Origin of the sequence: Streptomyces sp. NPDC058674 (genome assembly GCF_042716505.1) — a bacterium.
Lineage (GTDB): Bacteria > Actinomycetota > Actinomycetes > Streptomycetales > Streptomycetaceae > Streptomyces.
In genome coordinates, this window is the sequence record NZ_JBHXSC010000001.1 from 113774 (window position 1) to 169610 (window position 55837).

A 55837-nucleotide genomic window follows, 5' to 3' on the forward strand; every position below is an offset into this window, starting at 1 on the left:
GCCAAGCGCACCAACGCCCGCGGCACCTCCTGGGGCAACGGCGCGCCGCAGGGCAGCTCGATCCCGCTGAGCCAGTTCTACGTGGTGAAGCCGGGCGCGAGCGCGGCGACGATCAACGCGGCGCTGGCGCAGGGGCTCCACCTGCTCTTCACCCCCGGCGTCTACCACGTGAACCAGACCATCCAGGTCAACCGCCCGGACACGGTCGTGCTGGGCCTGGGCCTCGCCACGATCATCCCGGACAACGGCATCACCGCCATGAAGGTCGCCGACGTGGACGGCGTGAAGCTCGCCGGCTTCCTCATCGACGCGGGCACCGTCAACTCGCCGAGCCTGCTGGAGGTCGGCCCGGCCACCGCCTCCGCCGACCACGCCGCCAACCCGACCACCGTCCAGGACGTCTTCATCCGGGTCGGCGGCGCGGGCGCGGGCAAGGCCACCCTCGGCATGGTGATCAACAACGACGACACGATCGTCGACCACACCTGGATCTGGCGGGCCGACCACGGCGACGGAGTGGGCTGGGAGACCAACCGCTCCGACTACGGGTTCCGGGTGAACGGCGACGACGTGCTCGCCACCGGTCTGTTCGTCGAGCACTTCAACAAGTACGACGTGGAGTGGAACGGCGAGCGCGGCCGCACGATCTTCTTCCAGAACGAGAAGGCGTACGACGCCCCGAACCAGGCCGCGATCCAGAACGGCTCGATCAAGGGCTACGCGGCCTACAAGGTCGCCGACTCGGTGAACACCCACGAGGGCTGGGGCCTGGGCAGCTACTGCTACTACAACGTGGACCCGACGATCCGTCAGGAGCACGGCTTCCAGGCACCGGTGAAGCCGGGCGTGAGGTTCCACGACCTGCTCGTGGTCTCGCTCGGCGGCAACGGCCAGTACGAGCACGTCATCAACGGCATCGGCGCTCCCACCTCGGGCACCTCGACCGTCCCCTCCACCATCGTCTCGTTCCCCTGATCCACCCCTGACCCCCGGCAGGACGCGGGGCGGCCCGGCGGCCGCCCCGCGTTTTCCGGGCCACGTGAGAGAGCGCTCTCCCGCCTCGCCGTCCCATCCGCCCGCTCCCCCGCCCCGCCCCATCGAAGGAGCCGCAGAAATGAAACTCCGACCGCGGACCCTGTCCGCCGCGCTGGTCTCGATGGCCATCGCCGCGACCGCCGCCGCAGGCCTCGGCGGCCTCGCCCTGACCGCCCAGGCCTCCCCCGACACCGGCACGGCCGTGCACGCCGCCATGAACCACGCCGCCGCCCCCCTCGCCGGGGGCGACGACCCGGACGGCGACGGGTACATCCCGGCCGTGCCGCCGGTCACGGGGGTCACCCCGTCCTGGGCGAACCCCCCGGACCGGTACTTCCACGAGTTCCAGGCCAACTGCGCCGTCACCAAGACCGCGTCCGACGACCCGATCGTCTACGCGGGCCGGCCCGGCGCCTCCCACAACCACACCTTCATGGGCAACACCACGACCGACGCCTTCAGCACCACCGCCTCGCTCGGCGCGGGCAGGACGGCCTGCAACGCCCCCGGCGACCTCTCCGGGTACTGGATGCCCACGCTCTACAACGGCAACCGGCCCGTCCTGCCGACCGGGCCGCAGGTGATCTACTACAAGACCGGCGTCACCGACTACAAGAGCGTGCGCCCGTTCCCCAAGGGGCTGCGCTTCCTCGTCGGCAGCCCGACGCAGACGGCGGCCGAGTTCCGCGGCCACCCCGGCTGGGTCGAGGGCTGGGAGTGCGGCGACAGCTTCAAGAACACCGAGTTCCCCGCGAACTGCCCCGCCGGCACCCAGCTGAACATCCGCATGCAGTCGCCGAGCTGCTGGGACGGCAGGTTCCTGGACACACCCGACCACAAGGCGCACATGGCCTACCCGGTGGTGAAGCCCGGCAGCAACGACAACGTGTGCCCGGCGAGCCACCCGGTGGCCGTCCCGATGGTCGAGTTCAAGATGGCCTTCCCCGTCAGCGGTGACATGTCACAGGTCCGGCTCTCGAGCGGGAGCGGCCACTCCTTCCACTACGACTTCTTCAACGCCTGGGACGACCGGACGCTGAAGGCCATGGTGGACCGCTGCATCAACGGCGGCTTCCAGTGCGACGCCCGCGGCTACGACCAGAACCACCCCGGCGCGGGCAGCGTCCTGGGCCCGGACTACCGACTCCCGTGACCCCCTCCACCACACCCCCAGGAGGTACCCGCGTGCACTCCCGCATGCGTTCCCTCGTCACGGCCGCCCTCCTCGCGGGCACCGTGACCGTACTCCCCACCGCTCCGGCACAGGCCGCCGGCAGCGTGGTCAAGGTGACCGGCTCCCAGGGCAACTGGCAGCTGACGGTCAACGGTTCGCCGTACCTCGTCAAGGGCGTCACCTGGGGTCCGTCCCCCGCCGACGCCGCACGGCTGCTGCCGGACGTCACGTCCCTCGGGGCCAACACCATCCGCACCTGGGGCACCGACGGCACGAGCCGACAGCTCCTCGACGCGGCCGCGGCCAACGGCATCAAGGTCGTGGCCGGCTTCTGGCTCCAGCCGGGCGGCGGACCGGGCAGCGGCGGCTGCACCGACTACGTCACCGACACCGCGTACAAGAACACCATGACGGCCGAGTTCACCTCATGGGTGCAGGCCTACCGCGACCACCCGGCCGTCCTGATGTGGAACGTCGGCAACGAGTCCGTCCTCGGCCTCCAGAACTGCTACGGCGGCGCCGAGCTGGATAACCAGCGCAACGCCTACACCACCTTCGTCAACGACGTCGCGAAGGCCGTCCACCGCATCGACGCGAACCACCCGGTCACCTCCACGGACGCCTGGGTCGGCGCGTGGACGTACTACAAGCGCAACTCGCCGGACCTGGACCTGTACGCCGTCAACGCCTACAAGGAGGCCTGCGGCATCAAGCAGGCCTGGCAGCAAGGGGGGTACACCAAGCCCTACATCGTCACCGAGACCGGCCCGGCCGGCGAATGGGAGGTGCCGAACGACGCCAACGGCGTACCGCTGGAGCCCGGCGACCAGGCGAAGGCGGACGGCTACACCAACGCCTGGAACTGCGTGAAGGGCCACCAGGGGGTCGCTCTCGGCGCGACCGTCTTCCACTACGGCACCGAGTACGACTTCGGCGGCCACTGGTTCAACCTGACCCCGGCCGGCGAGCGCCGCAAGATGTACCACGCGGTCAAGCGGGCGTACGGGGGCAACCCGGCCGGCGACAACCTGCCGCCCACCGTCCCGGTCCCCGCGGTCCCCGACGCGGGGGCGGTCCCGGCCGGCAAGGAGATCGTCGTCTCGGCTCCGGCGACGGACCCCGAGAACGACCAGCTCGCCTACGAGCTGCTCTGGGGCGGCAAGTACGTCGACGGCGGGGGCGGGCTCGTCTCCGCCCCGCTGGTCAACCTGGGCAACGGCAACCTCAGGGTCACGGCTCCGGCCAGGACCGGGGTGTGGAAGCTGTACGTCAAGGCCAAGGACGGCCGCGGGAACGTGGGCGTGGAGCAGCGTTCGGTACGGGTCGTCCCGCCGCCGGTCTCCGGCACGGACGTGGCCCGTGGCCGCCCGACGACCGCCTCCACCTTCCAGAACGACGGGTACGGCGGCTGCCCCTGCGCACCGGGGCTGGCCACGGACGGCAACACCGCCACCCGCTGGGCCAGCACCTGGGCCGATCCCCAGTGGCTCCAGGTCGACCTGGGGTCGGTGAAGCAGCTCCGGCACGTACAGCTCGTCTGGGAGGGCGCCTACGGCAGGGCCTACACCGTCAAGGTGTCGGACGACGGCCGGAACTGGCGCACCGCGTACGCCACGTCGACGGGTGACGGCGGCATCGACGACCACGACATCAACGCGTCGGGTCGCTACGTCCGCCTGGAGATGACCCAGCGGGGCACCGGCTACGGCTACTCGCTGTTCCACTTCGGGGTCTATGCCTGAACCGGCCGCCCGACCGGACTCCGCGCGTCGCCCTCCCACCCTGCCGGGCGGCGCGCGGTTCGGCGCGTTCCCGAGGGGCTCGGCGGCGGCGGTGCGCACCACCGGAGCCGCCGGCCGCGCGGCGCCGGCCTCCGCGCCTACCGCCTACCGCCTACCGCCTACCAGGCCGACGACCGGCGCGGCGGCGTATCCGCGCTCTTTCGTCCGTTGGTGAGTTCCCCGGCGGCTCCCGGCGCCGTCGGCCAGGCTGGAGGACGGGGCACGCCGACGGACGGCGCCGAGCCGTTCGGCGAGGCAGGAAAGGGAGGACCGCGATGACGCACGGACCGGCCACGGAGGGCAAGGGGGCGGAGCACGACGCGGTGTTGCTGCTCGCCGGTGTCGCCGACGTCGCGTTGAGCGGGCTCGCCTCCCTGGTGGGCGGAGCCCGGGGACTGCTGCGCCGGGGTGACGTGGCCGAGCTGGCCCAGGACGGCGGGCAGGAGCTCAAGGCCCGCGGGCGCCTCGTGCTCGACCGGTACGCCGCGGCCCCGCCGCCGCACCTCGAAGTGCTCGCACGGCGAGTCGCCGCGCGGCGCGCCGGGACCGGTGGTGTCTGACCGCTACGAGCCGGCCGCGTTCAAGTCGCGCGTCGACGGCGTACTGGAATGGTTCGTCGGCCGCGAGGCGGAGCGGCTCGTCGCCATCGACGCCGACCTGGCACCGGTGGCCCGGCGGCTGGACGCGGCGGTGGCGCACGGCAAGCGATTGCGTGCGGCCTTCTGCTACTGGGGCTGGCGGGCCACCGGACAGCCGGACAGCGACGCGCTGCTGCGCGCCGCGGCGTCGATGGAGCTGGTGCACGCGGCGGCCGTCGTGCACGACGACATCATCGACGACAGCCCGATCCGCCACGGCCGGCCCACCGCGCACGTCGCCCTGCGCGCCGGCACGCCGCCGGGGCCCCGGGCCGACGCGGCCGGCCGCTCGCTGGCGATGCTCGTCGGGGACCTGCTGATCTCGCTCGCCGGCGAGCTCTTCACCACGAGCGGACTGCCCTGCGCCTATCTCGCGCGGGGGCGCCCGCTGTGGGCGACCCTGGCACGGGAGCTGGTCGCCGGGGAATGCCTGGAGATCCTGCGCACCGGCTCCGTCCCGGATACTGCCGACTCCCTGAAGGTGATCCGGTACAAGACCGCCAAGTACACGGTGGAGCACCCGCTCCAGATCGGCGGCGCCCTGGGCGGTGCCGACCGCCGGCTGCGCGAGGCGTTCTCCGGGTACGGACTTCCGCTCGGCGAGGCCTTCCAGTTGCGGGACGACCTGCTCGGCCTCTTCGGCGACCCGGCACGCACCGGAAAGGACAACCTGGACGACATCCGCGCCCACCGGCCCACCGCCCTGCTGGCCGAGACCTGGCGGGCCGCCGACGCCACCGACCGGCGGGAACTGCGCCGCGTACTGGGCCGCGACCGGCTGGGCAGCGAGGAACTGGAGCGGGTGCGCGCCATCATGCGCCGGTCGGGCGCCCCGGCGCGCGTCGAGGAGATGATCGCCGCACGCGTCCGGGAGGCCGGGGAGGCGCTCGATGGTGCCCGCATGCCCTCGGACGCCGTGCGGGCCCTGACGGAACTGGCGCACGGGGCGGCCGTCCGCCACCACTGAAGATGCGGGCACCGCACCGCCGGGGCGTTCCCCGCGGCCGGTGGCCGGAGCCCGCCGCAGCACACGGCGCCGTTCGTCCCGTGCGGCGCCGTGTCCGGCCTCTCGAAGGAGTTGTGATGACCTACACCGACACCGCCATGAACGCCCTGCGGGACAAGGGCGACGAGCTCGCGGACGCGACCGTCGCGGCCCTGTTCGAGCGGGGCGAGGTGGGGAAGTTCAACACGCTGATGCGCTACGTCTCCACCGCGGGAGCACCCCTGCCCGACGGCCTCCCCGACGTGGCGCGGGAGTACCTGCACGCGACGGGCGCCCCGCCCTCCTGGGTGGACTGGGGCGAGATGGAGAAGGCCCGGCTGTTCTTCCTCGACAACAACGTGCACATCTCGACCGCCCTGTCGTTCGCGTCCATGCCCGCCTGCTACGTGATCCCGCACGTCGCCGGGCTCCTGAGCGCCACCCATGCGCTGAAGTACCCCTCGAAGCGGATGGCGGAGACGGGTCAGTTCACCGTCTACCTCATGCAGCCGGACGCCTTCGAGGCCGGCAGCCGCTTCATCCCGGCGGCGCAGAAGGTCCGGCTGCTGCACGCGTCCGTCCGGCACCACCTGAAGCGGGAGGGCCGCTGGGACGTGGAGCGCCTGGGGACGCCGATCTGCCAGGAGGACATGATCGGCGGGCAGATGCTCTTCTCGCTGCTCGTCCTGGACTCCCTGCACCGGCTGAACATCCACATGAGCGTCGACGGCGCGGAGGCCTACTTCTACGCCTGGCGGGTGGTCGGCGCGATGCTCGGGGTCGACCAGGAGCACGCGCCCGAGGACCTGGAGCAGGCGCGCCGTTTCCTCGACCTGTACATGACCCGGCACATGGGGCCGAGCGAGGAGGGCGTCCTGCTGACCCGCCAGCTGGTGGACCTGTACGAGGAGGTGGTGCCCGGCACGTTCTTCGACCCCGTCGTCGGCGCACTCATCCGCTACCTCATCGGGGACACGAGCGCCGACTGGCTGCGGGTCCCCCGAACGGCGTGGGACACCGTCGTCAGGACGCTGCCGAGCCTGCTCGGCGTCCTGGAGTCCATCGAGGACCGCTCGCCCCTGGGCGCGTGGGCACTGGACCGGATCGGCCACCTCACCGCCGTCTTCGAGCTCAGCTCCCTCACCCGCGGCCGCGTGATGCACTATGCCGTTCCGGAGCAGCTGAAGAAGGAGTTCGGAGTGTCCTCCGGCGTCCCGCGCACCCGCCGCTGGACCCCGCCCGCCCCCACCGTCACCTCCTGACGCCGGTGCCCGGGCCGCGGGGGCGGCGGTTCAGCCGGGGGGCGGCCGCCTGCCGCGGTGCGGGGAGAGCTGTCGGCGGGCGGTGCGCCAGCGCGAGTGCACCTCCTCGACGACGGCGTCCCATTCGCGCCTCACCTCGTCGTCCGGCGGACGCTGTCCGGCCCGGATCCGCCCGAGCTCGTCGTACACCTCCCGGCCGAGCGCGGCGGCTCCGACGACGACGAGCATTGCGCCGAAGAGCGCCGAGATCAGGGCGAAGACCGCCCCGAGGGCGCCGTAGTCGGTGGCGTAGGTGTTGAAGAGGTGCGGGAGGTAGATGCTCGCGCCGACCGAGTAGCAGGCGGTGAGAGCGGCGGCCAGCAGTCCGAAGGGCAGCAGCTCCCGCCAGGAGAGCCGTTTCGAGGAGAGCAGCCGGCCGGTCAGGACGAGGAAGCCCGTCGCCAGGACGGCCTGGCAGGCGGCGGAGGCGAGGCCCACCCGTCCGCGGTCGAGGACCGCGGACGCCCAGCCGCTCAGGGCGAGGTAGACGGCGGAGCACAGGATCCACAGCAGGCCGTTCGGCGTGTTGCGCACGCTCAGGGGCTTCAGGTCCCATGCCTGTTCGAAGACGCGCTGCGCGGCGCGCGAGAAGCCCAGGACCGAGATGATGACGAAGAGCGTGCCGACGATGCCGACTCCCGTACTCGTGGCGGGGTCGGCGGTGGAGGCGAACAGGTCGGTGACGGCGTCGGCGCCGCCGCCGGTCAGCCCGTAGCGGTCGATGATGTCGGCCGCGACGTCGTGGTCGCCCACGAGGTCGAGCACGGCTCCGCTGAGGATCGCGAGCGGGACGAACGCGGTCAGCGCACTGGACGCCAGTGCCATCGACCGGTCGAATCCGGCGACCTTCTGGAAGCGGTTGAGGACACGGAGCGTGAAGGCCGGACGCAGCCAGAACGTGAGGAGCCTGGTGAGGCGTTCGCGGTTGACGGCGGCCGTGTCGCCCTCCCGTGGTCTGACGTCCGCCGCGCCGTCGCGCCGGACCGGTGCCGAGCGTAACGCGCGGTCGTCGGCGGCGGTCGCTGCGACGCGGGGTCCCGTCGGTGGGGGCGGTGCCGGCGTACGGGACGGCGCGGAGCGGCGGTCCGGCGAGGCCCGCGGCGACGGGGACGCCGCACGCGATCCGCGCGTGCGGCTCCGGCCGCCCGGGAGCGCCGCCGGCCCGGCCGGCCCCCGCCCGCGGACGTTCGGTCGCGGTCCCGCACGCCCGGGCGGACCCCGTGGGGGAGGGATCAGACCTCGATGACGATCTTGCCGGCGGTGTGGCCGTCCTGGCTGAGGGCGAAGGCGGCCGCGGCCTCGGCGAGCGGGAAGCTCTCGGCGACGGTGACCGTGAGCTTGCCGGCGTCGGCGAGGCGGCCCAGCTCCGCCAGGTCGGCGCCGTCCGGGCGGACCCACATCCACTCGCCACCCGAGCCCGTCACCGTGGGGTCGGCGATGGAGGCGTGCCGGCCGTCGTCGTGGAGCACCTCCCGGGTGACGTCCAGCACCCCGCCGACGAAGTCGGCGACGACGGTGGGTCCTTCGGGGGCCAGGGCGCGCACCCGATCGGCGAGGCCGTCCCCGTAGGCGACGGGTTCGGCGCCCAGCGCCCTGACCCGGTCGTGGTTGCGCGGGGAGGCGGTGCCGATGACCCTGGCGCCCAGGGCGCGGGCGATCTGGACGCCGAGGGAGCCCACGCCCCCCGCCGCGCCGTGGATGAGGACGGTGTCGCCCGCGCCGGTGCCGAGGCGGGTGAGCACCTGGTAGGCGGTGAGTCCGGCGAGGGGGAGTCCGGCGGCCTCGGCCCAGCCCAGCGAGGCCGGCTTGTGCGCGAGGGCCCGTACGGGAACGGTGACGAACTCCGCGAAGGTACCGCCGTGCACGTAGTCCTTGCGGGCGTACGCCATGACCTCGTCGCCCTCGGCGTACTCGGGGGTGTCGATGCCGACGCGCTCCACGGTGCCGGCCACGTCCCAGCCGGGGACCACGGGGTACACGACGTCCATGAGGGGGTCGAGGCCGCCCGCCATGATCTTCCAGTCGACCGGGTTGACGGCCGCGTACTTCACCCGGACCAGGACCTCGCCCGGGCCGACCTTGGGGACCGGGAGCCTCGTCTCGGCGAGCACCTCCGTCCCGCCGTACGTCTCGTAGGCAATCGCCCGCATGGTGGCCTCGGCCATGTTCCCGACCTCTCCGTCTGGTGGTGGACCCCGCCCCGGGCCCATCCCACCACGCACGCCGCGCCCGCCCCGAGAGGCGGGGCGGGCGCGGCGGGCGTGGCGTGCGCGGTGTCAGGCGGAGCGGTGGGCGGAGATGATTCCGGCGTAGTGGAGGCCGCTGGACTTCACCGTGCGGCGCTGCGTGGCGTAGTCGACGTGGACCAGGCCGAAGCGCTTGTCGTAGCCGTAGGCCCACTCGAAGTTGTCGAGCAGCGACCAGGCGTAGTAGCCGGCGACGGGTGCCCCGCGGCGGGCGGCGCGGGCGCAGGCGGCCAGGTGGGCCGTCAGGTACGCGGTGCGCTCGGGGTCGTCGACGCTGCCGTCGGGGGCGACGGTGTCGGGGTACGAGGAGCCGTTCTCGGTGATCCGGATCTCCTGGGAGCCGTACTCCTCGTGGAGGCGCATGATCAGGGTCTCCAGGCCGTCGGCGTCGACCTCCCAGTCCATGCCGGTGCGGGGGGCGCCGGGCCGCTGGATCTGGCGGGCGTAGGGGGCGGGGCCGTGCGGGTCCGCGGTGACCACCTGCGGGAAGTAGTAGTTCAGGCCGATCCAGTCGAGCGGGGCGGCGATGGTGTCGAGGTCGCCGGGGCGCTCGGGGAGCTCCACGCCGTACACCTCGCGCATGTCGGCGGGGAAGCCGCGGCCGTGGACGGGGTCGAGCCACCAGCGGTTGACGTGTCCGTCCATCCGGCGGGCGGCGGCGCGGTCGGCCTCGCTGCCGGTGGCGGCTTCGACGGTGGAGAGGTTGTTGACGATGCCGATGCGGGCGCCGGGTGCGGCGGCGCGGACGGCCTGCGCGGCGAGGCCGTGGCCGAGCAGCAGGTGGTAGGAGGCGCGGACGGCGGCGGTGAGGTCGGCGGTGCCGGGCGCCATCCTGCCCTCCAGGTGGCCGATCCACGCGGAGCACAGGGGCTCGTTGAGGGTGGCCCACTGGGTGACGCGGTCGCCGAGGCGCTCGGCGACGAGGGCGGCGTACGCGGCGAAGTGCTCGGCGGTGGCGCGCTCGGGCCAGCCCCCGCGGTCCTGGAGGGCCTGGGGCAGGTCCCAGTGGTAGAGGGTGGCGGAGGGTTCGATGCCGGCGGCGAGCAGGCCGTCGATCAGCCGGTCGTAGAAGTCGAGGCCCTTGGCGTTGACGGGGCCGTCGCCGCCGGGCAGGACGCGCGGCCAGGCGACCGAGAGGCGGTAGGCGTTGGTGCCGAGCTGCCGCATGAGGGCGATGTCGTCCTGCCAGCGATGGTAGTGGTCGCAGGCGGTGTCGCCGGTGTGGCCGCCGTCGACGGCGCCGGGGACGCGGGAGAAGGTGTCCCAGATGGAGGGTCCGCGGCCGTCCTCGTCGACGGCGCCCTCGATCTGGTAGGCGGAGGTCGCGGTGCCCCAGGCGAAGTCGCGGGGCAGGGCGGCGAGGTCGACGGCGTGGGCGCCGGTCATGGGGAGGCTTTCGGAAAGGGTCATTTGACGGCTCCTGCCGTGAGTCCGGCCACCAGGTACTTCTGCAGCAGCAGGAATCCGGCGACGACGGGAATGCTGACGACGAGCGAGGCGGCCATGATCTGGTTCCAGTACACGTCGTTCTGCGTGGAGTAGCCCTGCAGGCCGACGGCGAGGGTGCGGGTCGCGTCGTTCGTCATGACGGAGGCGAAGAGGACCTCGCCCCAGGCGGTCATGAAGGCGTACACGGCGACGGCCACGATGCCGGGGACCGCTGCGGGGATCACGACCCGGAAGAGCGCGCCGAGGGGGCCGCAGCCGTCGACCGTGGCCGCCTCGTCGAGGTCGCGGGGGACGGAGTCGAAGTACCCGATGAGCATCCAGATGGAGAAGGGGAGGGAGAAGGTGAGGTAGGTGAGGATCAGTCCGCCGCGGGATCCGTAGAGCGCCACCCCGGTGCTGTTGCCGATGTTCACGAAGATCAGGAACAGCGGGAGGAGGAAGAGGATGCCCGGGAACATCTGGGTGGACAGCACCGTGACGGTGAACAGTCGCTTGCCGCGGAAGCGGTAGCGGCTGACCGCGTAGGCGGCGAAGACGGCGATGACCACCGAGCAGACGGTGGCGGCGCCGGCCACGATCAGGGAGTTGGCGAAGTACTTGGCGAGCGGCACGGTGTGCCAGATGTCGATGTACGGGCGGACGGTGAGCCCGCTGGGAATCCACCGGAACTCGCCGGCGACGTCCTTGAGCGGCTTGAGCGAGCTGGTGACCATCACGTAGACGGGGAGCAGCACGAAGCCGGAGAGCAGGGTCAGGAAGACGGCCCGGACCGCCCGGAAGGACAGGGGCGGGTCGAGCGGGCTGCGCGCTCTAGCGGGCATGGTCGTCCTTCCTGCCGCGGCTGGTGAAGAGGAGGTAGCCGGCGGTCACCAGCAGGAGGAAGAGCAGCAGCAGGACGGACATGGCCGATCCGGTGCCGAAGTTCCAGGTGACGAAGCTCGACTGGTAGATGTGGATGGAGACGAGGTCGGCGGCCTCGGGCGCGGATTTGCCGAAGAGCACGAACGGCGTGTTGAAGTCGTTGAAGGTCCACAGGAACAGCACCAGGATCAGCACCTGGTTGACCGCGCCGACGGAGGGCAGGGTGATCCGGCGGATCTGCTGCCAGATGCCGGCCCCGTCGAGCGCGGCGGCCTCGTAGAGGTCCTTGGGGACGTTCTGGAGGGCGGCCATCACGATGAGGAAGGCGAACGGCCAGCCCTTCCAGACGGAGACGGTCAGCAGGGCCCAGAAGCTGTTGTCCCCGAGCAGCCAGAAGGTGTGCTCGGCGCCGCCGAGACCCAGTTGGTCGTGGATCAGGTGGTTCACCATGCCGTTGTCCCGCTGGAACATGAAGGCCCAGGTGATGACGGCCGCGTAGACGGGCAGGGCGTACGGGACGAGGAACAGGGCGCGCAGGATGCCGCGGCCGCGGAAGGTCTCCTGCATGAACACGGCCGCGGCGGTGCCCAGCAGCCAGCACAGGCTGACGGAGAGCAGGGTGAACAGGCAGGTGGTGAGGAAGGACCCGAGGAGGGCCTCGCCGACGGGCCGGTTGACGTCGACGGCGAGTCGGTAGTTGTCGAAGCCCGTCCAGGGGGCGCCGGTCCAGTCGCGGATGAAGAACTGGGTGAGCTCACGGAAGCTCATCGTGATGCCCATGACCATCGGGACGAGGTGGATGAGCAGTTCGAGGAGGAGGGCGGGCAGCAGCAGGAGGTAGGGCAGTGCGGTGCGGCGCAGCCGGCCGGGGCGGCGGACCCGGCCGGGGCGCTCGCCGGCGGGGGCTCGGCCGGGGCGGCCCCCCGCCTTCGCGTCGGGCGGGAGCGTGGTGGGTGCGGTCATGGGAGGGGGCTCAGCTCGACATCTGCTGCTGGGCCTTGGTGAGCTTCGCCTTCACCGACTCGGTCGTCACCGGGCGGCCCGCCGCGGCCTCGGCGAAGAGCTCCTTGACCGCGGTGCCGACGGCGGTCTCGAACTGGGACTCCTCGGGGACCTGAGGGAGCGGGGCGGCGCTGGTGGCGAGGGTGTCGCGCAGCACCGTGAGGTCCGGTCCGGCGAAGGCGGCGTCGTTCTGGGCGGTCTTGACCGGGGGGACGGAGCCGTAGGCCTTGTTGAGGATCTTCTGTTCCTCGTCGCTGGTCATGAACTTGACAAACTTCAGGGAGCCGTCGATGTTGTCGGTGTTCTTGAAGACGGCCATGTTGATGCCCGCGACCATGGAGTTGGTGTTCTTCCCGGTGCCGGGGGCGCCGCCGGCCGGGACGGGGACGGGGGCCACGCCCCAGTCGCCCTCCTTCATGCCGTGCGCCTTGAAGGTGGTGGCGGCGTTCTGCCACAGGACCATGGCCGTCTTGCCGTTGGCGAAGTCCTGGAGGGACTGGTTCTTGTCGTACTCGGCGTTGCCGGGCGCGATGATCTTGTCCTTGGCCATCAGGTCGACGTACTGCTTGACCGCGTCGACGTTGGCCGGGCTGTCGAAGGTGGGCTTGCCCGAGGCGTCGAAGAACTCCGCGCCGTGCTGCTTGGCGAGGACGAAGGCCTGGTGGATGTTGTTGGAGAGGTTCGCGCCCTCCGCGCCGAGGGCCCACTTGCCGTCCTTGGACAGCCTCTGGCCGGTGGTGACCATCTCGTCCCAGGTGGCCGGGGGCTTCTCGATGCCGGCTTCCCGGAACATCTTCTTGTTGTAGTAGAGCGCGTACGACATCGAGTACAGCGGGACCGCCGCCGGGTCCTTGCCGGGGGCGCCGGCCGAGCCGACGGCGGACTCCACGAAGCGGTCGCGGCCGCCGATGGCGTCGAAGTTCTTGGCGTCCCAGGGCAGCAGGGCCCCGGTCGCCTGGAGGGAGGAGGACCATGTGTTGCCGATGTTGAGGACGTCGGGGCCCTGGCCCGAGGCGGTGGCGGCGAGGATCCGGTTGAGCAGGTCCGCCCAGGGGACCACCTCGAGCTTGACCTTGATGCCCGTCTGCTGCTCGAACTTCTTCAGCTCCGGGCCGAGCGTCGCCTGGTCGGCCGCGATGTCGGCCCCCTGGTTGGAGGCCCAGTAGGTGAGCTCCTCGGGGGCCGTGTTGGAAGCTCCCCCGGTGCCCGTCGAACCTCCGCCGCAGGCGGTGGCGGCGGACAGGAGGGAGACTACGACGGCGGCGGCAGCGGCTCTGGTTCTGCGCATGGCGGCTCGGTCCCTTTCGGCGGGGTCGGGGGAAAGGCCCGCGGAGGTGGCGGGGAGGCCCCGGGCGTCGTCCACCCGGCATCTCCGCTGCACCCGTTTTCGTCCAGGCCTTAATTTAGGACGTGAGTTAAGCCTCGCCAGAGGGTCGCGTCAAGGGGTCGCGCAAGGGTATGTTGCGAGCGAAGTGACGCCGACGTCACTGCGGAAGGGGCCAGATGACCACGGGGCGTAGCGGACGAACGGTGCGGGACCTGCGGCGCGGCAATCGGAGCGCCGTACTGCAGCGGCTCTACTTCGGCGGGCCGATGAGCCGGCAGGAACTGGGCCCGGCCACCGGCCTGAGCTCGGGGTCCGTCAGCAACGTCGTGGGCGAACTCGTCGCGGACGGACTGCTGGAGGAGGCGGGCGTCGTCGACTCCGACGGGGGCAGGCCCCGCACCCTGTTGCGCGTGGCGCCGGGCAGCGCCCACATGATCGGCGTGGATGTTGGCGAAACCCGCGTGCGCGTCGAGCTGTTCGACCTCACGCTCACCGAACTGGCGCGCACCGAAATGCCGTTGCTGCCCCGGGGGTGTTACGACGTCGGCCCGATCGTCGACCACATCAGGACGGGAATCGCCGCCGTGCTCGCCGAGGCCGGGGTGGGCACGGACCGGTTGCTGGGGGTGGGCGTCGGCGTCCCGGGGATCGTGGACCGCGACGCCGCCGACGGGGCGGTGGTGCACGGCCAGACCATCGGCTGGGACGCCGTGCCGCTGGAGGCGCTGCTGCGGGCCACCGGGGCACTGCCCGCGGAGGTCCCGTACATCATCGACAACGGCGCCCGGACGCTCGGCCAGGCGGAGATGTGGTTCGGCGCGGGGCGCGGGGCCCGGGAGGCCGTCGTCGTGCTCTTCGGCTCCGGCGTCGGCGCGAGTCTGATCACGGACGGTTCGCCGGACGGCGGGACCACGGAGGGGACCCCCCTGGAGTGGGGACACCTGACGGTCTCGGTCCGGGGCCGGCGCTGCCGGTGCGGGGCCCTGGGCTGCCTGGAGGCCTACACCGGGGCGGAGTCGCTGCTGGCCCGGTGGGCCGAGCAGGGCGGTGGCCCGGCGGGCCGGGCGGGTCCCGACGGACCGGAGGACCGCGCGGACGCCCCGGAGGGACCGCGGTCCCGGGGCGGCCCGGACCCCTACGGCGCCGCCGAGGAGGAGGCCCTCGGCGCGCTGCTCGCGGCGGCGGACGCGGCGGACCCGGTGGCGCTCGCGGTCCTGGAGGAGACGGCCGAGTACCTGGGCGCGGGACTGTCGGACCTGATCAACCTGTTCCAGCCGGAACGCATCCTGATCGGCGGCTGGGCGGGCCTGATGCTGGGCCCGCACATCCTGCCCGCGGTACGGGAGCACGCGACGCGGTACTCCCTGCGGCACCCGGCCGGGCGGGTCGCCATCAGCCTCGGCTCGCTGGGCCCGGACGCGGTCACGGTCGGCGCGGCCACCCTCCCGCTGTCGGCGTTCTTCACGACGGGCGGCCGCCGGGCGGCCCCGGAACCGCAGACCGAACCCCCGGGCTGGCGCACGGCGCTGGAGGTCCGCGGCGAGGCGGCGGCCCGCCGCGCCTGACCCCCGCCCGGCACGCGAGCCCCGCCGCCCGACCGGGGCGGCGGACGAAGGGGCGGGGCTCGGTCAGGCCGAGTCGCGGATCACCAGGGCCGGGGAGAACAGCACGGACGCCGGGTCCGCGGTCCCCGTCCCCGCGATCCGGTCCAGCAGCAGCCGCACCATCTCGGCGGCCATGTCCTCTACCGGCTGGCGGACGGTCGTCAGCCTCGGCCGGGACGCCGTCGCCGCGCTGGAGTCGTCGAAGCCGATCACGGCCACGTCTTCGGGAACCCGGCGGCCGTGCTCGCGCAACACCAGACACGCCCCCTGCGCCATCAGGTCGTTGGCCGCGAACACCCCGTCCAGGTCCGGTTGCTCGGCCAGCAGGCGATGCATCGCCCGCTCTCCGCCGTCGAGGGTGAAGTCCCCCTCGGCCACCCGCACCCGGCCGGACGCCGCCTCGGCGAAGCCCGCCAGCCGCTCCCGGCTCGCCCGCACGCCCGCCGGGCCGCCGATCGCGGCGAGCCGCCCGCACCCGCGCGCCAGCAGGTGCCGGGCGGCCAGCGCCCCGCCCTCCCGGTGCCGCAGGTCCACGTGGTCGATCGGCACCCCGGCCGCCGGGCGCGCGAACAGCACCGCTGGCAGTCCCGCCCCGGCCAGCATCCCCGGCAGCGGGTCCTGAGGATGGGTGGTGGCCAGCAGGGCCCCGTCGGCGCCGCCCTGCGCCAGGTGGGCGACCACCCCGGCACGGCCCTCGGCCCCGTCGGCGAACATCAGCACCGGGTGCACCCCGCGCGGCCGCAGGGCCCGGAGCACGCCGCTCACCACCCGTCCGTAGAAGGGGTCCTGGAAGATCCCGGCCGCGTGCTCGTCACAGCCGGCGTCCGATCCGGAGCCCGCACCGCAGACCACCAGCGCGACCGCTCCCGACCGGCGGGTCACCAGCGAGCGGGCCGCCCGGTTCGGCACGTACCCGGTCGTGGCGACGGCCCGCCGGACCGCCTCCTGGATGGCCGGGTCCACGTTGCGCACCCCGTTGACCACGCGGGACACCGTGGCGCGCGACACCCCGGCGGCGCGGGCCACGTCCTCCAGGGTCGGCGCCCCGCCCGCCGCTCCCCCGGCCCTGGCAGCCCCCGCCACCGCGCCCGTTCCCGTTCCGGTACGCCCCCCAGTGTCCATGGCGGCACTGTAGCGCCCCGCCTCGGACCTTCCTCCTCAGACCTCCAGGGCCGCCCGCAGCGGAAGGTCACCGGCGCTGCGGCCCGCGAGGACGGTGAACCGGCCCGGCTCCCGCACCCACGCGCGGGACTCGGCCGACCAGTGCCGCAGGGCGCGCCCGCAGACCCGTACGCACGCCGTCACCCGCTCCCCCGGCCCCGTTTCCACCGAGGCCCACCCGGCGAGCCAGCGCACCGGCCGCTCCACCGCCGAGTCCGGCCGGGACAGGTGCAGTTGGACCACCTCCCGGCCCCGGCGCGCGCCCGTATTCCGCAGCACGACGGGGAACTCGTAGCCCTCGGAGGTCGATTGGGGCGGCCCGAGGTGCTCGTACTCCCAGGTGGTGTAGCCGAGTCCGTGGCCGAACCAGTAAGCGGGGGCACTCCCCTCGCGCAGCCAGGCACGGTGGCCGACGTGCAGGCCCTCCTCGTACGGGAGGACCCCGCGGGTGGGGCGGGTGGTGCGGACGGGGGCGTCGGCGAGGGCGGCGGGCCAGGTCGTGGGGAGGCGGCCGCCGGGCTCGGTGCGGCCGAGGAGGACGTCGGCGAGGGCGCCGCCCGCCTCCTGGCCGGGGAACCAGGTGAGGAGCACGGCGCCGGATGCGCCGCGCCAGGGCAGCTCGACGGGCGCGCCGGCGTTGACCACCACGACGGTGCGGGGGTTCGCGCGGACGACCTCCCGCACCAACTCGTCCTGCGGTGAAGGGAGTCGCAGCGACCGTCGGTCGTACCCCTCGGACTCTGCGCCCTCAGTGGTCCCGACGACCACGACGGCGGCGTCCGCCGTACGGGCGGCGGCCACGGCCGCGGCGAGGGCCTCGACCGGGTCGGGGAGGGGCGGGGCGGCGGTCAGGACGGTGGCCCGGCCGGTCCCTGGAGCCAGCTCGCGGCGGGCGAGGACCCGGACCGGCCGGCCGGCGGTGAGGTGGACGCGGGCCGTGTGCTGCGGGGGCCGGACGTGCACGACGGCCGGGTCGTCCGTCCCGGGTGGGAACTCCCCGTTCAGCAGCGGCGCGTCGGCCACGGCCAGGGACAGCGCCCCGAAGCCCCCGAGCCCCAGGGTCCACTCCCCTGTCGCGTCGGGGTGGAGTACGGCGGCCAGCTCGACGGTGCGCGCGCCCGGGGGCAGCTCGGGCTCCAGGACGCGGCCCGAGCGCTGGTGCGCGGAGTGCAGTACGGCCCCGGCGGCGTCGAGCACGCGCAGCCGTACCCCTGGGGCGCCGGTCTCGGGGTCGCGGGCGTACCGCGCCCCGAGCGGCGCCGGGCCCCCGGCCCCCTCCGGCGGCGGTCCCGGCTCGTACGCGACGCGGACCCCGGCGGGCAGGGCGGCGCGCAGACCGGCCAGCGGGGTGACCACGGCGTGCGGGAACACCTCCGAGCTGCCGCCGCCCTGGACCCGGGGTTCGTCCGCGTGCACGCCGATGACGGCGAGCGAGGTGAGCACCGCCGGGTCCAGGGGCAGGGCGCCCCGGTTCTCCAGCAGCACGAAACTCGCGGCGGCCGCATCGCGCAACAGCCGCCGGACGACACCCTCCCGATCGGCGCGGAGGACACCACCGGCCGGGCCATCCGCGCCCATGGCCGACACCCCCGGGCCCGCGGGGACGGCCGGGATGGCGGGGGACGGGGCCACCGGGACCGCCGGGGCCGCGCGGAGCGATGCGGGGACCGCCGGGACCGCGCGGGATGCCACCGGGACCGGCGGGGCCGCGCGGGGTGATGCCGGGACCGGCGGTGGGGGTTGGGCCGGTGGTTCACCGGGCGCGCGGGCCGTCGGGCACGCCGCCACGTCCGCCGCAGCGGCCGCCGCCACCGCCGACCGGTGTGCCGGGGCCTCCGGACGACCCGCGGCAGCCGACTCGGCCCGGCCACCGTGCACGGCAGGCGCATCGCCGACCGCCGACTCGGCATGGACGCCGGAATCACCGCAGACGGCCCACTCACCGCCGGCGGCGCCGGCACGGGCCCCGTCCAAGGCGCCGACCCGCGCCGCGAGCCGCAGCAGGCGGCGGACCTTGTCCCGCACCGCCCCGGCCGGGACCTGCCCGCGCTCCACGGCCTCCACCAGCGCCTTCCCCCACGGCCCGTCCGGACCCGGCATCAGCAGGTCCTGGGCGGCGGCCGCGGAGGCGACCGTGGACCGGCCCGCCCCCCAGTCGGAGACGACCACCCCGTCGAAGCCCCACTCCCCCTTGAGGGGTTCGGCCAGCAGTGGACTCTCCGACATCGTCGTGCCGTTGACCTTGTTGTACGCGGACATCACCAGCCAGACCCCGGCCCGGACGGCGGCTTCGAACGGCGCGAGGTACAGCTCGCGCAGCACACGCTCGTCCAGCCGCGCGTCGAGCGTCAGCCGCTCGGTCTCGGAGTCGTTGGCCACGTAGTGCTTCGCGGTCGCGGCCACCCCCCTGGACTGGATTCCGCGGATCAGGGCCGCCCCGGTCCGGCCGGCGAGCAGCGGGTCCTCGGCGCAGCACTCGAAGTGGCGCCCGGCGACCGGGCTCCGGTGCAGGTTCAGCGTGGGGGCGAGGAGGACGTGGACGCCCTTGCGGCGGGCCTCCTCGCCGAGCAGGGCGCCGAGACCGTACACCCGGTCCTCGTCCCACAGTGCCCCGAGGGCGCTGGCGGAGGGCAGCAGGGCGGCGGTCGACCCCTCGTCCCAACCGGGTCCGCGCACTCCTGCCGGGCCGTCCGAGAAGGTCATCCGGCGCAGGCCGACGGCCGGTTCGGCGACGGTGTGCCAGGTGTCGGCGCCGGTCAGGAGGCGCACGCACCGCTCCAGGTCCAGGTCCAGCGTGTCCGCGAGCCGGACCTCGTCGCCGTCGTCCATCCCGATCGACTCCTTCGCCGCGCGTGCCGAGAGCATGGGGAGAGCGCTCTCCGACATGATCGAGGCGGACCTTCGCGCGTGTCAACGCCCCTGCGCCACAGGCCCGTTGTCAGGTGCGCACGAGAGCTGAGTGGTTGGCTCCGGAAGTCCTTCGGGGGTTGATCAGGCTGTCAGGGCGACGGCGGCAGCGGGCCTGGACGGAAGTCTTCTCGTCGCTGGAGAGGACGTACTCGTCCTCGCCCAGCGGGGCACCCTCGAACGTGCGGGCGCAGAGGTCCAGGACACGCTGGGCCTTGGCTCGGAAATCCGGGTCGCGGATGAAGCTCCAGGACCGGTACTTCCAGGGCTTGAGCGCGTCCTCGCGCAGCCAGCGGCGCACCGTGGACGCGGAGACGGTATCGGTGATGGCGCGCGCGGTCAGCTCGGCAGCCAGCTCCGGGCAGGACCAGCGCGACAATGGCACGCCGGTCTCTGCGGTAACTGACAGGCCGGCGCCTTGGCCTCGGCGACCTGCACGGGAGCGAAACGGGCGGGGCGCCCCGAGCGCTTGCGGTCGGCCAGGGCCGGCAGCCCGCCATGGGCGAACCGACCCCGCCAGGCACGGACCGTATCCAGGTGCAGGCCCGTCTCGCGGGCGATGCGTGCGTTGGAGCGCCCCCGTGCCGCGTGCAGGGTCTGCACTACTTCGTGCGTGTACGTACCCTCACCCAGCAGCAGAAGGTGGACGGTTCGGTTGTGACCGAGGCGTCGTTGATCCGGGAAGCGTGACCACCGGCCCGCTGTGGGCTTAATGAGTCCAAGGCGGCGTGATGGTGCTGCCATCGGCCAGCTTGGCGCTGAGTCCGACACGTGTAGTGACCCACATGTGCGCGGGCTGGTCGGTGGTATTGGCAACCGCCAGCTCGGAGCCTGCCGGAGCCACCGCTGCGTCGCCGACGCCGAGTTCGGCGCTCTCGCCGCCGATGGTAAGCCGGAGGTGACCGGACAGAACGTAGAACGTTTCCTCGTGACTGATCATGTGGGCCGGACCCACCGTTCCGGCCGGGATCTCGCCGCGCCAGGCGGCGAGGTCCCGGCTGCCCGTGCCCGGACGGACGTAGGAAACGAAGCGGGCGCCGTGGATCTCGTGCACGACGGCCTCGTCACTTCGGATGAAGGGCATGCCAGCCTCCTTATAGACAAGAAACTTGTCCATAAAGACAAGCAGCTTGACGAGTTATAGTCAAGTCCATGGATGACGCTCTGACCTTCTCCGCACTCGTGCTGGCACTCTCCGGACAGTTGGTGCAGGAGATCCACGATCGCGTGTCCCAGCAGGGATTCGAGAACCTGCGGCCAGCACACGGCTTCGCCTTTGCCCGCATCTCCCTGGGCGACGCCACTACGGCCAACCTGGCCGAGCACCTGGGGGTGACCAAGCAGGCCGCCGCCCAGCTGGTCGAGGAGCTGGTCCGCAAGGGATACGTGGTGCGGCATCCACACCCCCACGATGCCCGCGCCCGGCTCTTGGGACTGACCGAGGCCGGCTGGGCCGCCACTCGCGCCGCCGACCAGGCGGCCCGAGCTGCCGTCGCACCATGGAAAGAGGCGCTGGGCGAGGCGCGCTTCAGTGAACTTGTCACCGACCTGACCCGCCTTACAGCACCGGGGCCGATCCGCCCCACCTGGTGAGCCAGTCTCTACTTCCACGGTCCCGCCCGGTCCGTTCCACCGCGCGCGGGTGGCGGCGAACCGGGCCTGCGCGGGGCGAAGCCGGGCGCGAGCCGCAGCTCGCGCCCGGCGGGCACATGCGCCGAGCCCGGACCGCTCAGCTCGTCGGTGTGCAGCGCCGTGCCGATGTCGTGGGCGGCCGCCCCGAACAGCACGGCCGCACGGCCGACGGCCGGCCCCGGGCAGTGCCGCCGGCGGCCGGGCGCTTCGTCGGCCCGGGCTGGCGACCGCCGTGCTCACTCGTACTCCGTACCGCCCTTGCGGGTCAGGTACGCGGGGCTGACGGCCTTCGCGATGGCTCGGCCGCCCACCACCGGGCTGTGCCGCTCGACGGCGGGCCTGATGACGACCCCCTCGCGCAGGTGGAGCCCCCGGCCCGAGACCGTCTCCCGGCCGCTCGCCAGCTCCAGTACCGTGTCGAGCGCGTACGGGCCCTCGTACAGCCTGGGTACCAGCGGCAGCTCCCCGTCCTCCAGGACAACCGCCGGGTCCAGCCAGCGCACGTGTCCGTCGATCTCGGCGGACACGTCGAAGACCGCGTAAGCGGGCGGTGTGTCGGCGGTGCTCACGTCGGTCCCGTACCGCAGGTCCTGGACGCCGGCGCCGTAGACCTCGCCGAAGATCCCGATCCGCGTCGCGCCGAGCCGGGTGGCGAGGGCCGCCGCGACCTCCGGGACGCCGTGGCCGCGTACGGCCCGCCAGTAGAGGTTGCGCTCGTCCTCCTTGAGCGCCAGGTTCTTCGAGCCGAAGCCCTTCGAGGAGACCAGCGACCGGCCGCCGTCGGCCACGTACGTGAACAGCGAGGCGGTGCCGTGCAGTTTCTCGGTGAGGACGACCGGCTCGCCGGGTGCGAAGAGGTCCGGATAGCGCTGGAGGTTCTCGATGTCCACCCACGGCATGAGGTCGGGGGCGGACTCGACGTCGCCGGCCATGGTGGTGGGGACGGGCGGGGACCACTTGGTGATGCCGAGCAGCTCCGCGAAGTCCGTCCCTTCCTTCGCCGCCCGCGCCAGGTCGGCGTCGGCGAGCGCGCGCGGCCGGCAGACGAGTCCCTGCGAGAGCTCGCCGCGCAGCCGGACCGCCTTGACCCGGTCCGCGGAGGCACCCGCGAGCCGCCCGGTGAGGCCCAGTTCCTCGATCAGGGCGGCGGGCAGGACGGCTTGCTCGGGTATGTAGACGGCGAAGTCGCCCGTCCGGTAGGCCCCCTTGGCGACGACGGCGCGGTAGAGGCCCACTTGGGCCAGCTCCAGCGCGTCCGCGTTGGGGTGCTCGTGGACGGTCAGCTCTTCGGCGGTGACCCGCAAGGTCGACATGTGAGGCTCCTCGTACGTGACGGTCTGTCCGGCGCCCGGCCGGTCGGACCGCGCGTCGGCGACCCCCACTCTCCGTCCCGCGATTCAACTGGTCCAGCGCTTATTCCCGTGCTACGGCCGACGGTACGGCCACGCCGTCGGCGCCCGTCGGCACCGGCCGAGCGGACGGGCGCCGACGGCGTGCGCGGCCGGCCCGGCCGGGGCCGGGTCGGGGTCGGGGCCGGGTCGGGGTCGGGGCCGGGTCGGGGTCGGGGCCGGGTCGGGGTCGGGGCCGGGTCGGGGTCGGGGAGGCCGACCCTACGACCTCGGGGGCGGGTGGCGTCTGGCGGCCGGTGCCGGTGTCGGCCGGGTCAGCGGCGCGCGGCGAGGGTCTCGGTGATCCACTGCTTGTACGCGGGGACGGAGGTCCAGATGCCGGGACCGCCGCCGCAGTTGCCGTTCACCTCGTGGTCGCCGTCGCCGGAGGTGGCGCCGACGAGCTGCCAGCGACCGCCGATCCGCTGGATCTGGGGACCGCCGGAGTCACCGTTGCACGCCATGGCGCCCGGGACCCGGCTCGTCGTGCACAGCTCGCCCGCGGTGTTGATGTCGAGGCACCGGTCGGCCGGCGCCCTGCGGGTGTCCAGCTGCTGGAGGCGCTCGGCGAACTTCCAGTCCTCGGGTCCGCCGGCCTCGGCCGTGGTCCCGAAGCCGAGGATCCGGGTGGCCGCGCCGATCCGCGGGGCGTGGTCGGCGATGCGGATGGGTGCCTGGCGGGTGACGGGGCGGTCCAGGCGGAGCAGGGCGATGTCGTCGAAGGCGCGTTTGTCGCCGCCGCCGTCGTAGCGCGGGTGGCGCACCTTCTCGACGATGGTGCGCACCGTCCCGCCCGAGCTGCGCCTGTCGCTGCCGACGCGGACCGTTCCGGTCGGGTGGGCGGTCTTCCCGTCGAGCGCGCAGTGCCCGGCGGTCACCACCCACTCCGGGTCGATCAGCGTGCCGCCGCACACTGCGGTGAGGGTGCTCCCGTCCGGTTTCTCCACGGCGAGCGGGATCGACACCATGAACGGGTACCTGTCGGTCGAGTCCTGTCCGCCCACGACCGCGTTGGCACTGCCGCCCACGACCGCGGCGCACACGGCGGTGGCCGCGCCGACCGCGACCACGCCGACCAGCGGGCGCCACAGCGGGCGGCGGGCGGCGGACCGGTGGGACGGGGCGGAGCGTCGGGACGAACGAGACATGGCAGGTCCTTTCCTCGGTGCACGGCGATCGTGGTGCGCGTCCACGTCCGCGGGCCGGGATGCTTCCCGGTCCCTGCCGCGTGTGCCCATCCTCGGCGCGCCGAACAACCCCGAAAGAGCGGTGTGGTGCCACCCGGTTCGATTCCGGCCGTGTCAGCGCTCGCACTGCTCGCGCCCGACGGCGCTCCCGGCGGCCGGGCCACGCCCGGAACAGCGCGGCCGGATGCGGTGCCGGGCGTCGCGGGCCAGGCGGGACTTTGACGACAGCCCCAGTGCGGTGACCGGAAAGGTTTGCCGGGGCGCGGTGTCCGGTGCGGTGCATCGCAAGGCGGAGGGCCGCGGCTCGTACTGGACGTACGTGTGCGGTCCGACAACGCGGCGAGGTGCCGTGCCGGGCGCCGCGACCCGGTGAACCTTTCCGGTCACAGCACTAGCCGAACGCCGCCCGGGTGGCCGGGCCGTAGACGCCCTTCGGGTCGCCCTTGATGCTCCGGTCCCTCTGGAGCTGGGCCACGCCGCGCCGGGTCCGCTCGTCGTAGACGCCGGTGACGGAGACGTACGTGAACCCCTGCCCGTAGAGCCGCTCCTGGAGCGCGCTCACCTCGGCTCCGCGGTCCCCCGGGCGCAGGGTCCCGTCGTCCGCGCGGGACGGGTGTTCGACCGAAGGGCGCGCCGGCGGTGTCGACTTGTCGCCCCGGGGCGCGGCCGGCCCAGGCCCGGCGGAGGCGGATGCGGACGCGGACGGGGTTCCGGCGGAGGACGAGGGTTCCGTACCGGGTGCGGTGTCCGGCGCGGTCCCGGCCGCCGGCTCGCCGGTGGCGGCGTCGGGGCTGCGCTGCGGGAGGACCGGTACGGAGATCCCCGGGGGCGCCGCCCGGACCGGTTCCGGCTCGGGACCGTCGAGCACGAGCACCAGGACCCCGGCAGCGATCAGGGCAAGCAGCGCGAGGACGGCCAACGGCAGCCGGCTGTCGCGCTCACCACCCGCGCCGGAAACCGGCAGCGGGGCCGCAGCGGCGTCGGCGGGGCCGGACGGGCGCCCGCCGACCGGCAGCGGTCCGGGGAACGCAGCGGGCCCGCTCTGCGGCCAGGCCGGCCCCGTCGGGCGTGCCCGGCCGTCGGAGGGCACGGGAGGCGCCGGAGGGGCCCAGGGGATCGAGGGGGCCGTGGGCGCCGGCGCCGCCGGTGGGGCCACGTAGGGGCGTACGAGCAGGCGGTCGTCGGGCACGGTCCGGCTCTCATCGAAGTCGTGGGACATGGTTGTCTCCGGGCGGGACGGGGCGGCGCGGTACTGCCGCTCCGGGCCCCCACCCGTCCGGTCAGGCCCTGCGCCGCCGGGCGACCGCGGCCGTGCCGTGGGCGGGCCCGACTGGTCCTGCCTCCCCGGCGTCCCCCGGGGCCGGGGGGAGGACGGGCCGGGAGCCGAACGCCGGCCCGGAGCCGACCGACCACCCGAGGGCGGACGGCATCCCGGCCGCGAACGCTCCGGACGTGCCGGACGTGCCGGACGTGGACGTGCCGGACGTGCCCGCGAACGCGGCCGGGGCGGGGACCGGGGCCAGCGGTCCGCGGACGGATATCGGGACGGGCATCGACATCTGGGGCATCTCCGAAGTGCGGCGCGAGCGGTGTGCTCGGTCGGCGCACTCTTTCCCCCCGGGATGCCCCGGGTCAAGCCGGACGCCCGATCCACCCGTATCCAGCGGTTCTGTCACCGCGGGCCCTCCGCCGCAGGCCGGCCGGTGGGTTGGGGCCCCACGGCATGCGGTGGGGGCCGCCGCGCACCGAACCGCCCAGCGCCTCCAACCGGCTGAGCGTCGCGTCGACGTCGTCGACACCGATGCCGAGCGCGATCCGCGACGCCGCCCCCGTCCCCTGGTTCGCCTCGGCCACCCGCCCGAGGTCGGTGTCGCCGATGCGCAAGCCGAGGGCAAGGCCGGGTCTTCCTCCGGAACCCGGAAGATCTCCTCGGCGCCGGGCAACCGTGGAGACGAGGCCGCACACCCCGCTGACCGACCGCGTCGAAAGGGGGTGGCACCAGTGCCGCTCCCCCGAACGGGGCGGCGGGCAACGGCGGTCGCGCCTGCGCCGTCACCCGTACGGTTCTGCCGATTCCCCGCGCACCGGACGCCCCCGTACCGGCACGTTCCCGTCGGGCACCTCCCGCGGCGGCCCCTGCCGTACCGGCACGTTCCCGGCTCCGGCCGCCCGATCGTGCGCGGCGCCCGCGGACCGGTCGCGCCGGCGGGGCCGGTTCCCCGCTGCGGTCCGCGTCACCCGGAAGCGTGAGGGGCGGGCGCCGGCCCCGCGGCCGTACGGCAGGGTGGTCGGATGCAGTTGCTCCGGGCCGTGCCCCTCTCCTTCCTCGCGCTCCTCACGACCGCCGGCTGTGTCTCCGTGGCGCCGGGGACCCCGGCTCCGGTACGCGGCCCCGTACCGCCCGTCGGCGCCGCGGACCTTTCGGCGCCCCCGCCCGCGCCGCCGGCCCTGCCGCTCGGGAGGCTCCCCGCCCGGGCGGCCGACGGGCCGCTCCCGGCCACGGCGGCTCCTGCCGTACGCGGGGCCGCCGAGGCGGGCCGGCCGCCCGCCGACCGGCCCGCGAAGCCGACGGCGCCCCGGCGGACCCGCCCGCACGGGGCGCCGACCCCGCACGCCCGCCGCAAGCCGGTCCCGCCCCCCGGCGTGGACGAGCTGTGCGCGGCCGCGGAGGGCGCCGTGCCCCCGTCGATCGTCGACCTGTGCCTGCGGGAGTACGGTCGCTGACCTGGGAGGGAACGGCCGGGACTTGACTCTCCCCCTGTGTCAGACCTTGCACTGGAGAGCATCATGTTCACCATCGGAGACTTCGCCAAGCACGGCCGGGTGTCGGTCCGCATGCTGCGTCACTACGACGCCCTCGGACTGCTGCGCCCAGCGCGTGTCGACCCCTTCACCGGCTACCGCTTCTACGAGGCCGGGCAGCTGGCCCGCCTCAACCGTGTCATCGCGCTCAAGGAACTCGGCTTCAGCCTCGACCAGGTGGGGGCGATCCTCGACGAGCGGCTGGGCGTGGAGGAGCTGCGCGGCATGCTGCGGCTGCGGCAGGCCGAGCTGGAGACCGCCGCGGCCGCCGCGGCGGCCCGGCTGGTCCAGGTCGAGGCGAGGCTCCGGACCATCGAGAGCGAGGGTTCCATGCCTGCAGACGACATCGTCGTGAAAAGCCTCCCGCCCGTCCGGCTCGCCCAGTTGACCGGCATCGCCGAGAGCTACGCGCCCCAGGACATCGGCCCGGTCATCGGGCCGCTGTACGGCGAGCTGTGCCGCCGCATGGAGGAAGCGGGCGTGGTCCCGACGGGGCCCGGCATCGCCCGCTACGAGGACGCTCCGGATGCCGCTCGGGGTGCCGCTCCGGATGCCGCGGCTCCGGCCGGTGAAGGCGCAGGCCCCACGGGGCGCGCCGGTTCGACCGCCGAGCCGGAGGACCGGGCCGGGGCCGTCCTGGTCCACGCGGGGCTGCCGGTCGCGGCCGGGGTGCGCGCCGAGCACCTCGGGGGCGGGGTGCGGATCGTCACCCTGCCCGCGGTGGAGCGGGCCGCGACCGTGGTGCACCGGGGTTCGATGGACGGCGTACTGCCGACCTCGCAGGCCCTCGCGCGGTGGATCGACGCCCACGGCCACCGGTCGGCGGGGTACGCGCGGGAGCTGACCCTCGCCTGCCCGGAGGACCGGGACCGGTGGGTCACCGAACTCCAGGAGCCGCTGCTCGCCTCGGACTGACGGTCACGGGCTGACGGGCACCGGCCGACCGCCCCGGACCGGCCGACCGCCCCGGACCGGCCAACCGCCCCGGACCGGCCGCCCCGGGCGGCGGCCGGGGCTGTCGGCCCCGCCGGTCAGGCGTGGCGGTTCCGGACGTGGGCGCAGCGGCGCACCGTGTCGCGGCGCACGGTGCGCAGTCGGCGCATCGTGTCGTGGCCGCGGCGGCGCCATTCGGCCCGGGGCAGTCCGGCCCGCTGGCCGCCGCCCGTGATCAGGGCGTTGACCGGGGTCATCGGGTCGGCCGCCAGGCCCTTCGCGAGCAGGACGCCGATCACGAGCGGTACCAGGGCCACGGCCAGGGCGGTGCCGGCGGTGGTCACGTGCTGCAAGTGCGGGCGGGGCGTCGTACCGCGCGGGGCCTCGGAGGTCATGCCCCCATTCGACCAGCGGAGGTGCGCCGGGGAATCGGGGCGGATACTCAGGCCGTTGGGCACGAGGTACTCATACGCACGAAGCACTCGGACGGCGGGGCGGGGTGATGGGTGATGGCGGGACCCGGGCAGGGCTTCGAACCCTCGACGGGAGACGGTCCGGAGCCGCCGGCGGCGCACGGGGCCGGGCTGCGGACGGCCTACGAGGGGCTGTTGCAGATCCGCCGCCTGGTCAACGGACCGGCGGGGGAGGCGGTTCCCGCGCTGTGGGAGGTGCGGCAGGCGCCGCGCGCCGTGGCTCTGGTACTGGAGGCGGCGGGGCTCCCGCCGTCGGCCGTGGACTCCGGTGGCCGTCGGACACGGACCGGATACCGGGTGGCCGCGGGGGCCGGCCCCGGGCGGGCGGAGGTGACCTGGACCGGCCCGCCGGGCGGGGGCGCCGCCGGGGAGGAACAGGAGCGGTTGACGGCGTGCGCGGCCGTGCTGGAGGGGCTGGGATGGGTGTGCCTGCTCTACCGCGGCCCCCGTCGGCGCCGCTTCCTGGAGGTGGAGGCTCCGCGCTGACCTCGGCGGCGGGTGGAAAACCGCTGTCCGGCCCCGGGCCCGCCGGGGCACACTCGCCCGATGGGCATGCTCGAAGCGATGGCGGACCGCACCGGCCTGGGCGAGACCGTGGAGTTCAGACCGTCCGGCGGCTCCTTGGCGCCGCTGATCCGCAGCGTGCAGCGGGTGCGGGTGGCTCCGGTCGAGCCGGCGCTGGTGGAGGTCGGCGACATCGTGCTGGCCCGCGTCTGCGACACGGTGTACCTGCATCTGGTGTCCGCGGTGGACGGTCCGCGCCGGCGGGTGCGGATCGGCAGCAACCGGGGCCGGACCAACGGCTGGACCGGTCGGGACCGGATCTTCGGCATCTGCCTCGCCGTGGACGGGGTGCCGCGCGCGGGCGCCGCCGCCAAGGTGCGTCCGGCGCCACCCGCCGTCCCGCCCGTGCCACCCGCCGTCCCGCCCGTGCTGCCCGCCGTCCGGCCCGTGGCTCTGGCGACCGGCCGCCTCGACCTGTTGCCGCTGCTCCCCGCCCACGCCGCCGAGATGGCCTCCGTCCTGGCCGACCCCGCGTTGTACGCCTTCACCGGCGGTGCCCCGCTCGGGCCCGAGGCGCTGCTGGCCCGGTACGAGCGGCTCTGCGCCGGTTCCCCCGACCCGGCCGTCGTCTGGGCCAACTGGGTGGTGCGGCTGCGCGCGGGCGGAGGCCTGGTGGGTACCGTCCAGGCCACGCTCACCCCGGCGCGGGACGTCGCCGAGCTCGCCTGGGTCATCGGTGCTCCCTGGCAGGGCCGGGGGTTCGCCACCGAGGCGGCCCGCGCGCTCGCGGGCTGGCTGTCGGGGCTCCCGGTCGGGCGTCTGGTCGCGCACGTCCACCCCGGGCACGCGGCGTCGGCGGCGGTCGCCGCCGCCTGCGGGCTGCACCCGACGCCGTACCGCCAGGACGGCGAGGTCCGCTGGGAGGCGGGCGGCGGCGCCGGCGGCGAGGACGCGGTCCGTCAGCGGTAGCGGCCGGCGAGGCGCGACCGGCGTCGAAGCGGGCACGGACGCAGGCGCGCGGGCGCGGGAAAGGGCGCGGACCGCAGCGGTCCGCGCCCTCCCCGTGCCGCTCAGCGGTGCGGCTCCGCGGCCCTGCGCCGCCACGGCGGCACGGCGCTACGGCGCGCCGAAGGTCAACGTCAGCCGCGGCGTGCCCTCGTTGGCCTGCGCCTCGGAGGACCACAGCCACAGCGCGTCGGATCCGGCGCTGCTCAGCGCCAGCCCGTAGCCGGTGCCCAGGGCCGCGGCCACGGCCTGGGTGTCGAGCGCGGTGGTGTGCACCGCGGAGCCGTCCGGGACGCCCGCGAAGCTGCCGAGCACCGCACCGCCCAGGGTCGGGCGGTTGGCGTACGTGGTCCCCGTCTCGGTCCAGGCGCCGGTGACCGGGACCACCGACACGGTGTCCGCGGTGCCGGCCCCGCTCATCGTGCTCGTCTTCACGCCGAGGACGGCCGACTTGAGCACCGTGCCCGGGGGCGCGGCCGGCAGCGGGAAGCGCAGATAGCTCGCGTAGAAGGAGCTGCCCCGCACCGCGAGGGACCCCGAGGTCCCGTAGTTGGTGCCGGGCGCGCCCGCGTTGGCGTAGGTGTCCTCGGCCGCGGTCACGTCCACCGCCGAGTCGGCCGGGGCGGAGGCGAGGGCGCGGTGGTTCTGCACCTGCGCCGCGCTCAGGACGGTCGGGTAGACGGCGGTCTCGTCGAGCTGGCCCGCCCAGTAGTCGCTAGTCGGCCGGTCCGGCCAGCCGTTGAGGTTGTCGCCGCCCGCATGCCAGTAGCCCGAGAAGTTCTCGTGCGTGGTGGCGTTCAGCGTGCCCCGCTGGACGCCGTCCACGTACAGGACCATCCCGCCGGGGCCCTGGGTCGCGACGACGTGGTGCCAGGTGTTGTCGTTGTAGGCGGCGGGGGTGGTGACGGTGCGGAAGGCGCCGTTGTAGACGCCGAAGACCAGCCGCCCGGAGTTCGTCATGTAGAGGTGCTTGTCGTACTGACTGCTGCCGCGGTCCTGGTTGTTGCCGAAGCCGACGAGCTTGCCGCCCCGGGTGGTGTTCGTCCTGAACCAGGTCTCGATGGTGTAGGCGCTGCCCACGGTCAGCCGTTTGTCCCCGTACACCTGCGCGTCCGTACCGTCGAAGCCGATCGCCGTACTGGCGCCGGAGACCGCTCCGGGCGACTGGCGCAGGGCGGGCCCGTTGTGGTGCACGCCGCTGCGGTTGCCGCTCGCCGAGGAGTCGGCGGCGAAGGGCGCGGTCGACTCGTCGTAGCGCCAGTACTGCTGCGCTCCGTCGGTACGGACCTGGTTCGGGTAGGCGTCCGGCGAGCTCGGCACGGTCACGGACGCCGAGCCCGACGCGGCGCTGGTGTTGCCGGCTGCGTCGGTGGCGGTCACCCGGTACGTGTACGACTGGCCCGCCGCGACGGTGGTGTCCGTCCACGAGGCCTGCGGGCGGCGGAAGAACAGCGAGTCGGCGCCGACCGTGGCGATCGGGGTGGCCGAGCCGTTGCGGTGGATCCGGTAGGTGAGGGCGCTGTCGTCGAGGTCGAGGCTGGTGCGCCAGCGCACCTGGGCCTCCCCCGGCTTGAAGCTGACCGCGCTCGCCACCGGCACCGTGGGCGCGCCGGTGTCCCCGGTGGAGGCGAAGCGGGTCAGGCTCTGCTGCGCCGCGCCGTTGACGGTGGTGAACTCGCCGCCGACCCAGAGGTACCGGACGCCGGACGCCGAGCCGACCGCCATCACCCGCGGGCCGATGCCCTCGCCGATGCCGTCGTTGGTGTCGGGCGCCCAGCCCAGCTTGCCCGTGCCGTTCGTGGGCTGCGCGAGGAGGTGGTGGCGCTGGCCGTCGGGGAACTCCCCGACGCTGGAGCAGTCGTGCGCGTGCGAGGCGCTGTAGAGCACGTCCTGGTACGGGAGGACGGCCTGCGTGGCCCCGAGGCAGGTGTCGCGCCAGCGCTGCCCGAGGTCGTCGAGGTCGAGCGCGATCCGGCCGTCGAAGACCCCGCCGCCGGTGCCCTCGTTGGCGGTGTAGAAGCCGGTGCCGTCGGTGGCGATGTCCTTGACGACCGAGTTGGTCTCGATGAAGCCGGGGTAGGTCTTGGCGAGCGCGCCGCTGGTGGCGTCGACGACGGCCAGAGCGTGCGTGTCCGTGCCGTTGACGGTGAAGAAGTCCCCGCCGAGGAGGACCCTGCCGCCGTCGGGGGTGACCTCGATGGCGCGACCGGGTTCGTCGGCGTCGGCGGTGAAGGGCCGCAGCGTCCCGTCATCCGCGTCCACCGCGGCGAAGCGCCGGCGCTGCTGCCCGGCGACGGTGAGGAAGTCACCGCCCGCGTAGACGGTGTCGCCGGTGACGGCGAGGGCCCGGACGGTGGCCGCGAAGGCCGGGCGGAAGCCGGTCTTCACGGTGCAGGTCGCCACGTCGACGGCGGCGACGCTGGAGACGGGGGTGCCGTTGACGGCGCCGAAGTAGCCGCCCGCGTAGAGCGTCTGCTTGTCGGGCGAGAGGGTCAGGGCGCGGACGGTGGCGGTGCCGCCGCCAACGGTGAAGGACAGCGCGCAGGATGTCGGCGCCCCCGTCGCGGCGTCGAGCGCGACGAAGTTCACGGCCGGCCGCTCGCTGCCGGCTCCCCCCGCGGGCGGGCGTACGACGGAGAAGGTGCCGCCGACGAAGACCTTCCCGCCCGCTTCGGCGAGGGCCCAGACGACGCCGTTGGGCTGCCAGGTCGGCAGGGCGTCGGCGGTGAAGGCGACGGGCGGGGTGATCGCCGCCGCCTGTGGGACGAGGCCGAGGCCGACGGTGGCGCCGGTTCCGGCCAGGGCAAGGGCGAGAGCGGCTGCCAGGCTTCTGGATCTACGCATGAACCCCCCAGTTCGGTGTGCGGTGTGGCCGTGGAACCCGGCCAGCCGAGCGATGGCCGAAAACAGCCGGAAAGCTGTCCGCAACCATGCGTACGGGCGCACCTTATGGCGTGTCCGCCGTCAGTTCATCCCCTTTGGCACATCGCATGCCACATCGGATGCCGCATCCCTCCCGTCGGCCCGGTCCGGGCGGCGGACCGGTGGGCCGGGCCTGACCGGCGCTACTTTGACGACAGGGCCTAGGATGCGGGCCGTGAAACGACGTGTGCGCAAGGGGCTCTCGGAGCAGCTCGTCGCGGCGGCCGGGCGGGGTGACGGCGCGCGGGTGGCGGCGCTGCTCCGGGCCGGGGCGGAGCCGGGCGACGCCGACGCGGAGGGCACCACCGCGCTGTACGCGGCGGCCGTGTCGGGCCACAGCGCGCTGGTGCGGATGCTGCTCGCGCGCGGCGCGGACCCCGACGCCGCGAGCGGTGGGCCCGCCGACGGCACTCCGCTGTGCGCGGCGGCCTCCTGGGGCGACGCCGCGACCGTGCGCGAGCTGCTCGCGCACGGAGCCGATCCGGGGTTGCGGGAGGACGACGGTGCCGGGATGTCCCCCCTGGAGTGGGCCGTACGCGGCGGCCACGCGGACGCCGCCGGCCTCCTGCGCGGCGCCGTCGGCGAGCACACCGCCCGGGAGCGGTGAGTACGGCCGCGGCGTAAAGAAAGGATTCGTCACGTCCTGGTCCGGATCGCGCCGACCGGCACCCCCCGCCACCACCCGTCCACCCGGGGTCACCCTGGCGAAAGCGCCCCGCGCCGGCGCCGCCTGCCTCTACGGTGCCTTGGGAACGGGGACGGCACCGAAGGGTGGGCTGATGGACGACGAAGAAGACATGCGGCTGGCGAGGATGACACCGGAGATCTCCCGCCGCACCCTCACCATGCTGCGCGGGCTCGCGGGTCTCGAACCACCCGAGCAGGTCCCCGAGGACGCGATGATCGTCGCGGACTCGATCCTGGCCGAGTACGGCACGGACGGGCTCCGCGTGCTGGCCATGACCCTGGCGGCCTGGGCGACGGCCCAGATCGAGAACGTCGCCGAGCTGAGCCGGCGCAGCCACGAGGCGGTGCTGGACGCGATGGAGCTGGCCTGCCTGGAGGCGGGCGCCGAGGAGTAGGCGCGACCGCGCCCGCCGGCCTCCCGGGCGGCGCCGGAAGAAGGACGGTACGCGACCGCCCCGGACGGGCGGGTGTCGGCGACACTGGGATGACCAGGAGCCACCCGGGGGGTCGTGATCGGAGGCCGTCGTGAGCACACCTTCTCCCATCCGGATCGCCGCCGTCCTGTCCACCGAGCATCGCGGCCGGCTGATGTCCCAGGCCCGTGAGGTGCACTTCCGCGAGGGGGCGCGGATCTTCGACGAGGGCAGCAGGGCGGAGTCCTTCTGGATCGTGCGCTCCGGCACGGTGACCCTGGAGATCCCGGTGCCCGGCCGACGGCCCGCGCCCGTGGAGAGTCTGGGCCCCGGTGAGCTGGTCGGCTGGTCCTGGCTGTTCCCGCCGTACGTCTGGCAGCTGGCGGCCGAGGCGATGACGCCGGTGCGGGCGTACGAGTTCGACGCCCCGGCGATCCGGATGCTCATGGACACCGACCCCGCCTTCGGATCGGCCGTGGGGCACTGGGTCGGGCGCGTCCTGGCCGTGCGGCTGCACCAGACGCGTACCCGCCTCATCGACCTGTACGCGCCGCGCCTCGCCGCGGGTTGACGCCCGGGCCGGGCCCTACGCCAGATCGTGCCGGGGCCCGGGCCGAGGGGCGTCCGGTCACGGTCGCGCAGGGGCCGCCGAGGCCCCGTCCCGAGCGGCTCGGCACGTTCCGGCGCGGTGCCGCGAAGGTTTCCGGCACCTCCACACGTCGGTGTTCGGCCGATTCGGCGGCTGGCTGCCGTACAGGTCAGCGTCGGCCGCACCGCTGCGGTCTGCGGTCATCCGCACACGATCGGTGACGTGAAATGGGGGTGCGGACGGGCGTTCAGAGTGGCCTTGGGCAAGACTCTGTCCGCTATCCGAAACACCAACCCAAGGGAGTGTTCGCAATGCGGTCCATCGCAAGGGGTCTCGGGCTCGGTTCCACCGCCATGGCGCTCACCGCGCTCACCGCGCTGGCCTGGCCGGCGGCGGCGGACGCCGCCCCGTCCGGCACGACGAGCCTGTTCGCCCCGTCCGCGATCGTGCTCGCCGTGACGCCCGGGGACAACGCCGCCACCGGTACGGTGCTGCGCGCCGTCACCCTCGTCTGCGCGCCGACGCCCGGCGGGACGCACCCGGACCCGGCCGGCGCGTGCGCCGAAATACGCGCCAACCGGAACCGGTTGGACGTGCTCGCCGCACCGGCCGCCGACACCGCGTGTACCAGGGAGTGGAATCCGATGACGGTCACGGCCGTCGGCGTGTGGGAGGGGCGCCGGATGAGCTACACGTACACCTTCGGCAACCCCTGCGGCCTGGACAGCGCCACCGGCGTGCTGTTCGGCTTCTGACCGGGTCCTGGGCGTGGTTCCGGGCGGCGCCGTGCGACCGCCGTCCGGAACCACGGCAGCCAGGAGCAGCAGCAGGTGCGCCATGGTGTTCCCCGCCGGGACACCGACGAAGAGGCGTTGCGCCGGGCAGGGCAACCACCGTGCCGCGTCAGCCCAGTTCGAGACTGGTGACCCCGTAGGTTCCGGCGAGGTCGAGCGCGGGGGGCGGTCCGGTGTACATCCGGGCGGTCTCGAAGCCGGGGACGAGGCCCAGGCCGGCGAAGAGGGCCGTCGCCGTCGGATTGGCGTCGGGCACGTCCACCGCGATCCGTCCGCCGGGGGCGTGCCGGGCGAGGGCGCGCAGCAGCGCCGCCGCCACGTCCGGGTGTGCGGCGTACAGCGGTCCGATCCGGGAGGGCCCGGCCGCCGGGCGGATCACGCCGAGGCCCTCGATCCGGCCGTCACGGACGGCTGCCAGGGCGGTCCGGCCGGGCAGGGAGGTCCAGGCGGAGAGGAAGGCGTCCCGTGACTCGGGGAAGAAGCGCCGGTCGTACGCGGCGAGTTGACCGAACGGCAGCGAAGCGGCGTCCACCAGCTCGACACCGCCCCGGACCGGGGCGCCGTCGAGAGCGCCCAGTCCGTCCGGGACCCCTTCGAGACGGATGTTGTTCCAGGCCGGACGGAATCCCGACGTGCGGTAGTTGTCCTGCTGTTCCACGACCCCGTCCAGGCCCACGAGCCGTCCGCGCAGCCGTTCCGTCCCGGCGCGCCACAGCCGGATGCCGTACCCCTGGCCGCGGAAGGCCGGCCGGGCGATGTAGAAGCCGATGAAGCCGAAGCCGGCCCCGTAGCGCACGGCGGAGATGCAGGCCACCGGTTCGGCGTCCACCCGGCCGATGAGGAAGCCCTCGGGGTCGGCGGCCGCGAAGGCGAACCGGTCCGAGTCACCCGGGTTCCAGCCCTCCTCCTCCGCCCAGTCGCGCATCAGCTCCAAGTCGGCGGCGCCGGCACCGGTGATCTCGAATCCCGTTCCCGTCATGCCCGGTGTTGTACCAGATGCCGACGGGGCACGCAGCGGTGCCTGATCGGCCGCCGGCCGGCCCGCCGGGGCCTCCCGGCCGGCCCCCCGCGCAGGTCCCCGGGCCCGACACCCGCCTCCCGGGGCGGCGCCGTCCCGGCATCCCGCGCCCGGCCCGGGTTGTCCCCGCAGGGGTGTCAGCCCGCGCAGATCACGTCGTCCAGGGCGATGGGGAGGGAGTCCAGCCGTACGTATGCGGTGAAGGTGTCGGTGTCGTCGCCCGCCCAGTGGGTGGTGACGGTGGCCCAGCCGACCCCGGCCGACTGGGCCACCGTGACCGCTCCGATGGTGACGCCACGTGGCTCGTTCTGGGCGCAGAGGAGGACGTCGGCCTCCGGGTTCGCCTTCTGCCGGTCCTTGAGGACCTGCGAGACGCGGTACGCGCGGTCGAAGGCCGTGGGGCCGTGGTCCCCGTAGAAAGAGGTGAGGAAGAGGCCGATCTCGGCAGCGCTGTGGCGGTACCAGGCGGGAGCGGGAGCGGCCGCCGGGGCGGCGGCCTCGGCCGCGAGCGCGGGGCCCGAGGACAGGGCCGGCAGCGCGAGCAGGGCGAGCAGCAGGGCGCTGGGGCTGTACGGCTTGAGTCTCATGTCCGGTTTGTAGCCGCCGGGGCGGTTCCGCCGGGAGGGGCGCGGCCCGGACTCACTCCTGTGGGGGGCGTGATTCACCGGAGCGATCGGGAAGCGGCCCCGCTTCCGTCGAACCCCGCTCCCGCCCGGCCCGCTTCCGCCCGGCCCGCTTCCGCCCGGTCCGCTCCCGCCCGGCCCGCTCCCGCCCGGCCCGCTCCCGCCGGGCTCAGCCGCCGCCGGGCTCAGCCGCCGTCGGCGGCCCGGCGCATCTCGGCGACGTCCAGCTTCTTCATCCGCAGCATGGCGGCCGTGGCGCGGGCGGCCCGCTGCGGGTCCGGGTCGGCGACCAGGTCGATCGCCTCAGCCGGGGCGACCTGCCAGGAGACCCCGAACTTGTCCTTGACCCAGCCGCAGGGCCCTTCCTCACCACCGTCCCGGGTGAGCACGTCCCAGTAGTGGTCGGCCTCCGCCTGGTCGGCGCAGTGGATCTGGAAGGAGATCGCCTCGGTGAAGGGGAACTGCGGACCGCCGTTGAGGCCGACGAACTTCTGCCCGTGCACCTCGAACTCGACGATCATGACCTCGCCGGCCGGGCCCGGGCCCGCCTCGGTGTAGTAGCCGGTCCGGCCGCGCTTGCCGTCCTTGAAGACGGACAGGTAGAAGTCGGCCGCGTCCTCCGCGTTTCCGTCGAACCACAGGCACGTGGTGAAACCGCTGCTGCTCATGACTGCCTCCAGGCCGTTGCACGGACGGTGGGTACCGTCCGTACATACAGACCGGCCCCGGGCCCGAAAATCGTCGGTGGGCCCGGGGCCGGTCTGTGTCCGGCATGGAATTCGCTCGTACGGGTTACTTCCCGGGCTTCTCGGCCCCGGTCACCCCGAGCATGCGGTCCACGACGCGCTTGGCGGCGTTGCCGTCGTCCAGGTCGCAGAACTCCTCGCGGAACGCCGCCCGCGCCCCGGCGTACCGCGCGCCCACGGAGTCCGCGTTCCGCACGGCCTCGATGAGGCTCGCCGAGTCCGCCAGCAGCGGGCCGGGCGCCTTCTCCTCCAGGTCGAAGTTGAAGCCGCGCAGGGTGCCCCGGTAGTGGTCCAGGTCGTAGGTGAAGAGGAGGATCGGCCGGTCGGTCAGCGCGAAGTCGAAGATCGCGGAGGAGTAGTCCGAGATCAGCACGTCGGCGACGAGCAGCAGGTCGGTGGGGTCCGGCCAGCGGGAGACGTCGACGACGAAGCCGTCGCGGACTCCCTCGCGGACCTGCTCGTTCACGTTGTGGTGGCCGCGGACCAGCAGGACGTGGTCCTCGGCGAGCTCGCGGCGGGCCGCGTCGAGGTCGATGTTCAGGTCGAGCTTGTAGCCGCCGGAGAAGCCCTCGCGGTTCTCCCGCCAGGTCGGCATGTAGAGGACGACCTTCTTGCCCTCGGGCAGGCCCAGCCGGCGCCGGACCTCGGCGATGCGCTGCGCGTCGGGCCGCACCAGGGCGTCCGTGCGCGGGCTGCCGGACTCGATGACCTCGCCGTCGTAGCCGAGGGCGCGCTTGAGCACCGGGGTGGCGTACGAGCTCGGGGAGGCCAGCAGGGTCCACTGGGCGCTGTCGTGCGCCAGGCCCTCCAGCACGTCGGGGCTCGTGTAGTAGTCGTGGACGTAGTCGTGGCCGATCTGCTTGATCGGGGTGCCGTGCCACGTCTGGACGACGGTCTGGCCCGAACGGCGCAGGAAGTGGCGCGGCACGTTGGAGTTGACCACGTAGTAGCGGGCCCGGGCCAGCACCTCCCAGGACTCGACGCTGTCGTACTGGACGGCGCGGGCGGTCTCGGGGACCTCGGCGCGGCCGTCGCGGACCAGCCAGATGTGCTCCAGCTTCTCGCCGCGGCGCAGCAGCTCCTCGTGGATGGCACGCGGGGAGTCGCCGCCGCCGTTCCCCTGGAAGGCGTCGTAGACGACGACGTTCTTGACCGGGAGGGCGCGCTGCGCCGGGTAGGTCTCGAAGCGGGCGACGCGCTGGGCGTAGTTGGAGCGGTCGTGCGGGCTGAGCAGCGGGTCCGAGACGAGCACCATGCGGTCGTGGAAGCGGGACTCCACGCGCATCCGGCGGCCGTTCGTGGTCAGCGGGTGCGGTCCGGCGTACAGGATGCCGGGGCCGATCTGCACGGGCGCGCCGCGGTCGACGCCGAGCAGGCCCGCGGTGGTCCCGCCCTGGGCCGCCGGGCGCAGGGTGGGCCACCAGCGGCCCTCGGGGAGGGTGGTGCGGCCGCCGTAGGCCTCGGGGAGGACGGGCTCGAAGGTGGTCTCGAAGGTGTCCCCGTCCCGGGTGACCGGGTAGCTGAACTCGGTGCCGTGCACGTTGTGCAGGACCAGCTCGTACGGCTCGTCGGTGGGGGCGACGAAGCGGCCGCGCAGGGTCAGCGCACCGTCCTTGGCGCTGACGGCGTCGACCAGCGGCGGCGAGGGCTGGGCGGACAGGATGAGGTGGCCGCTGTTGCTCCGCTTGGCGAAGAGGGCGCGCCCGCAGTCGCCGCCCGCCAGGGGGACGACCAGGCCGGTGAAGTCGCCGCGTTCGTCGTGGGCCAGCAGGTGCTCGGCGCCGTCGGCGCCGACGACCGACAGGTTCCAGGGCTCGGGGTTCCACTCGCCGGGCAGGGACTCGACGGCGGGGACCGCGGCGAGCTCGGCCAGGGTGACGCGTGCGGTGAAGGGGATTCGGCTGCCCGCGGCGGCGGCCGTCTTCTCCAGCGGGAAGTCGAGCACGGTGCCGGTCGGCACGTGGAGGGCGCGCAGCGTGGTGGCGGCGCTGAGCTCCGCGGCGAGTTCGCCGCCGATCTCGACGGCGTCGTCGCCCGCCGGGCGGACGTCCAGGGCGCGGGCGCGGACGACCTCGACCTGGATGGTGAGGGAGCCGGCGACGGTCGGGCGGATCCGCACGTCCGGGGCCACCCAGTGCGCGGGCGGGTTCTGGCCGGTGTCGTGCTCGCCGCCCCGCAGACGGGCTCGGTGCAGACCGCCGGCGCCGGTGACGGCGACGGAGGTGGTCCAGACGCCGTCGCGCCAGGTGCCGCCCGACTGGAAGACCGAGGGGTCGACGACGGCGGTGAAGCCGGCCCAGTCCGCGTGCCGCAGGGCGAGGTGCGGGGAGTTCACGCTGGCCATCGGGGCGGCGACCGTACGGGCGCTCACGACGGAGCGGCGGCGCTTGCCGCCCTCGCGGAACACCAGCATCTTGCGGGAGCCCAGGCGGCTTTCGGCGCCGAGGTGGCCGGGCAGGGCGTAGCCGCGCAGGAGCAGCTTGCCGTCGGCCCAGACCGCCTGCTCCAGGCGGCTGACGACGCGTCGCTCGCGGGGGCCGAGGGTGAGGATCTTGGCGGGGACGGGCGGACGGCCGTGCAGGAAGGGGTAGTCCGCCTGGGGGCGGGCGAGGCCCTTGACCGGCACGCTGTAGTGGTAGTCCCGCTGGTGGTCCTGGAGGGCGATGAAGTCCTCGACGCGGCCTTCGCGGGCCAGGTAGGCCTTGAGGCGGTCGGCGACGGTCAGGTCGGACCAGGGGCCGGTGCCGATCTCGCGGACGAGTCCGCCGACCTCCTTGACGAACGCGGCGCGGAAGTCCGGGCCGCCCTCGCCGACGTACTTGTAGATGAGCGGGAGTTCCTCGCTCAGCACGTTGTAGTCGTAGTCGCGGAGGTAGCGGGCGTACTTGGCGCCCTCCTTGCCCTTGAGGGCCTCGCGGACCAGGCGTACGGAGGTGACGCGGTCGATCAGGGAGACCGGGTCGGTGGAGCGCTGGGTGATGGAGCGCTCGCCGGTCTCGCGGACGCGCCAGTGGTAGACGCAGTCACTGATGACGTCGACGCTGGAGGCGAAGTAGTGCGCGGGGATGCTGACCGGGGCGTCCTCGTAGAGGATGCCCTCGGGGTACTGGAAGTCGTGCTCGTTCCAGAAGCTCCGCCGGTAGACCTTGTTCCACGCGGTGCGGTCGGTGACCAGCGCCGGGAACTTGGAGATGTGCGTCTTCAGCTGGGTCCGGGCGAACGCGGCGCGGTGGCCCCAGGACTGCTGCATGCCGACGGACCGGAAGCGCTTGACGTTGCCGCCCGCGAAGTCGGAGCCCGACTCGTCGAGGGCCTCGACCAGCCGCTCGTAGGCGTACGTGGGCAGGGTGTCGTCACTGTCGACGAAGGCCAGGTACTCACTGTCCTTGTCGGCGTGCCGGGCTCCCACGTTGCGGGCGGCGCCGAGGCCTGCGTTCTCCTGCATGACGACCCGGAACCGCTTGTCACGCGCGGCGAAGGCCTTCGCGATGACGGCGCTGCTGTCCGTGGACCCGTCGTCCACGAGGATCGCCTCGAAGTCGGCGAAGGTCTGAGCGGCAAGGGATTCCAGGCACTCGTCGAGGTAGAGCTCGACGTTGTAGACGGGGACGACGATGCTCAAGCGCGGGGGCATGGGTGACGAATTCTCCAGCGTTTTATGCTTTATCGATGATCAGCTGATTACAGCATCCTACTCTGTAACAGATTCATAAAATCCCACCATTTGGGACATACGCCTACCGATCGTCGGGGCGGACGGCAAAGAATTCAGCCGCCCGCCACCTCGACGAAGGCCTTTTGCTCAGGTCCGGTGGGGCGTTGCGGGTCAGATCTCCAGCTTGTTCTCGATCGCCTTCAGCTGGTGGCGGGCCATCGCGAGGTTGGCCCGGCCCCGGTCGAGGGCCAGGTAGAGGAAGAAGCCGGACGTCCCTCGGCCCTTGAGCAGCCGGATGAGGTGGTACTGGCTGCCGAGCGTGATCAGGATGTCCTCGATCTCGTCGTTGAGGCCGAGCATCTCCATGGTGCGGACCTTGGCGCGGACCACGTCGGTGTTGCCGGCGGCGGCCACGGCCAGGTCCAGTTCCTTGCCGCCGCCGATGGTACCGAGGGCCATGCCGCTGCCGTAGTCGACGAGGGCGGCGCCGAGCGCGCCCTCGATGACGGTGGTGGCTTCCTTGAGTGCGGTTTCCACGTTGGCCATGGGAGGTTCCTCTTTCTCGTGGGGTGGTGCGCTGTCGCGCGGGTTCGCCGTGCCGGGCCGTGCGGTGGTCCCGCCCGGTACCCGGGGGGACTATGTCGGGGGTGGCCTCAGCGCCGTCGGCGGGGCCTGCGGGGGCCCCGGTGGCGGAGGCGGAATCGCGGCGGCGCGCCGCCCGAGGGTGTGGGCGATGAGTTCCGATATCCGCAGGCTGGAGCGCCGGGCCTCCAGGTGGAGGCGGCCGACGTTCACCCGCGGCTCCGCCGTGAGGGTGAGCACGGCCGCCTCGCCCGCCGCGTACGTGGCGACGTAGCCGTGCTCCCCCCGGACGAGCAGCTCGCGGAATCCGCCCTGGCCGGTGCAGTCGCTGAGCCGCTGGGCCACGCCGAGTGCGGCCGCGGTGAGGGCGGCGACGGTCTCGGCCTCCGTGGCGGCGCTGTCCTGGGCGAGTACCAGGCCGTCGACGCTCGCGGCGAGTGCGCCGGTGAGCTGCGGGACCCGGGCCCGGAGCCTGCGGAGCTCGGCGAGTATCTCGGCCTCGGCCTCGGCGGGCACCGTACTCATGTCGGCCTTTCTCCTTTCGGACTGCCGCTCCGGCTGCCTCCGCTCGGAACGGTCGGCCCGCAGGGCCGGTCGCAGCGGGAGCCTCACAGGCTTGCCTCCAGTGCGTCGCGTAACCGGCGGAGCAGTGCCACGTCCGGGGGTTGGGCCTGGGTCATCCAGTCGGGAAGCGGCTCCGGGGCGGGCGCCGGAGCCGGGGCGTGCGGGGTCTCGACGAGTCCGGCCGCCGCGAGGCGCCGTACGTCGAGCAGCGTGTGGAAGGCGGGCCGGCCCAGCACCCACGCGAGGTCCGCGGGGGTCCGCACGCCGTCCGCCTGCCGGAGCAGGAGCCGCTGGCGGGCGGTGACCGTCTGGCCGGGCGCGGCGGCCCGCGGCACCACGGGGGCGGTGTCCAGCAGCGGGTAGGGCCAGACCGCGTCGAGCAGCTCGCGGCGGCGCCGGGTCTCGCGCTCCACGGCGTCCGCCGGGACCGAGCGGACGGAGCCGATCCAGTGGGTGGCCCCGCGGCGGAACCGTGAGGGGCCGCTGCCCGGGGACAGGGCGAAGAACGCGGCGTCGAAGATCGCGGCGAGGTGGCATATCTCCAGCTCCCCGCCGGCCAGCCCGCCGCTGTCGACGAGGAAGCGGGCGACCTGGCGCCGGGCGCCGGCCTGGTTCACCGCCTCGTTCCAGCGTTCGGGGGCCAGGCCGCCGCCGGTGGTGAGGAGCACGTCGAGGCCGGGGGTGGCGGGGCTCTCGGCGTGGACGATGCGTCCGTCCTCCAGGAAGAGGGTGCCCCGGTCGCGCAGGAGTGCGCCGGTGGCGCGTTCGGCGGCCAGCCGGGTGAGGAGGGGGGAGACGGCGGTCATGGGGGCGGGCAGCGGGACCCTGGACGGGGCGCTCATCTGAGCACCAGTCCCTCGGCGAGGGTGCGCAGGCGGTGGCGGGCGAGGGCGAGGTTGCCGTCGGCGCGGTCGAGCCAGAGGTGCAGGAAGACGCTGCTGTCGAAGCTGGTCTCGACGAAGCGGAGCACGTGGTAGCCGGTGCGGGTGGTGACGATCAGGTCCTCGACGGGCGGGCCGGCGGCTGCGGCGGCCGCTCCCCCGCCGGGTATCCGGTCGGATTCCGCCGGGGCGAAGGACTCGTACTCGGCGGCGGCCCGGGCCAGCTCGGCGGTCTCGGCGGCGGTGGTCTCGTGGTCTCCGACGGGCGAGTCGCCCGCGGTGCCGAGGGCCAGTCCGCTGCTCCAGTCGACCAGCGCGGCCCCCCGGGCACCAGGCAGGGCCATGGCTTCGAGCAGGCATTCGTCGATCCCGGGCACGCGGGGCTCCCCTCCCGGCCGGACGTGCGGGGTGCACGGTCGGCGCGACAGGAGGGAACTTACTCAACTTCCACAGGACGAAAGGGCGTTCTGGCATTTTCCGCGGGAACATGCGCCCAAGGACGTGAGAGCTTGGCCGGAACCCGCCGCCTTTTGATCACGAAGCGAGCGGGAGGTCGTCGGCCAAGCGGAACGCGCCGCCTTCGCGCTTCACGTAGCCCTCGTGGCTGAGGGTGCGGAGCAGGTGGTAGACGGTCGGCAGCGGGATGCCGGTGACCCGCGCCAGCCGCTTGGCCGTCGCGCCGCCCTCCGCGTACATCGCCTCCACGAGGCGCAGTGCGCGCTGCACGGATCCGATCAGGGTGGGTGTGCTGGCCTTCTGGCTGCGCTCGGTGCCCATGGAGTGCTCCCCCTGCTGCGGTACGAGGTCTGGCAAACCCATCAAAGTCCCTCATCGGCCCCAAACCCCGCTGACTCGCGTAAACCTGAGCATAAGATCAACCAATGCCCCCGGTCCGCGGGCCTGCGCCCCTCGGGCACGTACGCCGGACGGCCGCCGCGCACGGCAGGGTGGTCCAACTCCCGCCCCCGGACGACACGTCGCGGTGCTACCGGAGGAGGCGGTCCACCAGCGCCTTGACGAGGTCCTCCACCGGGTGGGGCTCCAGCAGCCCCGGCGCGGTCAGGTCGTCCACGATCAGGCCCAGCATCGCGAGGTACACCAGGACCACGCCCTGCCGGTCGCCCGGAAGGCCCGCCTTCAGGTGCCAGTCGACGTTCGCCTGCAGCTCCTCGCCCTGGAACCGCGTCAGTTCGGCCTGGAGCTCGGGGCGCCGGGTGGCCTCCAGGCGCAGTTCCAGCATCGCGATGTGGACGCTGCGCTCGCGCCGCATGCGCTCCACCAGCTGGTGGAGCAGCACTTCGGTGTCCAGCGGGCCCGCCAGGTCGGCGGGATCCGGGACCAGGCGCTCGCGGGTGCGGTGCAGGATCTCCACGAGCAACTGGGCCCGGTTGGCGAAGTAGTTCGAGGTGGTGCCCGTGGGCACGGCCGCCTGCGCGTCGACCGCCCGCAGGGTCAGGCCGCGCGAGCCCTCGCGCGCCAGCACCTCGATGGCGGCGTCGAGCAGGCCGGCGCGGCGTTGGGGATTCTGGCGCACGGGTCGTCCTCTCGGGGTCGGCGCCGGGGCGGACGGCACCGGACACGCCGGGGCGGACCGCCGGCACCGGACGACGCGCGGCACGGTGAGCACTGCACGTGCAGTGCTCCGGCCACGGTAGCGGATGCGGCCCGTCCGGGCCCTCCCCACCGCACCCTCCCCCGTGTCAGGCTGCCGGTCATGGAGCGGATCATCGAGGAGATACGCGAGGACCTGTCCCGCCGGCTCGCCGTGGCGGCGGACCGGCTCGCCGACCGGACGCTGGCCGAGGACCCGGCCTACGCCGCCCTGCTCGGCCGGGCCGAGCTGCGCGAGCGCATCCACCACAACCTCGGGCAGGCCGTCGACGGACTGGTCCGCAGCTCCCGCGGCCTGCCGGTCGAGCTGGCCGACGCCCGGGCCACCGGCACCCTCCGCGCCGAGCAGGGGCTGCCGCTCGCCTCCCTGCTGGGCACCTACCGGCGGGGCGGGCGGCTGCTCTGGCTGACCCTCACCGAGGCGGTGGCGGCGCACGACCGGGCGGCGCTGCCCGCGCTGCTGCCGGGCGCGACCGTGCTGTGGGACGTACTGGACCAGATGACCGACGCCGTGACCGAGTCGTACCGCGGCACGGCCGCCGCCCGCACCGACCGGGACCGGGAGCGGCGCGCCGCCCTGCTCGACGCGCTGCTGGACGGCGCCGCGGCCGTGGAGGGACCCGCCGCCTCGGAGGCCGCGGCGCAGCTGGGACTGCCGGAGCGGGGTCGCTTCGCGGTGGTGGTGCTGGCCTCCCCGGGCGCCCACCGGGTGGCGGAGGGACCGCGCGCCGCCGACGGGCCGCGCGTGCTGTGGCGGGTGCGCGCCGACGGGGAGAGCGGCCTGGTGCACCTGGGCCACCACCCGCTGGAGTCCGTACGGGACCTGCTGGCTCCGCTCGGGCTGCGCGCCGGGGTCAGCCCGGTCGTGGAGGCACCGTCCGAGCTGCCCGGGGCCCACCGGCTGGCGGCGCTGGCCCTGCGCACCGCCCCGCTGTCCGGGGGTCCGCGCACCGCCCTGCTCGACGAGCGGCTGCCGGCGGCGCTGGTCGCCGCCCAGGCCGAACTGGCCGGGCGGCTGCGGCAGGTGGTGCTGGGTCCGGTGCTGGCGCTGCCCCCGGAGGACCGCCGGGTGCTGCTGACCACGCTGGGCACGTGGCTGGCCTGTCAGGGCTCGACGACCTACGCCGCGCAACGCCTGTACTGCCACCGCAACACGGTCTCGAACCGGCTGCGCCGCCTGGAGCAGCTCACCGGCCGGGCCCTGGCCGATCCGGCGCACGTGGTCGAACTGGCGCTGGCACACGCGGCGGTCACCCAGCGGGCCGCCGGGGAGGGTGGCACCGCCCGGGCGAAGCCGTCCGACCGCGCGCGCCGGCCGGGCGGCCCGGCGGCCTGAGCGCGGGGCCGCCGCGCGGCCCGACGACCCGAGCCCGGGCCCCGTCGCGCGGCTCGACTGCCACCTCGCGGTACGGGGAGTGCGGAATCCTCGGTGGCTGTGCCCCACCGCGAACCCGTCCTGGCGGCGGCCAGTGGCGATCTTGAACGGGCACTGCGATGGTGATCGGGTACGGAAGGAGGACGGCCATGGACGGATCTGCCTACCTGGCCTACGACTACCCGGTGCTGGGCGCGTTCTGGACCGTGATGTGGATCTTCCTGTGGGTCATGTGGCTGGTCCTGCTCTTCCGGGTCATCGTGGACGTGTTCCGCGACCACGAGATGAGCGGATGGATCAAGGCCCTGTGGCTCCTGTTCCTGATCCTGATCCCCTTCCTCGGCGTACTGGTGTACGTGATCGCCCGGGGCCGGAACATGGGCAAGCGCGAGGTCGAGCACGCACAGGAGCGCCAGGAGGCCTTCAACGCCTACATCCGGGAGACCGTCAAGGACCCGGGCCGGGCGGGGGCGGACAACCTGGTCAAACTCTCCGAGCTGAAGGCCAAGGGCGACCTGAGCGAGGAGGAGTTCCAGCGGGCCAAGCAGAAGCTCCTGGGCTGAGCCGCCCCGGGTGCGGCCCGGGGTCCGGGTCCGGGCGGGAGTCCCCGCCCGGACCCGGACCCGTACGCGCGGCGCAGCCCGCTGCGGTGCTCACATCTTCGCGGCCGCGCTGCGGATCGCCTCGCGGATGCGGAAGTACGTACCGCAGCGGCATATGTTGGCGATGGCGTCGATGTCCTCGTCGGTGGGCTCGGCGGTGCGCTTCAGCAGGGCGACCGCCGCCATGATCTGCCCGGGCTGGCAGAAGCCGCACTGGGAGACGTCCTGTTCGAGCCAGGCCTCCTGCACCGGGTGCAGCTCGTCCCCGTCGGCCAGCCCCTCGATCGTGGTCACCGCCCTGCCCGCGCAGGCCGAGACGGGCACGACGCACGGGCGGACGTCCACGCCGTCGAGATGGCTGGTGCACGCCTTGCAGACGTCGACGCCGCAGCCGTACTTGGGCCCGTGGACGCCCAGCTTGTCGCGGAGCACCCACAGCAGGGGCAGGTCGTCGGGCGCGTCCACGGTGACGCTCCGCCCGTTGACGGTGAAGGTGTGCGAGGGCACGGCGTACTCCTGGCTCCGGGGCTATCGGGGATAGGGGGTGAAGTCGACGTCGAAATCGAGGGGGAAGCTGCGCGGCTTGGAACCGGTGGCCCGCGCCCAGGCGTTGGCGATGGCGCCCACCGCTGCGGGCACGCCGAGCTCGCCCGCACCACCGGGGCTCTCCCCCGTCGCCGGCAGCACGAAGACCCGTACGTCCCGCGGCGTGTCGCGCTGCTGCGCCCAGTGGAACTGGCTGTAACTGCCCTCCAACGGGAGCCCCTTCTCCAGGTGCAGACCGGCGCGCAAGGTGGTGGAGATGGCATCGGTGAGGCCGCCGAGCATCTGGGCCTCCAGTCCGCGCGGGTTGACGGGCAGCCCCACGTCCACCGCGATGACCGCCTTCGTGACGCGCACGTGCTCCGGATCGCGGACGTCGATCTCCACCAGGCAGGCGGTGCGCGACTTGTACTCCTCGTGGAACGCGATGCCCTGCGCCCGGCCCGCGCCCATCGGGCGGCCCCACTCCCCCTCCAGCGCCGCCTTGTCGAGGACGGCGCGCTGCGCGCCGGTCTTCAGGAAGGCGCGCCGGAAGCGGTACGGGTCCTTCCCGGTCGCCGCGGCCAGTTCGTCGACCACGATCTCCTCGGCGCCACGGGCATTGGCGGAGTACACCGAGCGCCAGGAGCCGGTGGGGACGCCGGTCGGCACCTCGACGAGGGCCTGTGTGGTGAGCCCGAAGTGGTAGGGGGACTTCACGGTCGTCAGGAAGAGGGTCTGGGCGAGTGTCGCGTTGCCGATGCCGAGGGGCAGGTGGGCGGCGGTCGCGGTGACGATCTCGCCGAGGCCGTGCCGGAAGTCCGTCTCGGCGGCGGCGACCCGGTGTTCGAAGCTGAGCACCTCACCCAGCAGGTGGGTGGCGCGGATCTTGTGGTGGGTGGCGGGGCGCATCCGGCCGTGCCGGGTGTCGTCGACGCGGGTCCACATCAGCTTGACCGGGCGGCGGCAGGCCTTCGATATCCGGGCGGCCTCCAGGGCGGCGTCGAAGAAGAGGCGGCGGCCGAAGGAGCCGCCCGCCTGGACCACGTGCACCCGCACCCGGTCCAGCGGCAGCCCGAGATCCGCGGCGATGGTCTCGCGGGCCACGATCGGGGACTTCAGCCCGGACCAGATCTCGGCCCGGTCGTCGCGGACGTCGGCGACGGCGCAGTTCGTCTCCATGGGGGCGTGGCTGACGAAGGCGAAGTCGAACTCGGCGTCCACGTACGGGGTCAGTAGCGGCGGCACCAGCAGTGGCGGGGTGGCGGCGCGCAGCCTCGTACGGACCTGAGCGTCGGACAGCCCGTCGGCGGGCCCGGGGCCCCAGGTGACCTGGAGGGCGGCCTTGGCGTCCAGCGCCTGGCCGAAGGTCTCGGCGACGACGGCGACCCCGGTCGCGACGGTCACCACGTGCAGCACGCCGGGCATGGCGCGGACGGCGGCGAGGTTGGCGACGGACCGGACGCTGCCGCCGAGGGTGGGCGGGCGGCGCACCACGCAGGGTGCGGCGCCCGGCACGTCGAGGTCGAGCGTGTACCGCTGGGCGCCGGTGACCATGGCGCGGGCGTCGACGCGTCCGGTGGGCCGGCCGACCAGGGTGTGGTCGGCGGTCTTCTTGGGGGTGGCGCCGAGCACGACCAGGGCCGGGTCCGCGGCCGCCCCGGCGAGCGAGCCGTAGCCGGCCGTGCGGCCGTCGGGGGCGCGGACCGCGCCGTTCGCGGTGGTCAGCGAGGCCGCGGGGAGGCTCCAGCGACGGGCGGCGGCGGCGATCAGGCGGGCCCGGGCCGTGGCCGCGCACTGGCGGACCGGCCCGTAGAGGGAGCGGACGGAATTGGATGAGCCGGTGAGCTGGTTGAAGAGGAGCTCGGGACGCGCGTCGTCCAGCTCCACGCGCACGGCGCCCAGCGGTGCGTCGAGCTCCTCCGCGACGAGCATCGCCACGGCGGTGGTGAGCCCCTGGCCGACTTCCTCGCGCGGCAGCCGGAAGCGGATCGTGCCGTCCGCCTCGACGGCGAGTGCCAGCAGGGCTGCCGTGGGAGCACCGGCCAGGATGAACAGGTCGCCGAGGTCGATCACATCGGCGACGGCGGGCAGCGACGGGACCACGGCGTGGGCCGGCTGCGGGGCGACCGCGTCGGCGCCGGCCCGGGTGACGAGGGCCAGGGTCGGCGCGGCGACGAGGTAGGTGAGGAAGGAGCGGCGGCTGCCCCCGGCGAAGCCGGCCCGTCCGGGGGCGCCGCCCGGCCCGCCGCCCGGCCCGGCGGCGTGCCCCTGCCCGGCAACGTCGCCCGGCCCGGCACCGCCGTTCTGCCCGGTGCCGTCGCCGGTGGCGTGGCTCTGGCCGACGGCGTGGCTCTGCCCGGTCATGTCGTCGTGTCCCCGCCCTGCGCGGATCCGCCCGCGCGGACCTCCCCCGGTCATTACCGACACGTACAGTAGCGATCACACGCGGGCCGGGGAAGAGCTCCGCGGAGCCCGGCGCCCGCTCCGTTCGGGGGGTGCCGCGCCCGACACGCCCGGCCCGCCGCACGGAAGTCGGGCTCCGGCCACCGCTCGCACGCCTCGGCCGTACGATCGAGCGGCCGCCGCCCCATGGCCGGTTTTCCCGGCGGTCGGGACCCCCCTCGCCCGGGGTCCGCCGTACGGAACCGCACGCGGGCGGCGGCCGCCGCGTTCCACCTCCGCCGGGGCCGTCGGCCGGGCGCCGCAAGGGCGCTGACCGGATTCGTTCGCACACCGCCGAGCGGCCCGGAGGCCCGGGGCATATGCCGAGAGCAAGCACGGCCCGGATGTTGCCAAACTCCTTACGTGCCCCCGCGGGCTGTGCCACAGTCGTTACCGGTCTTTCCTTCAGACTTGGCCGTGCCGCGCCTGTATCGGAGTCCTCATGCCGTCCCACCTGTTCGCGGACCGTTCCGCGCAACCACCGGAGCCGGGGCCCGTGGACGCGCTGATCACCCAGACCCGGCGCCTGCGCGGTGAGGTCGACGCGGTCCGCCGCGGCGCGGTCGCGGACGACGGCGACGCGGAGGGCCGCTGGCAGCGCGCGCTGTGCGATCTGGCCGTGCACCACTTGGAGGACCTCGGCCGTCACCTCGGCCAGCTCAAGGAGGGACTGCCGCCCGCACCCGAGCTGACCGAACTCCCGGCAGGGACGTCAGGGACGGACAGACCGGACGAGCCTGGGCCGGAGGACCGCCGCACCCGCGTCGGCAGTGCCGAGTGGAACCTGCTGACCGACGAGGTCCACTGGTCCGACGAACTCTTCCAGATCTTCGGCCGCTCCCCGGAGAAGGGTGCGCTCCCCCTCGACGAGCTGGGCTCCACCCTCTTCTCCGACGACCAGCCGCTGCTCACCGCCTGGGTGACGGACTGCCTGGTGGACGGTCGGCCGATCGACGGCGAGTTCCGCGTCGTCCGGGCCGACGGCCGGGTCCGGACACTGCACATGAGGGGCGAGCCGGTACTCGACTCCGACGGATGCACCGCCTCCATGTGGGCGGTCATCCGGGACGTGAGTGAACTGCGCCGCAGCCAGCGGGCGGTGCGCGAGACACACGACTCGCTGCAACGCCGGCGGGAGGTCGCGCAGACCGAGCGCCGGCTGGCGGTCGAGCTGCAGGAAGCCGTGCTCCCCCCGTGGCGCGGCTCCCTGCGGTTCCCGCACCGCGACACGGCCGCACTGGACGTGGCCGCGCACTACCTGCCGTCCGCGACCGGCGCGCCGGTCGGCGGTGACTGGTACGACGCGCTGGACCTCCCCGCCGGGCGCTCGATGCTGACCGTCGGGGACCTCACCGGCCACGGCGTGACCGCCACCTCGGGGATGGCGATGATGCTGGGCGCCCTGCGCGGCATGGCGATGGCCGGGATCGAGCCCGGCCCCCTGATGGGCTGGCTCAACCAGCTCCTGGAGACCTCCGTCCAGCCCGCGCTCGGCTCGGCCGTCTGCTGCCACTACGACCCCGCGCACCGCCTCCTGTCCTGGGCGCAGGCCGGCCACAGCGCCCCCCTGCTCTTCCGCGGCGGATCGGGCCGCGCCCTGGTGCCGCCGGAGGGCGTGCTGCTGGGCGCGACCTCCGGGGCGTCGTACGGACAGGCCGAGGAGCGGCTCGAAGTGGGCGACGTACTCGTCCTGCACACCGACGGACTGGCCCCGCACGGCGCCGAGTCCGGACGGACGGACGTGACCGGACGGCTGCTGGCGCTCGCGCCGCGGATCACCGCGGCCCGGTCGGCCCAGGAGTGCGTACGCATGGTGATCGAGCCGTTCGACGCGGGCGAGCGCGAGGACGACTCGTGCGTGCTCGTGGCACGGGTCCGGGGGTAGCCGCGCGGCCTCGAACGGCACGCGCGTACGTACGGTCTTCGGGGCCGCGCCGCCCGGCGCGGCCCTTCCCGTCGTGCGTGCGGGGGCGGGCGGTACGGCGGCGGAGGACTACACCTCCGTACCGCGCGTGCGGCGCGTGGGCGCGGGGCTGTCGGGGAGGGCACGTTCGATCTCCTCACGAAGGTCCTCGATGCACGGGTAGCCGGCGTACTGGCCGGTGAGCCGGTACATCTCGCGGAGCCGGTCCCAGGTCCGGTGGGAGGACGTCTCGTTCATCGACACCAGGGCCAGCCGGGCGTAGCGGTCGGCCTGTTCGGGGTCGTCCGCGATGAAGCAGGCCGAGGCCAGGGAGATGTAGTCGAAGATCTGTGAGCGCTGGTAGCCGGGACCGCGCAGCCTCAGCGCCTCCTTGGCGTGCCGTGCGGCGGACGGGGCCGCCGCCGCGTCGTGGTCGGCGAGCGTCCGGTACGCCAGGGCCTGCATGCCGTGCAGGTCGGCCTCGTCGAAGCTCTGCATCCAACTCGGCGCCGGCACGTCCCCCTTGTCGGAGACGAAGAGCTCCTCCGCCTCGCCGAGCGTGCGGCGCATGGCCTGGCCCTTGCCCATGGCGGCCTGCGCCCAGGCCTCGATGGTGTGCAGCATCGCGCGGGTGCGCGGGAGGGTCTGCTCGCCCGAGCCGGACTGCGCCAGCTTCATCAGGTCCAGGGCCTCGTTCGGCTTGCCGAGGTGGACCATCTGCCGGGCGGCGCGGGACAGCGCTTCCCCGGCCCGCGGCCGGTCCCCGCCCTCGCGGGCGGCGTGCGCGGCGATCACGAAGTACTTCTGGGCGGTGGGTTCGAGGCCCACGTCGTGGGACATCCACCCGGCGAGCACCGCCAGGTTGGCCGCCACCCCCCAGAGCCTGCGCTGGAGGTGGTCGGGGTGGTGGTAGGCGAGCATCCCCCCCACTTCGTTGAGCTGCCCGACCACGGCCTTGCGCTGGAGCCCGCCGCCTCTGGAGGCGTCCCAGGCGCGGAACACGTCCACCGAGCGCTCCAGGGCCTCGATCTCCTGGGAGCCGATCGGGGCCGCCTCGTAGCGGTCGTAGCCCGCGGGGTCGGCCTGGTGGCCTTTCCCGAAGCCCTGCGCCTGCTTGGCGCGGGCCGGGTCGGCGTGGAGCCAGTCGTACATGGTGTTGCTGAGCGTGGAGCCGGCGGTGAGCACGGCGCCCGCGCCCATCAGACCGCGACGGTTGAGCATGAGGTCCATTCCCGTGAATTCGGTGAGGACCGCGGCTGTGCGTTCGGGCGCCCAGGGCAGTCCGTCGGGGTTCTCCTGAACCCCGTCCGACTGCCGTTTCGCGGTGCGCCGCTGCCGTACGAACCCGAGGTCCTCGATGGTCACGACACGACCGAGCCGCTCGGTGAACAGTGCTGCCAGTACCGTGGGAACCGGTTCGCGCGGGGTCTCCCCCATGTCGATCCAGCGCCGTACCCGCGAGGTGTCGGTGGCCAGCTGCGGGTGGCCCATGGCCGCCGCCTGCCGGTTCACCATCCTCGCCAGCTCGCCCTTCGACCAGCCGGCCAGGCCGAACAGGTCGTTCAAGCGGGTGTTCGGACCTTTGCTCACGTCAAGCCCCCAGGTTCTCGGCTGAGTTGACAGTAGCCCGCCGTCAGATGCCCAGCGACTATTCGCCAGGCTTCGCCAGGGCTCGCCCCGTGGTTCGCCAGGGACCCCCGGGTGTCAGGTAGGAATGCGCCTCCCCGCCCCGGTCACCGGCGGAACTCCCCAGGGTGAAGACGGGGTCCGGCGGGGTGGCGTACGCAACTCGTCGGCGCACGAAGGGATCCGTAACGCCATGTACGCATCAACGTCCTCCGTGTCCGCACCGGTTCGGCCGCACCGCACGCTCCAGGCGGGCGGCGGCCCCTACCTCGACCCCGGCCGCCCCGCGGCCCCGGCGCAGGGCGCCGTACGGGCCCGGCGGATCCCGAGCACCGGTTCGCAGCCGCCGAGCGGCAGGATCGACCTCTCCGGGCCGCAGGGCGCGCAACTGCGCACCGCGCTCGCCTCGGTGCAGCGGATCTGTCCGGAGTTCGCCCCGGTCCAGGTGCTGCGGCGCAGCGGCCGGTCGGTCCTCCTGGTGGGGACCACCGGACGGATGACCGCCGTGGCGAAGGTCTTACTGGATCACTCACCCGAGTGGCGCGAGCGGTACCAGCACGAAATAGCGGCGTACCGGGCGTTCGTCCGGCACCGGCCGCCGGTCCGGGTACCGCGGCTGATCGCCGCCGACCCGGAGAACTGCACGCTGGTGGTCGAGCGGATGGCGGGCCGGGTCGCGGCGCTCCAGCGCCACCCCGCGGAGGCGCCGCCGCGGGTGGACCTGCGGGCGGCCCTGGGCGCGCTGTCACGGGTCAACCAGTGGCAGCCCCCGGCCGAGCTGTTCGGGTCCCCGTTGAACTACGCGCGGCGGATCTCCCGTGACTACGAGCTGGGCCTGCTGACCGACCGGGACCTCGGCGACCTGCAGAAGCTGCTGCACGGGGTGAAGCTGTCGGGCACCCCCCTGCAGTTCAACCACGGCGACGCGCTGCTGTCGAACCTGCTGCTGTCGCCGGCCGGGCCCGTGCTGCTCGACTGGGAGCACGCGGGCTGGTACCTCCCGGGCTACGACCTGGCGACGCTGTGGACGGTTCTGGGCGACGCCCCGGCCGCCCGCTCCCAGATCAGCCGGCTCGCCCAGTCCGCCGGACCGGCCGCGCGGGACGCCTTCCTGGTCAACCTGATGCTGGTACTGACCCGGGAGATCCGGATGTCCGAGACCGCGATCCAGCGCTCGATGCTGGCTCCTCCCTCGGTGCCGTCCCCGGTGGCGGGCGCCCTCTCCTCCGGCGAGGAGCAGCGGCTGCTGCTGCGCCGCCTGCACGACGACGCCGGGATGGCCCGCAGGGCGGTCCGTGCGGCGGTCGGCACGCGCTGATCCGGTCTCCTCTACGCGAAGCCCCACGGCCCCCACCGCCGCGGGGCTTCGCCCGTGTGTGCGCGGGGCGGCCCGGGGTGCCGCATGCCTTGACATCACATGATCCCCCGAACACCTTTTCTGACTGAGCATCAGACATGCTGGAGCCATCCCCTCCTCCCCACCGCTGGAGCCTGCCCATGTCCGCGAGCGCTTCCCGCACCTCCCCCGGGTCCCTCCCGTCCAGACGGACCGTGCTGGCCGGGGCGGGGGCCGCCGTGGCCGCCGCCGCAGTGGTGCCGTCCGCCGCGGCGCGGGCCGCCGCCGCCGACGGCGGGGTCCCGCTCGGCGAGTACGACGTGGTCGTCGTCGGGTCGGGGGCCGCCGGGATGACCGCCGCGCTCACCGCCGCCCGGCGCGGGCTGAGCGTCCTGGTGGTCGAGAAGGCGCCGACCTTCGGCGGGTCGGCGGCCCGGTCCGGGGCGGGGATCTGGCTGCCGAACAACTCGGTCATCCTGGCCGCGGGCGTCCCGGACACCCCGCAGAAGGCGGCGACGTACCTGTCGGCCGTCGTAGGGCCCGGGGTGCCGGCCGACCGCCAGGCCGCGTTCCTCGCCAACGGGCCCCGGATGCTGGACTTCGTGATGGCGAACAGCCCGCTCCGGTTCCGCTTCATGGAGGGGTACAGCGACTACTACCCCCATCTGCCCGGCGGGCTGCCGAACGGCCGGTCCGTCGAGCCGGACCAGCTCGACGGGAACGTCCTGGGCGCCGAACTGGCCCGGCTGAACCCGGCGTACCTGCCCGTCCCGGCCGGAATGGTGGTGTTCAGCCAGGACTACAAGTGGCTCAACCTGGCAGCGGTGAGCGCGAAGGGCCTCGCGGTGTCCACGGAGTGCCTGGCGCGCGGCACGAAGGCGGCGCTGCGCGGTGAGAAGCCGCTGACCATGGGCCAGTCCCTGGCGGCGGGCCTGCGGGCGGGGCTGCAGCGGGCGGGGGTGCCGGTGTGGCTGAACAGCCCGCTGGTGGACCTGGTCCAGGAGGGCGGCGCGGTGACCGGGGTCGTGGTGGAGAAGGAGGGCGTACGGGGCACCGTGCGCGCCCGCAAGGGCGTGGTCGTCGGCTCGGGGGGCTTCGAGCACAACGCGCAGATGCGGGCCCAGTACCAGCAGCAGCCGATCGGCACCCAGTGGTCGGTGGGCGCGAAGGAGAACACGGGCGACGGCATCCGGGCGGGGCAGCGGGCCGGGGCCGCGCTCGGGCTGATGGAGGACGCGTGGTGGGGCCCGTCGATCCCGCTGCCCGGTGAACCGTACTTCTGCCTCGCCGAACGGACCCTGCCGGGCGGACTGATCGTCAACCGCAACGGGGCGCGGTTCGTCAACGAGGCGGCTCCGTACAGCGACGTGGTGCACGTGATGTACGACAAGGACCGCGGCGCTCCGGGCTCGCACATCCCGGCCTGGCTGATCGTGGACCAGAACTACCGCAACAAGTACCTGTTCAAGGACGTCCTGCCGACGTTCCCCTTCCCGGATTCCTGGTACGAGGCCGGTGCGGCGAAGAAGGCGTGGACGTGGGACGCCC

Annotated in this window: 53 protein-coding genes (2 of these 53 cut by a window edge); 21 read left to right on the plus strand and 32 right to left on the minus strand. The window is 73.9% G+C overall.

The features are described from left to right. The 6 genes from ACFWU6_RS00530 to ACFWU6_RS00555 all read left to right on the plus strand — a co-directional run. A protein-coding gene (locus ACFWU6_RS00530; RefSeq protein ID WP_383804393.1) for a discoidin domain-containing protein crosses the window boundary here: on the plus strand, positions 1–975 show its final stretch. 1182 nt of this gene lie to the left of the window's left edge; only the last 975 of its 2157 coding nucleotides appear in the window; its start codon lies beyond the left edge, outside the window; the stop codon is at positions 973–975. A gap of 139 nt (positions 976–1114) precedes the next feature. Further along, a complete protein-coding gene (locus ACFWU6_RS00535) occupies positions 1115–2188 on the plus strand; it encodes a DUF1996 domain-containing protein (protein WP_383977049.1) in 1074 nt (357 codons plus the stop codon). Between the two features lie 44 nt (positions 2189–2232). Continuing rightward, positions 2233–3951 (plus strand): discoidin domain-containing protein, encoded by a 1719-nt coding sequence (locus ACFWU6_RS00540; RefSeq protein WP_383977250.1) that lies wholly within the window; start codon positions 2233–2235, stop codon positions 3949–3951. Between the two features lie 314 nt (positions 3952–4265). Beyond that, positions 4266–4550: a polyprenyl synthetase gene (locus ACFWU6_RS00545; RefSeq protein WP_383804389.1), complete on the plus strand. Its 285-nt coding sequence runs from the start codon at positions 4266–4268 to the stop codon at positions 4548–4550. Continuing rightward, positions 4540–5595, plus strand: coding sequence for a polyprenyl synthetase family protein (locus ACFWU6_RS00550; RefSeq protein WP_383804387.1), 1056 nt, complete (start codon positions 4540–4542; stop codon positions 5593–5595). The genes ACFWU6_RS00545 and ACFWU6_RS00550 overlap by 11 nt, the downstream gene beginning before the upstream one ends. Positions 5596–5711: 116 nt before the next feature. Then, positions 5712–6875: an oxygenase MpaB family protein gene (locus tag ACFWU6_RS00555; RefSeq protein ID WP_383977052.1), complete on the plus strand. Its 1164-nt coding sequence runs from the start codon at positions 5712–5714 to the stop codon at positions 6873–6875. Positions 6876–6905: 30 nt separating this feature from the next. Here the strand turns inward: ACFWU6_RS00555 and ACFWU6_RS00560 are convergent, their stop codons facing one another. The 6 genes from ACFWU6_RS00560 to ACFWU6_RS00585 form a co-directional block, all read right to left on the minus strand. Beyond that, a complete protein-coding gene (locus tag ACFWU6_RS00560) occupies positions 6906–7805 on the minus strand; it encodes a YihY/virulence factor BrkB family protein (RefSeq protein ID WP_383977253.1) in 900 nt (299 codons plus the stop codon). Positions 7806–8146: 341 nt separating this feature from the next. After that, positions 8147–9064: an NADP-dependent oxidoreductase gene (locus ACFWU6_RS00565; protein WP_383804410.1), complete on the minus strand. Its 918-nt coding sequence runs from the start codon at positions 9062–9064 to the stop codon at positions 8147–8149. A 126-nt stretch (positions 9065–9190) separates the two neighbouring features. Beyond that, positions 9191–10570: a GH1 family beta-glucosidase gene (locus ACFWU6_RS00570; RefSeq protein ID WP_383977055.1), complete on the minus strand. Its 1380-nt coding sequence runs from the start codon at positions 10568–10570 to the stop codon at positions 9191–9193. Then, positions 10567–11430, minus strand: a complete 864-nt coding sequence (locus tag ACFWU6_RS00575; protein WP_383977058.1) for a carbohydrate ABC transporter permease — start codon at positions 11428–11430, stop codon at positions 10567–10569. Before ACFWU6_RS00575 ends, ACFWU6_RS00570 begins: the two co-directional genes overlap by 4 nt. Beyond that, positions 11420–12433, minus strand: coding sequence for a carbohydrate ABC transporter permease (locus ACFWU6_RS00580; RefSeq protein ID WP_383804378.1), 1014 nt, complete (start codon positions 12431–12433; stop codon positions 11420–11422). The genes ACFWU6_RS00575 and ACFWU6_RS00580 overlap by 11 nt, the downstream gene beginning before the upstream one ends. 10 nt (positions 12434–12443) lie before the next feature. Continuing rightward, a complete protein-coding gene (locus ACFWU6_RS00585; RefSeq protein WP_383804376.1) occupies positions 12444–13760 on the minus strand; it encodes an ABC transporter substrate-binding protein in 1317 nt (438 codons plus the stop codon). 215 nt (positions 13761–13975) lie between these two features. Here ACFWU6_RS00585 and ACFWU6_RS00590 point away from each other — a divergent pair, with 215 nt between their 5' ends. After that, complete coding sequence (locus ACFWU6_RS00590; RefSeq protein ID WP_383977061.1) at positions 13976–15364, plus strand: ROK family protein; 1389 nt, start codon at positions 13976–13978, stop codon at positions 15362–15364. Positions 15365–15427: 63 nt separating this feature from the next. On the opposite strand, the gene ACFWU6_RS00595 is transcribed toward ACFWU6_RS00590, so the two are convergent. The 5 genes from ACFWU6_RS00595 to ACFWU6_RS00615 all read right to left on the minus strand — a co-directional run bounded on the left by ACFWU6_RS00595 (position 15428) and on the right by ACFWU6_RS00615 (position 20555). Beyond that, positions 15428–16525 (minus strand): LacI family DNA-binding transcriptional regulator, encoded by a 1098-nt coding sequence (locus ACFWU6_RS00595; protein WP_383977064.1) that lies wholly within the window; start codon positions 16523–16525, stop codon positions 15428–15430. Between the two features lie 36 nt (positions 16526–16561). Beyond that, a complete protein-coding gene (locus ACFWU6_RS00600) occupies positions 16562–19393 on the minus strand; it encodes a glycoside hydrolase family 3 C-terminal domain-containing protein (RefSeq protein ID WP_383977257.1) in 2832 nt (943 codons plus the stop codon). A 109-nt stretch (positions 19394–19502) separates the two neighbouring features. After that, entirely contained in the window at positions 19503–19856 is a 354-nt protein-coding gene (locus ACFWU6_RS00605) for a hypothetical protein (protein WP_383977067.1), read from the minus strand. After that, complete coding sequence (locus ACFWU6_RS00610) at positions 19811–20215, minus strand: helix-turn-helix domain-containing protein (protein WP_383804369.1); 405 nt, start codon at positions 20213–20215, stop codon at positions 19811–19813. Before ACFWU6_RS00610 ends, ACFWU6_RS00605 begins: the two co-directional genes overlap by 46 nt. Next, positions 20181–20555, minus strand: coding sequence for a cupin domain-containing protein (locus tag ACFWU6_RS00615; RefSeq protein ID WP_383804367.1), 375 nt, complete (start codon positions 20553–20555; stop codon positions 20181–20183). Before ACFWU6_RS00615 ends, ACFWU6_RS00610 begins: the two co-directional genes overlap by 35 nt. A 68-nt stretch (positions 20556–20623) precedes the next feature. Between ACFWU6_RS00615 and ACFWU6_RS00620 the strand changes: the two genes are divergently transcribed. Beyond that, positions 20624–21064 carry a MarR family winged helix-turn-helix transcriptional regulator gene (locus ACFWU6_RS00620; protein WP_383804366.1) on the plus strand — a complete coding sequence of 147 codons (441 nt, stop codon included), beginning with the start codon at positions 20624–20626 and terminating at the stop codon, positions 21062–21064. An 8-nt stretch (positions 21065–21072) separates the two neighbouring features. On the opposite strand, the gene ACFWU6_RS00625 is transcribed toward ACFWU6_RS00620, so the two are convergent. The 6 genes from ACFWU6_RS00625 to ACFWU6_RS00650 form a co-directional block, all read right to left on the minus strand. Continuing rightward, entirely contained in the window at positions 21073–21258 is a 186-nt protein-coding gene (locus ACFWU6_RS00625) for a hypothetical protein (RefSeq protein ID WP_383804365.1), read from the minus strand. An 81-nt stretch (positions 21259–21339) separates the two neighbouring features. Then, the gene (locus ACFWU6_RS00630; protein ID WP_383977070.1) at positions 21340–22416 is read right to left on the minus strand and encodes an RNA ligase (ATP); all 1077 of its coding nucleotides are present in this window, start codon (positions 22414–22416) and stop codon (positions 21340–21342) included. A gap of 350 nt (positions 22417–22766) precedes the next feature. Further along, on the minus strand, positions 22767–23639 hold the full coding sequence (locus ACFWU6_RS00635; RefSeq protein WP_383977073.1) for a S1 family peptidase: 873 nt from the start codon (positions 23637–23639) through the stop codon (positions 22767–22769). A gap of 430 nt (positions 23640–24069) precedes the next feature. Continuing rightward, positions 24070–24897 (minus strand): peptidoglycan-binding protein, encoded by an 828-nt coding sequence (locus ACFWU6_RS00640; protein WP_383977076.1) that lies wholly within the window; start codon positions 24895–24897, stop codon positions 24070–24072. 61 nt (positions 24898–24958) lie between these two features. Further along, a complete protein-coding gene (locus ACFWU6_RS00645) occupies positions 24959–25237 on the minus strand; it encodes a hypothetical protein (protein ID WP_383977079.1) in 279 nt (92 codons plus the stop codon). Positions 25238–25310: 73 nt separating this feature from the next. Continuing rightward, on the minus strand, positions 25311–25562 hold the full coding sequence (locus ACFWU6_RS00650; RefSeq protein WP_383977082.1) for a VOC family protein: 252 nt from the start codon (positions 25560–25562) through the stop codon (positions 25311–25313). Between the two features lie 408 nt (positions 25563–25970). On the opposite strand from ACFWU6_RS00650, the gene ACFWU6_RS00655 reads away from it, so the two are divergent. Continuing rightward, positions 25971–26402 carry a hypothetical protein gene (locus ACFWU6_RS00655; protein WP_383977086.1) on the plus strand — a complete coding sequence of 144 codons (432 nt, stop codon included), beginning with the start codon at positions 25971–25973 and terminating at the stop codon, positions 26400–26402. A 63-nt stretch (positions 26403–26465) separates the two neighbouring features. Further along, positions 26466–27395, plus strand: coding sequence for a MerR family transcriptional regulator (locus ACFWU6_RS00660; RefSeq protein ID WP_383804408.1), 930 nt, complete (start codon positions 26466–26468; stop codon positions 27393–27395). A gap of 116 nt (positions 27396–27511) precedes the next feature. Here ACFWU6_RS00660 and ACFWU6_RS00665 read toward each other — a convergent pair whose 3' ends face one another. Further along, complete coding sequence (locus ACFWU6_RS00665; protein WP_383804354.1) at positions 27512–27808, minus strand: hypothetical protein; 297 nt, start codon at positions 27806–27808, stop codon at positions 27512–27514. A gap of 114 nt (positions 27809–27922) precedes the next feature. On the opposite strand from ACFWU6_RS00665, the gene ACFWU6_RS00670 reads away from it, so the two are divergent. Both ACFWU6_RS00670 and ACFWU6_RS00675 read left to right on the plus strand, forming a co-directional pair. After that, on the plus strand, positions 27923–28372 hold the full coding sequence (locus tag ACFWU6_RS00670) for a hypothetical protein (RefSeq protein WP_383804352.1): 450 nt from the start codon (positions 27923–27925) through the stop codon (positions 28370–28372). Between the two features lie 447 nt (positions 28373–28819). Continuing rightward, positions 28820–29359 carry a GNAT family N-acetyltransferase gene (locus ACFWU6_RS00675; protein ID WP_383977260.1) on the plus strand — a complete coding sequence of 180 codons (540 nt, stop codon included), beginning with the start codon at positions 28820–28822 and terminating at the stop codon, positions 29357–29359. Positions 29360–29506: 147 nt separating this feature from the next. Here the strand turns inward: ACFWU6_RS00675 and ACFWU6_RS00680 are convergent, their stop codons facing one another. Next, positions 29507–32239 carry a LamG-like jellyroll fold domain-containing protein gene (locus ACFWU6_RS00680; RefSeq protein WP_383977089.1) on the minus strand — a complete coding sequence of 911 codons (2733 nt, stop codon included), beginning with the start codon at positions 32237–32239 and terminating at the stop codon, positions 29507–29509. 253 nt (positions 32240–32492) lie between these two features. On the opposite strand from ACFWU6_RS00680, the gene ACFWU6_RS00685 reads away from it, so the two are divergent. The 4 genes from ACFWU6_RS00685 (at position 32493) to ACFWU6_RS00700 (ending at position 34761) form a co-directional block, all read left to right on the plus strand. After that, positions 32493–32924 carry an ankyrin repeat domain-containing protein gene (locus ACFWU6_RS00685; RefSeq protein WP_383977092.1) on the plus strand — a complete coding sequence of 144 codons (432 nt, stop codon included), beginning with the start codon at positions 32493–32495 and terminating at the stop codon, positions 32922–32924. A 172-nt stretch (positions 32925–33096) separates the two neighbouring features. Beyond that, complete coding sequence (locus ACFWU6_RS00690) at positions 33097–33399, plus strand: hypothetical protein (protein WP_383804344.1); 303 nt, start codon at positions 33097–33099, stop codon at positions 33397–33399. A gap of 130 nt (positions 33400–33529) precedes the next feature. After that, on the plus strand, positions 33530–33988 hold the full coding sequence (locus ACFWU6_RS00695) for a Crp/Fnr family transcriptional regulator (RefSeq protein WP_383804342.1): 459 nt from the start codon (positions 33530–33532) through the stop codon (positions 33986–33988). A gap of 329 nt (positions 33989–34317) precedes the next feature. Continuing rightward, complete coding sequence (locus ACFWU6_RS00700; protein ID WP_383804340.1) at positions 34318–34761, plus strand: subtilase-type protease inhibitor; 444 nt, start codon at positions 34318–34320, stop codon at positions 34759–34761. A gap of 148 nt (positions 34762–34909) precedes the next feature. Here ACFWU6_RS00700 and ACFWU6_RS00705 read toward each other — a convergent pair whose 3' ends face one another. The 10 genes from ACFWU6_RS00705 to ACFWU6_RS00750 all read right to left on the minus strand — a co-directional run bounded on the left by ACFWU6_RS00705 (position 34910) and on the right by ACFWU6_RS00750 (position 44403). Then, positions 34910–35779 (minus strand): GNAT family N-acetyltransferase, encoded by an 870-nt coding sequence (locus ACFWU6_RS00705; RefSeq protein WP_383977095.1) that lies wholly within the window; start codon positions 35777–35779, stop codon positions 34910–34912. 176 nt (positions 35780–35955) lie between these two features. Next, complete coding sequence (locus tag ACFWU6_RS00710) at positions 35956–36405, minus strand: hypothetical protein (protein WP_383804336.1); 450 nt, start codon at positions 36403–36405, stop codon at positions 35956–35958. 221 nt (positions 36406–36626) lie between these two features. Continuing rightward, the gene (locus ACFWU6_RS00715) at positions 36627–37109 is read right to left on the minus strand and encodes a VOC family protein (RefSeq protein WP_383804334.1); all 483 of its coding nucleotides are present in this window, start codon (positions 37107–37109) and stop codon (positions 36627–36629) included. 124 nt (positions 37110–37233) lie between these two features. Beyond that, positions 37234–40809: a CDP-glycerol glycerophosphotransferase family protein gene (locus tag ACFWU6_RS00720; protein WP_383977098.1), complete on the minus strand. Its 3576-nt coding sequence runs from the start codon at positions 40807–40809 to the stop codon at positions 37234–37236. A 204-nt stretch (positions 40810–41013) separates the two neighbouring features. After that, positions 41014–41388 (minus strand): hypothetical protein, encoded by a 375-nt coding sequence (locus tag ACFWU6_RS00725; RefSeq protein WP_383804330.1) that lies wholly within the window; start codon positions 41386–41388, stop codon positions 41014–41016. 90 nt (positions 41389–41478) lie between these two features. After that, positions 41479–41949, minus strand: coding sequence for a roadblock/LC7 domain-containing protein (locus tag ACFWU6_RS00730; protein WP_383977101.1), 471 nt, complete (start codon positions 41947–41949; stop codon positions 41479–41481). Positions 41950–42032: 83 nt separating this feature from the next. Beyond that, entirely contained in the window at positions 42033–42830 is a 798-nt protein-coding gene (locus tag ACFWU6_RS00735; RefSeq protein ID WP_383804326.1) for a transcriptional regulator, read from the minus strand. Further along, positions 42827–43246, minus strand: coding sequence for a hypothetical protein (locus ACFWU6_RS00740; protein ID WP_383804324.1), 420 nt, complete (start codon positions 43244–43246; stop codon positions 42827–42829). Before ACFWU6_RS00740 ends, ACFWU6_RS00735 begins: the two co-directional genes overlap by 4 nt. Positions 43247–43403: 157 nt before the next feature. Further along, positions 43404–43688: a helix-turn-helix domain-containing protein gene (locus ACFWU6_RS00745; RefSeq protein ID WP_383804322.1), complete on the minus strand. Its 285-nt coding sequence runs from the start codon at positions 43686–43688 to the stop codon at positions 43404–43406. Positions 43689–43854: 166 nt separating this feature from the next. Continuing rightward, on the minus strand, positions 43855–44403 hold the full coding sequence (locus ACFWU6_RS00750) for a TetR/AcrR family transcriptional regulator (protein ID WP_383977103.1): 549 nt from the start codon (positions 44401–44403) through the stop codon (positions 43855–43857). A gap of 180 nt (positions 44404–44583) precedes the next feature. Here ACFWU6_RS00750 and ACFWU6_RS00755 point away from each other — a divergent pair, with 180 nt between their 5' ends. Continuing rightward, the gene (locus ACFWU6_RS00755) at positions 44584–45816 is read left to right on the plus strand and encodes a PucR family transcriptional regulator (RefSeq protein WP_383977106.1); all 1233 of its coding nucleotides are present in this window, start codon (positions 44584–44586) and stop codon (positions 45814–45816) included. A gap of 188 nt (positions 45817–46004) precedes the next feature. Further along, positions 46005–46418, plus strand: coding sequence for an SHOCT domain-containing protein (locus ACFWU6_RS00760; protein WP_383977109.1), 414 nt, complete (start codon positions 46005–46007; stop codon positions 46416–46418). A gap of 90 nt (positions 46419–46508) precedes the next feature. On the opposite strand, the gene ACFWU6_RS00765 is transcribed toward ACFWU6_RS00760, so the two are convergent. Both ACFWU6_RS00765 and ACFWU6_RS00770 read right to left on the minus strand, forming a co-directional pair. Then, positions 46509–46964, minus strand: a complete 456-nt coding sequence (locus ACFWU6_RS00765) for a (2Fe-2S)-binding protein (protein WP_383977112.1) — start codon at positions 46962–46964, stop codon at positions 46509–46511. A gap of 21 nt (positions 46965–46985) precedes the next feature. Further along, positions 46986–49346: a molybdopterin cofactor-binding domain-containing protein gene (locus ACFWU6_RS00770; protein WP_383977115.1), complete on the minus strand. Its 2361-nt coding sequence runs from the start codon at positions 49344–49346 to the stop codon at positions 46986–46988. Between the two features lie 520 nt (positions 49347–49866). Between ACFWU6_RS00770 and ACFWU6_RS00775 the strand changes: the two genes are divergently transcribed. Continuing rightward, positions 49867–51309 (plus strand): PP2C family protein-serine/threonine phosphatase, encoded by a 1443-nt coding sequence (locus ACFWU6_RS00775; protein ID WP_383977118.1) that lies wholly within the window; start codon positions 49867–49869, stop codon positions 51307–51309. A 108-nt stretch (positions 51310–51417) separates the two neighbouring features. On the opposite strand, the gene ACFWU6_RS00780 is transcribed toward ACFWU6_RS00775, so the two are convergent. After that, complete coding sequence (locus tag ACFWU6_RS00780) at positions 51418–52917, minus strand: hypothetical protein (RefSeq protein ID WP_383977121.1); 1500 nt, start codon at positions 52915–52917, stop codon at positions 51418–51420. Between the two features lie 229 nt (positions 52918–53146). Here ACFWU6_RS00780 and ACFWU6_RS00785 point away from each other — a divergent pair, with 229 nt between their 5' ends. Next, positions 53147–54271 carry an aminoglycoside phosphotransferase family protein gene (locus ACFWU6_RS00785; RefSeq protein WP_383811638.1) on the plus strand — a complete coding sequence of 375 codons (1125 nt, stop codon included), beginning with the start codon at positions 53147–53149 and terminating at the stop codon, positions 54269–54271. Positions 54272–54450: 179 nt separating this feature from the next. Next, a protein-coding gene (kstD, locus tag ACFWU6_RS00790; RefSeq protein WP_383977124.1) for a 3-oxosteroid 1-dehydrogenase crosses the window boundary here: on the plus strand, positions 54451–55837 show its 5' portion. The gene runs 407 nt beyond the window's last position; only the first 1387 of its 1794 coding nucleotides appear in the window; its start codon is at positions 54451–54453; the stop codon falls past the right edge of the window.

Bases quoted from the DNA above. Each gene is read 5' to 3' on its own strand.
- ACFWU6_RS00700 (WP_383804340.1), top strand. From the start codon at position 34,318: ATGCGGTCCATCGCAAGGGGTCTCGGGCTCGGTTCCACCGCCATGGCG.
- ACFWU6_RS00545 (WP_383804389.1), top strand. From the start codon at position 4,266: ATGACGCACGGACCGGCCACGGAGGGCAAGGGGGCGGAGCACGACGCG.
- ACFWU6_RS00620 (WP_383804366.1), top strand. From the start codon at position 20,624: ATGGATGACGCTCTGACCTTCTCCGCACTCGTGCTGGCACTCTCCGGA.
- ACFWU6_RS00715 (WP_383804334.1), bottom strand. From the start codon at position 37,109: ATGAGCAGCAGCGGTTTCACCACGTGCCTGTGGTTCGACGGAAACGCG.
- ACFWU6_RS00735 (WP_383804326.1), bottom strand. From the start codon at position 42,830: ATGAGCGCCCCGTCCAGGGTCCCGCTGCCCGCCCCCATGACCGCCGTC.
- ACFWU6_RS00730 (WP_383977101.1), bottom strand. From the start codon at position 41,949: ATGAGTACGGTGCCCGCCGAGGCCGAGGCCGAGATACTCGCCGAGCTC.
- ACFWU6_RS00775 (WP_383977118.1), top strand. From the start codon at position 49,867: ATGCCGTCCCACCTGTTCGCGGACCGTTCCGCGCAACCACCGGAGCCG.
- ACFWU6_RS00645 (WP_383977079.1), bottom strand. From the start codon at position 25,237: ATGTCGATGCCCGTCCCGATATCCGTCCGCGGACCGCTGGCCCCGGTC.
- ACFWU6_RS00640 (WP_383977076.1), bottom strand. From the start codon at position 24,897: ATGTCCCACGACTTCGATGAGAGCCGGACCGTGCCCGACGACCGCCTG.
- ACFWU6_RS00670 (WP_383804352.1), top strand. From the start codon at position 27,923: ATGGCGGGACCCGGGCAGGGCTTCGAACCCTCGACGGGAGACGGTCCG.
- ACFWU6_RS00600 (WP_383977257.1), bottom strand. From the start codon at position 19,393: ATGGACGACGGCGACGAGGTCCGGCTCGCGGACACGCTGGACCTGGAC.
- ACFWU6_RS00630 (WP_383977070.1), bottom strand. From the start codon at position 22,416: ATGTCGACCTTGCGGGTCACCGCCGAAGAGCTGACCGTCCACGAGCAC.
- ACFWU6_RS00540 (WP_383977250.1), top strand. From the start codon at position 2,233: ATGCGTTCCCTCGTCACGGCCGCCCTCCTCGCGGGCACCGTGACCGTA.
- ACFWU6_RS00565 (WP_383804410.1), bottom strand. From the start codon at position 9,064: ATGCGGGCGATTGCCTACGAGACGTACGGCGGGACGGAGGTGCTCGCC.
- ACFWU6_RS00725 (WP_383804330.1), bottom strand. From the start codon at position 41,388: ATGGCCAACGTGGAAACCGCACTCAAGGAAGCCACCACCGTCATCGAG.
- ACFWU6_RS00590 (WP_383977061.1), top strand. From the start codon at position 13,976: ATGACCACGGGGCGTAGCGGACGAACGGTGCGGGACCTGCGGCGCGGC.
- ACFWU6_RS00580 (WP_383804378.1), bottom strand. From the start codon at position 12,433: ATGACCGCACCCACCACGCTCCCGCCCGACGCGAAGGCGGGGGGCCGC.
- ACFWU6_RS00690 (WP_383804344.1), top strand. From the start codon at position 33,097: ATGGACGACGAAGAAGACATGCGGCTGGCGAGGATGACACCGGAGATC.
- ACFWU6_RS00555 (WP_383977052.1), top strand. From the start codon at position 5,712: ATGACCTACACCGACACCGCCATGAACGCCCTGCGGGACAAGGGCGAC.
- ACFWU6_RS00785 (WP_383811638.1), top strand. From the start codon at position 53,147: ATGTACGCATCAACGTCCTCCGTGTCCGCACCGGTTCGGCCGCACCGC.
- ACFWU6_RS00660 (WP_383804408.1), top strand. From the start codon at position 26,466: ATGTTCACCATCGGAGACTTCGCCAAGCACGGCCGGGTGTCGGTCCGC.
- ACFWU6_RS00575 (WP_383977058.1), bottom strand. From the start codon at position 11,430: ATGCCCGCTAGAGCGCGCAGCCCGCTCGACCCGCCCCTGTCCTTCCGG.
- ACFWU6_RS00615 (WP_383804367.1), bottom strand. From the start codon at position 20,555: ATGCCCTTCATCCGAAGTGACGAGGCCGTCGTGCACGAGATCCACGGC.
- ACFWU6_RS00705 (WP_383977095.1), bottom strand. From the start codon at position 35,779: ATGACGGGAACGGGATTCGAGATCACCGGTGCCGGCGCCGCCGACTTG.
- ACFWU6_RS00770 (WP_383977115.1), bottom strand. From the start codon at position 49,346: ATGACCGGGCAGAGCCACGCCGTCGGCCAGAGCCACGCCACCGGCGAC.
- ACFWU6_RS00680 (WP_383977089.1), bottom strand. From the start codon at position 32,239: ATGCGTAGATCCAGAAGCCTGGCAGCCGCTCTCGCCCTTGCCCTGGCC.
- ACFWU6_RS00635 (WP_383977073.1), bottom strand. From the start codon at position 23,639: ATGTCTCGTTCGTCCCGACGCTCCGCCCCGTCCCACCGGTCCGCCGCC.
- ACFWU6_RS00665 (WP_383804354.1), bottom strand. From the start codon at position 27,808: ATGACCTCCGAGGCCCCGCGCGGTACGACGCCCCGCCCGCACTTGCAG.
- ACFWU6_RS00535 (WP_383977049.1), top strand. From the start codon at position 1,115: ATGAAACTCCGACCGCGGACCCTGTCCGCCGCGCTGGTCTCGATGGCC.
- ACFWU6_RS00655 (WP_383977086.1), top strand. From the start codon at position 25,971: ATGCAGTTGCTCCGGGCCGTGCCCCTCTCCTTCCTCGCGCTCCTCACG.
- ACFWU6_RS00595 (WP_383977064.1), bottom strand. From the start codon at position 16,525: ATGGACACTGGGGGGCGTACCGGAACGGGAACGGGCGCGGTGGCGGGG.
- ACFWU6_RS00570 (WP_383977055.1), bottom strand. From the start codon at position 10,570: ATGACCCTTTCCGAAAGCCTCCCCATGACCGGCGCCCACGCCGTCGAC.
- ACFWU6_RS00585 (WP_383804376.1), bottom strand. From the start codon at position 13,760: ATGCGCAGAACCAGAGCCGCTGCCGCCGCCGTCGTAGTCTCCCTCCTG.
- ACFWU6_RS00745 (WP_383804322.1), bottom strand. From the start codon at position 43,688: ATGGGTTTGCCAGACCTCGTACCGCAGCAGGGGGAGCACTCCATGGGC.
- ACFWU6_RS00710 (WP_383804336.1), bottom strand. From the start codon at position 36,405: ATGAGACTCAAGCCGTACAGCCCCAGCGCCCTGCTGCTCGCCCTGCTC.
- ACFWU6_RS00610 (WP_383804369.1), bottom strand. From the start codon at position 20,215: ATGGCAGCACCATCACGCCGCCTTGGACTCATTAAGCCCACAGCGGGC.
- ACFWU6_RS00755 (WP_383977106.1), top strand. From the start codon at position 44,584: ATGGAGCGGATCATCGAGGAGATACGCGAGGACCTGTCCCGCCGGCTC.
- ACFWU6_RS00760 (WP_383977109.1), top strand. From the start codon at position 46,005: ATGGACGGATCTGCCTACCTGGCCTACGACTACCCGGTGCTGGGCGCG.